The following is a 57,671-nucleotide window of genomic DNA, read 5'->3' as shown; positions in this document are numbered from 1 at the left end:
CGGCTTGAACCCAATGGGGTATCCAAGGAAGGTTTTCACTGCGCAACTAAAAGGCGATGTAGCCCGAGTGTAGCTTTTTATCTCATTAAACAGTGTCGGTACGTAGGTTTTTTTATCGGCGTTTTTAGGGAGCGCTAGTAGCTGCAGACACGCTACGTGCTTTGGGTTTTCATCCGATTCCGTTATCCAGAACGATTTGTCTAAGAAACTAAGGGTTTTTGACATTATTTATCCCCGTTAACGGCGTAAAGTGGTGATTCGCTTTTTATATTATTGGCAAACTCGTGGGAATTGAGTATGGCAACCAGTTTTGCCTTTTCACCTTCATTCATAGCAAGTCGCGGAAGAATACTCACCATCATGAGCGATAAAGCGTGAAAGCGTTGCGTCTCATCATCCATATGACTGTTTAATTCATCGAACTGACAAGACTGAGTAATGATGAGCAGTATAAGCTCGACCAATAAAACGCGATCGGCGTCGGTAGCAATCAGCACCTTCTGCTTGACTAACGATTCGAATAGAAATGTGATTTGACGTTTAAGATTGGCCAAAATATGCTGCCGACGCTTCACTATCTGTGGGTATTTCTCTGCCAAGTCAGCGGGGCTTTTATATAAAAAATGAAATACGTGAATGCTATCGACAAGCAAATACAGGTAGTACATTATTTCTTCTGCACTTAAGGTATCGAGCTTGTCTTGGGTCAGTAATGCCTGCATTTGCTGTTCGTGCATTTTCATCAGCGCCACCACGATGCTTTCTTTACCCTTAAAGTGATAGTAAAGGTTGCCAGGGCTTATATCGAGCTCGATGGCAATATCGACACTCGTGACGGAGTTTTCTCCGTGCTCATTAAACATCGCCAAGGCAGTAAGCAAGATACGCTGTGCTGTTTTCATTGCGCTAAACGCTCCCTACATAAACACCAAATAAAGCTGCATAAAGCCAGCGGCCATACCTAGCAACGCGCCGGTTAATATCAATTTCCACTCATCTTGCTGGTACGCTGGACGCAGCACGCCTTCGAATTCCTCTGCACTTAGCGCCTGCATTCTTAAGCTCAAGTCTTGGCCTATTTGCATAGCGCCATTGGCGTAATCGTAGGCATAAAGCAGGTATTTTTCCGAGTTATCAAAAATTTGCTGTACTGCTAAAGCTTTCATTTTGTGATAGTTCTCTGACCCCACCCCAAGCGCAAAATAAGGCTGTGCAATGGCCACGTAGCGCTCAATAGCGTCGTTAACATGCAGCTCAATAAGCTCGAGTAACTGCGCCGACCCAGAGCCGTGTAAAATGATATTGGTGATATTTTTAGGCGTAATCAGCTTCTCTTCTATAATCGATGAGTACACCTCAGACACTTCTTTTTGACGCTTTAAGAACATGCCTTGAACCACAAAGGGGCCGATTTTTCGGGGCCGCTTGGGCTCGAAGATAATTTTAATGGCTATCCAGTTTGTGGCATAACCCACTAGCAAGCCGCCTAAAGGTAAAATCCACCACGCTTGGTAGAAGTGCCACAACAGCATGGTGGGCAAGCCAAAAAGAAAACCAAAATACAGCCCTGAACGCACGATAAAGGGAAACTCTTTACTGCCTGCTGTGAGAAAAATTTCGTTGATCAGTTCTGGTGAATTAACCAGTTGCTCAACAACGAGTTCTTTAATATCGAGAATTTCGGACACATTGTGCTGAAAATCATCAACCATTTTATGCACAACATTCGGAATGTCGTTTTCAATGCGCTGGTAAACTAAATTCTTTCCTTGAACCGGCAGTGCTGCCCACATTTGAGGTGCAGACTCGGCCATAACATCATTAACCACTTTGCGAATAACTTGGCTCAGTCTGCGTTCAATGGCTTTGGTGAGTTCATCGGGATCGAGCCGTTGAGCAAGCTCCTCCACGCTCAGTAACTTACCTAAAACAAGCTCTACTTCTATTTCTGCCATTTGCCGACGTTTAGCCGGAATGAGACCCTGCCAGCCCAGAAAAGGCTTAATGCCCACAAACTCGATGGGGTAAAACATCATCTTAACTGCAAGATAATTTGTCGCCCAACCAACTACTGCACTTATCAGTGGTATTGATAGCAAGCTAAGGGTTTGAATATTCCAGTCCATACAGCGAACAAACGTTCCAATTTATTATTCTACTACTCAGGCTACTGAGTGCTTATGATTTGGTCAACGTAAAAAATGTAATTAGACGTAATTGTTGATAGAAAACAAATTTTCACACCCAATGCCTATGCGATGTTACTAAGTTACGCTAAATAACGCGATTTATACCCAACCTTAGGTAGTGAATTCTAATTTTGATATCTACTATGATATTAGGCGTTTTGTCCTTGGAATAAATAAGGTGGTTGCCATGACAGCATTCGATTTACCGTTAAAAAAGCTTGAACGTGATATTAAACACGCAAGTAACTACGACGAATATGAAGCTGCTTGTCTGGCTTATGATGCCATGTCTGGCGCTGACGAGTGGAAAGCAAAGGATGAAAGCGAAGACTACGACTACAAACTTATTCAAAAACGAGTGCAACGCCTTCAAATTGCAAGAGGTCGAGGCGATATCCATGCCCTGATGTCCATATTGCATGAGGGACTGCATGGAAACTTGGGCAATATTGCTAATCCAGCGTTACAAACTCACTGCAAAATAGGTACAAAAAAGCTCATTGAACAATTTATCGATGAGGTTTCTTTAACGCTTGAGCAGATTGTGAATGCAAATGAAGACGACGTGGACTTTTATGAAAAGCTCTCGTTTTTTGAAGAAACTGCCCACGCTTTCGGGCGCAGCTGCCTTATGCTGTCTGGCGGTGCAGGCCTTGGTTTCTTTCACGCAGGCGTTGTAAAGTCGTTAAATCAAAGGCGACTGTTACCCACAGTAATATCTGGAGCCTCTGCAGGTTCTATTATTGGCGCTATGCTGGCCACCCGAACCCACGATGAGCTTGAAGAATCCTTAGATTCAGAACGAATTTACGAAATGTTTAAGCACTGGCGTACGTTTGCTGGTCTTAGCAAAGACAGTCTATTTGATAGCTCCATGCTGGAAAATGCACTTATTGAGTTGTTCGACTTAACGACGTTTGAAGAAGCCTTTAGAAAAACAGGTCGTCACGTTACCATTACGGTATCGCCTGCCGATTTGCATCAGCACTCTCGCTTACTGAATGCAAAAACATCGCCCAATGCTATTATCAGTCAAGCCGTAAGAGCATCTTGCGCTGTGCCCATCGTATTTAGCCCCGTGCAGCTAAAAGCGAAGACGCCATCGGGCGAGATTGTGCCCTACATTCCCAACCGAAGATTTGCAGATGGATCGTTAATGGCCGATTTGCCGTTTAAACGATTGGCTCGGCTTTATGGTGTTAATCACAGCATTGTGAGCCAAACAAACCCGCTAGCAGTACCCTTTATCTCTTCCAGAAGAATTGATGCACATTCTCTGTGGGACATGACAACTCGTCACATTGGTCAGTTGGCGAAATCAAACAGCGTTTTCGCTATTGATATGATTGAAAAAATGGTGGGCAATAAAAGTGCTAAACTTGCTATTCACAAAGTAAGGTCGATAATTGATCAGCAATATGTCGGCGATATTAATATTTTGCCGAAGCGTCAATTGAGCAATATCTCAAAGGTATTGGCTAACCCAACGCTAGAAAGCATGGATGAGTTAATGACTAGCGGAGAGCAAGCGTCTTGGCCGCAACTCCATGTAATAGAAAGAAATACCAAAATAAGTGAGAAACTGCGTTATCATTTAGCGCAGTTAAAAAAACGAGAAGCGGTGGAGCTTCGACATCTTGCGCATCACACGCCATAACGCAAGTACGTTATGGCAACGTGTCGTTGGCTGATGCGAGAACAATTTAAAGGATCACGGTGAGTTCACAAAGCCAAAACCCCGACAATATTTACACGCAACAAGTCAAACAATTGCTTTCTTTAGTGTATCCCAAGGAGACCGGGTTCGGTTCTATCTTTGAGGATGCGCGACACTACTTCACGCTTACCACAACATTAGAACAGCACACCACCGATTTAAAAGAGCAGCTACTCATAATAAAAGATAAAAAAGACAAAGAGGTACTTGCTAGCCAACTCGCTCAACAGATTAAAAACAATAACGAAAAACTTGAAGAAGAGAGGTTAGCCCGCCTTGAACGACTTGAAACCGTTTGCACTAAAGTGATTAAGCTATGTGAGGGTGAAACCTGGGCTGAAACTCAGCAATTAAGCGCCAAGTTTCTAGGAACATTAATGCTGCTTACTCGCGGCGCCGAGGGTAACTTTGCAAAAGTACATCAACGCTACAAGCCTATATACAAAGCCGTTCTTACATTAAGGCTGGCTGATCGCTTGTTAGACCACGACACGATAGCCCACTCTTATTTATCTAAATACCGCGAAGCTATTTCCCGCTTTCGAAACGATCAGTATTGGAAAGAGAAGTGGAAAACTGAATTGGGTGTGCCGCTAATCGCCGCAGCCCTACTTCAAGATATTGGCTTGCAAAGCCCGGCAGCACTTACCATTTTAAAAGGTAAAGATGGCGATTTAGACGAGTTTAGATTGCTTGATGAAGAGCAGCGCAAAAACTTACTGAAGATAAACTATCACTTTACTATGAAGTATTTATCTGACGGTTTAGGCATTCCTAAATACACTGGTAATATAAGAGAAGAAAGAGACCGCTTTATTAAAGCCCATACAGAGGCGTCTGAGTTTCTTCAACAGCTGGTTAAAGACGCGTTCTTATCAAAAACAGGGCTGGGAGAGCTGGTCAAAATACCACAAATTTATGTGTCTATTGTGCTATCTACCAAGGCAGATTATACCCGCCTAGATTTGCCGAAAGGCTACTTACTTATAGAGCAGCTGGCAAAAAAAGGGAGCTTGAACAAACATTTGGCACAAGACTTTATGAACTTAGTCGGGTATTTCCCTCAAGGTTTTGGTGTTGCATTTATTCCCAAAAATGAAAAAGGCGAGGAAAAAAACCAGTTTGAATATGCGATAGTAACGGGGCTTAATCCAGCTAAACCCGCCGAGCCAATTTGCAAAGTAGTGACGCGAAATCAGAACTTTGTGACCAGCGGCGCTCAAGAAGTGATAGAAAAGAGCAGAAACCTGTACTTCCCTGCCAATAGAAAAAAACTAATGCGGTTGGGAGAAGCCAGACTCAGTGAAATAATGAGCCAGTTATCGAGTAACTTCTCACAAGAATCATTAGATGATTTAGTGCCAAGTTTCTGGGAGCCCTATGACTTCTTTGGCTTTAAAAAGCACCAAAACATTTGGGCAAAAAATACGTAAGCTCATATCTAATGAGTAATGTTGCGATTAATGGTCTCATGCCCTAGATAAAAATATAGGCCAAAAAAAAAAGCAAACCGAAAGGTTTGCTTTTTTTTTTGATTAAACGCCTCACTCAAGCTAGGGCGTGTTGCTTAAGCAAAGTTAAAAACTCACTCAACCATTTTTCTTGTCGGTGTTGCTCGGTGAAACGGTTGCTCTCGCAGCTTTAGCAGGAGTCGAAGCCTCTGCTTTTGGTACAGCTTTAGACGCAGTCGCCTTAGCTGATGTTTTAGGCGCAGTCGCCTTAGCCGATGTTTTAGGCGCAGCCGTTTTCGATGCAGTTGCCTTTGGTGATGGTTTAGGCGCAGTCGCCTTTGCTGATGGTTTAGTCGCAGTCGCTTTTACGGTAACCGACGCAGCAGTTTTCCCTTGGCTTGCTTTTGAAGCCGTGGCCGCTGCTGTTTTGGTTGTCGAGGCTTTCGTCGCTGTTTTTGCAGGAGCTGTTTTTGTAGAAGCTCGTTTAGGCGCCTCTTTTTTCTCAGCCTGCTTAACCGCTTCTTTCGCCGCCTCTTTCGTCGCAAGGAGTGCAACCTGCTCTACTAACGCATCTACCTTAGCGGAAAGCTCATCTATTTGCTGCGCTTTACGCTGCTGCTTTTGCCCGCCAGATAACACTGAATAGACAGATGTCGATTTTACTAAATTCTGAGCAGCATCAAAAAACACAAACGGACTAAATGAGCGTCTTAAATCAGCCTCAACTTCAATGCCTTTTGACTGCATCTCTTGCAAGGTTTCGCTGGTTTTATCAATCTGCTTGCTCACTAAGCCTGCCACTTGGTCCAACTCAGCAGAAAGCATATCTGCTCCAGCATAAAACCAACCAAAAATAGGCGAAGACTTTAATGATGTCGTGATAGAGCCTTGCGATGTAGCCGGAGCTTTTACTTCAGCGCTAATCACAACGGTCTTTTTCGGCTCTGTAGGATTGTTACTCATGGTGCCTCCTTGATGAAGGAGATAAAGATGGTGTAGTTATTATCCGAATTCGGACTTTCCAACAACACCACCTATCTTTTTAACGTATGGTTGCTGCGCTAATGTTTAAAAGCAGCACGTTGGGTATTACTTGTTTGCAGCTAACTTAGCAACCGCTTCAGTTAACGCATCAATTTTTGCAGATAGCTCGTCGATACGTTGGTCAGCTGGCTCTGCATCTAAACCCAGCTTTTTACGAACATCAGCAACGCGGTGTTCAACATCATTTGTTGTTGATTTAAACTTACTGCGTGCATCACCTTCTAGGGTTTCGCCTTTTGACACAAGCTCATCAAACATTTTGTTTGCTTCTTCACTTAGCTTGTCATAGCGACCTTGAGCTTCATCAACGCTTTTTCCATAAGCGCCAAGACCTGCTAACCAAATTTTACGCGCCATTTCTTCAGCGTCATTAATTTTGCCTTTGATAGTATCTTTAGTAGTCATTTTGAGCTCCTATGAGTGCCTAATTGGGGTGTGACTAAACACCATAACTAAACTCTACGCTTTACAATTAGAAACCGCATACTAAAAACAAAATTAAAGTAAAAAAAACGCCCTTCGGTGAAAATACTCTAATTTGGCAGGTTTTCCCTGCACTGAGTAATCTTACCGAAAGGCGTTTTTTATCAAAAGCGTGAAACTAAATAACTAGTCTACGAGATCTTTTGGCATGTCGTTTCGAATTTCTTGCCACATCTTTCCGCTTTCTATGCCGTAGTTTCTTACTACATTTGGCACACGGTCATGGTCGCCACTCTCTGCAACTTCAAGCAAATCTGCATAATACTTCATGGCGATGTCGCGAGCGTCTTGGTGAGCAAAGAAATATCCACCAATGCGTGAATACAGACCGCGAAATCCATTCATCATTAGCACGAATACATTATTGTTAGATGCAAGCGCTAAATCGTGGGTCATTTGATAATCGAACTGCGCAAAGGCAAGGCCTTCCTGCTCTACGTTTTTATATCGAGCAATGATATCGGCCGACGCTTGAGCGTTGTGACGAATAGCACCTCTAATAAACACTGCACTTAAGTTTGTGCGTGCTGCTAGCAGATTATCAACTAACTCAGGAATGCCCTCTTGATCGAGTCGAGCAAGGGTTTCTAGAATGTTTAAACCGCACGTTTCCCAAAAGTTGTTCACTTTTGTTGGTTTGCCGTGCTGAATAGTTAACCATCCATCTCTAGCGAGTCGTTGAAGCACTTCTCGTAGCGTAGTTCGGGTAACACCAATTAGCTCAGATAACTCTCTTTCTGCAGGTAAAATAGTACCTGGTGGAAAGCGGCCGCTCCAAATTGATTCCACAATGTATTCTTCGGCGAATCCAGCGGGACTCTGCGCCTTATATATCATAACTAATCGCCTGCACGTTTACATAAGATCATAAAATTTAACAACTGATTGTACCAGATGGTTGCACATTTACACAACGAAATATACGCCAGCTGTGGGACCTAGACGCTATTACCTTCAGTTTTGTTCCCGAAGCAAAGAGATAAACTGATTTTTTGTTCACAAAATGCTCACATTCGACTGACTTTCGAATAAGCTGTTATTCCATGATGAAAAATTTGGCAGGTTTTCAGTAACTTTCGTCATTAGATACCCGTGAATTGCTTTCTCAACACGTTAATATCATGTACGCTTAAATCCCGACTATAATAACTGCGATAAAACTGTCTTTACGGTGAGTGAGACTACTCATCGACAGATTTGTAACGCGATGAATCGCAAACATACAGTGTAAAGATGCGCACAAATGCGTGCTTTGTTGTAAAAGGAACAGGAACTCATGCAAACCTCAATGATCTCGGCGATCTATAAGAACTTCCTGGGACATGCGCCCGATTGGTACAAAAAGACGATTATTGCCTTTCTCATTGCCAACCCCTTTATATTTATGGTGGACCCATATATTGCAGGTTGGTCACTGGTCATTCAGTTTATTTTCACCCTTGCCATGGCACTTAAATGCTATCCCCTTCAGCCAGGAGGATTACTGCTTATAGAAGCCATGTTCATCGGAATGACCACCCCCGGTCATATGATGCATGAAATTGAGGTTAATTTAGAAGTGTTGCTACTGTTGGTCTTTATGGTCGCGGGCATATACTTTATGAAAGACCTGCTGATGTACCTATTTACCAAACTGGTTATTAAGGTTCAAAATAAGCTCATTCTTTCCCTTTCATTTATCTTTGCCTCTGCGTTTTTATCAGCGTTCCTCGATGCCCTTACCGTTGTTGCGGTTATAATCAGTGTTGGCTTAGGTTTTTACTCTATTTACCACAAAGTCGCTTCGGGCAAAGAGTTTCACTCTGACCACGACCATACCAGTGATGATGGCGTGCACGATATTGGTCGAAATGATTTAGAAGACTTCCGTGCGTTTTTACGCAACCTTATGATGCACTCTGCCGTTGGTACAGCACTTGGCGGTGTTATGACCATGGTAGGTGAACCTCAAAACCTTATTATTGCCGACAAAGCGGGCTGGAATTTTGTCGAATTCTTTATTCGTATGGCGCCCGTTTCACTGCCTGTTTTTGTGTTTGGTTTACTGACGACCATCTTTGTAGAAAAGACGAAGCTGTTCTCTTACGGCGCTGAACTCCCTTCTGCGGTAAGACAAATTCTTGTCGATTACAATATGCATATGGATGAAGGGCGCAGTAAGCGCGAAAAAGCGAAGTTACTGGTTCAAGCGTTAATCGGTGTTTGGTTAATTGTTGGTTTAGCCACGCATATGGCGTCCGTTGGCCTGATTGGTCTTTCTGTTATTGTGCTAGCCACCTCTATGAGCGGCGTTATTGAAGAACATGCCTTAGGCAAAGCCTTTGAAGAGGCACTGCCATTCACTGCACTACTTGCTGTTTTCTTTGGTGTTGTTGCCGTTATTATCGACCAAGGGCTTTTCCAACCAGTCATTCACTGGGTACTGTCCTTTGAAGGTGAAACGCAAATGGTGATGTTCTACTTGGCAAATGGTGTTCTCTCAATGGTGAGCGACAATGTGTTTGTAGGCTCGGTATACATTACCGAAGTGACCGCAGCCTTAGAAGCTGGACAGATTACACGGGATCAATACGACATGCTTGCGGTAGCCATTAACACAGGTACGAATTTACCAAGTGTGGCAACACCAAACGGACAAGCTGCGTTCTTATTCTTACTGACGTCTGCCATAGCGCCGTTACTGCGCCTGTCCTATGGGAAAATGGTTATTATGGCACTGCCGTATACTGTCGTGCTGACCATTGTTGGTTTGTTGGCAACCTATATAGGGTTAGCCGATGCCACCGCATGGTTATACGATATGCACTTAATTGAGCACCACTCTGCCACCGCGGTTGGCACTGAAGCGGTAGGACATTAATTAATGCGAAGCGTTATTCACGGTATTAGTCAGTGGGCCGAGCACAAGTCATCATGGCTTGTGCTTTTTGCCACGTCACTGGCACTTGAGATTGCAGCCCTGTACTTTCAGTACGCCATGGGGTTGAAGCCCTGCATCATGTGTATTTACCAGCGCACGGCGATGTATGGCATCGTATTTTCAGCGTTAATTGTAGTGATTAGTAATAATGGGTTTACTCGGATGCTAGGTTTTGCCGGGTGGGCAGTGTCCGCGGGATGGGGGTACTTACTTGCTACTGAGCATGTTGAGCTGCTTAATGCGTCCAATCCGTTTTTTGCAAGCTGTGAGATTGTGCCTAACTTTCCATCTTGGCTGCAGCTTCATGAGTGGCTTCCTGCCGTGTTCGCCGCTGAGGGTGACTGCCTGGAAAACACATGGCAATTCCTGTCAATGGGCATGGCAGAATGGATGCAAATCATCTTCGCCACCTATGCCATTGCGTTTATCGTCGTGTTTGCATGCAGGCTATTGGATAAAAAGCCCTTTTGATTGATTTATCAATACTCCCTTCTCGCCTTCCTCCGATTCATACTGAGCAAGGCCCCGTCTCCATACAGCGTATTGCTCGCAAGCATTGCGATATGCTGTGTGAAGCCGGGCAACAGTCTATTCATCATGTAAAGCCATGGTTTGGGGCGTCAACCTGCCCCGTTACACCGGCTTTGTCTAAGCAGTGCATAGAGAGTATGGAAAAGGCGAGAGAGAGTGGCTATGGCTTAACCTATTTACTTGTGCATGAAGAGCGATGCTTAGGCATGGGTATAATTAACCACATACATCATACTCATCTTAGTGCAAACCTTGGTTACTGGTTGCGTCCAGATGCCTGTGGCAGAGGCCTTGCCACAGCAATTTGTGAAGCACTAAAAAAGCTCGCATTTTCTCAAATGAACTTACATAGATTGGAGTGTTTTGTTGAGCCAAACAATAAAGCCAGTTTGCGAGTAGCCGAGCGTATAGGTGCTATAAAAGAAGGGCTTTGCCGCAAGCGTGTTTTTGGCAGAGACGCCCTACTTTATGCGCTTATTAGTGAATAAAGTAACGAATAAGATAACGAGTAAACTTCAGACCTAATCTAAGTCTTCCAGCGGCCATATGGCAATGTAGTTCTCAAATTCATTTAAATCTACATCGGTCTCGAATATGGTTTTATTGCGAACAGACATCCCTTTAGCGTGCATGACATGTTTTTTACCCTTGTTAAGCAACGGGTGCCACGACGGCATTCCCCTGCCTTCATGTAACCTTCTGTAGGTACAGCTTGTTGGCATAAAAAAGATGTCTTTCAGGTTTTCTTTTGTCAGTTTGACGCAATCGGGCACTAGCACAGTTCTGTTTTGATACTCGGTACACTCACATTTTTTTGTATTTAAATAAGAACATACAATGTTGGTGTAGTGTATCTGCTCGTTAGCATTGATAAAGTCGGTTGGACTGTATTCTTCTACACTTTCATCATCAATAAACTTGTGTAAACAGCACTTACCACATCCATCGCAAAGTGATTCCCACTCGGTTTGGTTCATTTCTTCCAATGATTTAGTTTCCCAAAATGGCGCTGACGATGCGGGCATTACACAATTACCTTAGTTTGAAGCGAAAAGAAAGCGTCTAGCGATACTGCTACTGTATCGCCGTCGTTAAGCGGACCAACGCCTTTTGGCGTACCTGTGAGGATAACATCGCCGGCGTCGAGAGAAAATACGGTGGACATGTGCGCAATTAGGGGAATAATTTTATGCAGCATCAACGCCGTGTGGCCTAGCTGCCTCACTTCGCCATTAATCTTAAGGGTAAAACGCAAGTCGTCGAGATTATCAAACTCTGCCAATGGAACAAAAGATGAAAGTGGTGCGCTGTTATCAAAAGCCTTTGCACGTTCCCAGGGCTGCCCCTGCTTTTTAAGCGATGCTTGCACATCCCGTAGCGTTAAATCTAGCCCTAAACCAATACCCCAGATAGCGTCGGTAACTTCAGACTCACCGGCATTTTTGATGCTATTTTTTAACAGCACCGCGACTTCTAGCTCATTGTGACAGGCACCTTTATCAGCGGGTATCGCAAGTGGCATTGTCATATCGCACATAGCCGACTTCGGCTTCATGAAAAGCAAAGGATCTTCAGACACGACTGAGTTCATTTCTTGAATATGGTCTAAATAGTTCCTACCAATACACACAACTTTATTGACTGGAAGAGAAATAGGCTGCTCAGCTACGCTTTTGTGTTGATAAGGCATCAGTATCCTCTCTTTATACGCTCAGACAAATACCCAACGGAAACGCCAAAATAGGTCGAACGATTCCATTTCATCAGGGTGTGAAAATTATTATAGACAAGATAGATCCTGCCGTTTTCACCGTCAGGCATAATTAACGACGCTTTAATATCCACATTGGGAAGGTCGCTACCGTCAAACCGTCTTACGCCTTGGTCTTGCCAAAACGAAAGCGGCCTCATGTTGGCTTTAGTCAAGCCAGATATCGCTACTGGCTTTGTGAGTCTTACTTGGCGGCCCCATGTCCCCGTGTCATCCCAGCCCTCTGAGGCTAGATAATTAGCAATCGAGGCAAACACATCGGCTTTTGTGCCCCAAATGTCTTTTTTACCATCGCCGTCATAATCTTCAGCATAGGTGAGAAACGATACTGGCATAAATTGGGTCTGCCCCATCGCTCCGGCCCAGGAGCCTTTAAAATTATCCACCTGTGCGTGCTTTTCACTTAAAATAGTAAGCGCAGCAAAGAAATTCTTTTTGAATAGTGCTTCCCTACGCCCTTCATACGCAAGAGAGGCTAATGCCGACAGTACGCTATACGAACCCTGTATTTTTCCAAAGTTTGACTCATTGCCCCATAGCGCCACGATAAAGCGTGGTTGAACACCATATTTGCGGCCAATTTCGTCCAGTAATGCTTTATTAGAAAGGTATTTCTGTACTGCCTGCTCAGCCTTCCAATCAGGTACTCGCGATACAATGTAATCGTCTAAGGTGATTTTCTTTTCCGGCTGGTTTTTATCTGATTTAACGGCGGTAGGTCGAAATGTGATATCGCTAAATGCGCTATCAATAAACTGTACGTCGTAGCCTTTTTCTATCGCTTGGCTTTTCAGCGATTTAAGATAATCATTAAATTCGTTGTCGCTGGCTTGAGATGAAGACGCAGCAATACTTGCCACCAGCATTGCTAACAACATGGTTAAACGCATACTAAAACTTTTTGTCCGGTGAAGAAGATAAGCCAAGAGAAACTCGATGAGTAGACAGAAGATCGTCCTCTTTAGGAGGCATTTGTAGGTAAAAGCCGTTGCTATTTAATTCATCTGTGAGCTTTTGCTTGTCGATGCCTGCTATCTTTTCACGCTTGTCTAATGCTAGCAGTGTTACTAACTCAGGCTTGCCAAAGCGCTGCATAAGAGGCTCTGGCACGTCGTCGAATACATCTTTTTTAGGCACGTATAAATACATGCCCTGTTTTTTTCGGGTTTTATAAACCGCACATAACATACTATTTCTCGTTTCTATTCTGTGTTTATGTTTACCAAAACTGACGTTTTATTTTGGCTTTAGCGTTTCAGCGCTTTCATTTCGGTTCTTTTTAAGCGCTTTTAATTGAGCGCTTTCATTGCGAAGAAGTATTCTAGCCCTCAGGCAGTTCACCAAGTAACTCAACCACTTTTGGCATAAAGAGTGGCCCACGCCATGTTGATAACACGTCAGGTTTTAAGCCCAGGATACGGGTTTCATCTACATCAAACCAATACCACTTTAATAATTGATTCAGCTGCTTTTTCGATGACATTACTTCGTTATTCACGCCATTTTCTTTAGCAATCTCTTCGCTGATAACTTTGAGATCGGCAAGTGTTTTCTTGTACTTAGGAATATCCATCAAGCGCAATACTTGCGGTAGTCGCAATTTATCCGGAGTTTGAGCGAACCGCTCACGAGCCTCGGCAATCAAGTCGATAATAGTATCGCCGTATCGACGTATTGCCTGGTGATTTAAATCGTTAATTTTCGATAAGTCTGATTTACTCGATAAAAGGCGCTGTGCCGCCTCGAACAAATGCCCTTCTTTAAAGACAAAGTTTAACGCGAGATCTTTTTTTCTTGCCGTTGTTAAACGCCACGACGCTAGTGCCTGAAGTACCGTAAGTTGTTCGCTGTTCAATCGCCAATTATTTTTAATAGTGAGGTAGGCAAAATCTGCTGGCATTTGCGCCCGCTTTTTCGCAGCGAGCAAGGCTATCTCTTGGTAAACCCAGTTCTCAATACCAGCGCTTTTTATCTTGTCTACCAAATCCTCATAGCAAGGCAGCAGATACAACACGTCGTTAGCAGCGTAACTTAGCTGCGACTCACGCAGTGGACGGGCAATCCAATCGGTTCGAGATTCACCTTTATCAAGGCTCACGTTGCAAATCATCTCTACAAGACGGGCATACCCTAAACTTGGCCCCATATCTAATAGACTGGCCGCAAACTGGGTGTCGAAAACAGGCTCAGGGATCGTATTGAAAGCAACGAGAAACGTTTCTAAGTCTTCAGAACATGAGTGCAATACCTTCACAAGCGATTTATTTTCCAGCAAATCGATGAATGGCTGCATATTGTCTATGGCAATAGGGTCGATAAGAACAAGTTGATGCCCATCGTAGAGCTGAATTAACCCAAGGTGAGGCGTAAGCGTTCGCGTTCGTACAAACTCTGTATCAAGAGCCACAGCACCTTGCTGTTGTGCCAAAGCGCACACGTTGTCTAGCTGTTCGTATGTTGTAATTAATTGATATTGCATTATTTCGCACATTAAATAAAAAAGCCGGCTCGCGCCGGCTTTAAAAACTAGTTAAAGAAATTAGTCTCTAAGCTCCCGACGCAGTATTTTACCTACATTGGTTTTTGGCAAATCATCTTTAAAGACAACTTGTTTTGGCACTTTGTAGCCTGTTAGTTCACTACGGCAGTGAGCGATAACATCTTTTTCAGTTAACGAGTCGTTGTTACGTACTACGAATAACTTAACAACCTCACCACTAACTTCGTGAGGTACACCCACCGCGGCCGCTTCGACGATATTTTCGTGCATAGCAGCGACTTCTTCAATTTCATTAGGGAACACATTGAAGCCTGAAACTAGGATCATATCCTTTTTGCGGTCAACAATATAGAAGTAACCTTCATCGTCTACCGTGGCAATGTCACCTGTGGCAAGCCATCCATCTTTCAAGATATCTTCCGTCGCTTCTGGGCGATTTAGATATCCCTTCATGACTTGCGGGCCTTTTACCCACATCTCGCCTGGTTCACCTTTTTCTACTGGATTGCCGTCATCATCTAATAGTTTGATGTCGGTAGAAGGAACCGGCATACCGATTGCGCCTTTATACGCCTCTATCTGAGGTGGATTTACCGCAACAACTGGCGAGCATTCAGTGAGGCCATAGCCCTCTAAAAGTACGGTGCCCGTTACTTTTTCCCACTTCTCAGCCACAGGGCGCTGAACCGCCATACCGCCACCTAGTCCAAACTTGAAATTAGAAAAATCTAATTCGTCAAACCCGGGTGTGTTAAGTAGGCCGTTAAAGAGCGTATTAACACCGGGTAATATCGTAAATGGGTATTTCCCTAACTCACTGACAAATGCAGGCATATCCCGTGGGTTAGTGATAAGTAGGTTGCGACAGCCGTACTTCACAAACATCAAGCAGTTCGCCAGCAACGCGAAGATATGGTAAAGCGGCAGTGCCGTCACGACAAAATCTTTACCTTCTTCTATAACGGTTTCAAGTATTCCAGATACTTGCTCTAAATTGGCAACCATATTTCTATGAGTCAGCATTGCCCCTTTAGATACACCTGTTGTACCGCCGGTGTATTGCAAAAACGCTATGTCAGAGTTTTCTATATTTGGACGCTTGTATTCTAAAGACTGCCCTTTTTTGACTGCAGACATGAACGATGTGGTGGCCGATAGATTAAACGACGGCACCATTTTCTTCACGTATTTAACTACCGCGTTCACTACCCAGCGTTTTGGCGCTGGAAGCATGTCACCAAGTGCAGTAAGAAACACTTCTTTTACTTGGGTATCGCCAATCACTGCTTCTAGGGTACAGGCAAAGTTTTCGACAATGACAATGGCTTTTACATTAGCGTCGTTAAGCTGATGTTTTAGCTCTCTGGCCGTGTACAACGGGTTAACATTAACAACGACCATACCGGCGCGCAAAATACCAAACATGGCAACAGGGTATTGGAGAAGGTTCGGCATCATTATCGCTACGGCATCACCGCGCTTTAGTCCGCTAGCCTGTAGATAAGCCGCATACTGAGCTGATAACGTATCAAGCTCACCAAACGTCATTGAATGCCCCATATTAATAAAGGCTTCTTTATCTTTAAACTTTTTTACCGATTGTTCAAAAATGTCGACGACAGAGTTGTAGCGATCGGCATCAATTTCTGCGGATACACGAGGGTCGTAATGTTTAAGCCAGGTTTTTTCCACCAAAACCTCCTTTACTTTATTCTTCTACTAATAATTGAGCCCGTGAGAAACCGCGCCCATGTAACTGGTCTGATAACCTGCGAATAGTATAGGAAGTGTAAAAAAAAATAAACGCTGCAATTTACATTTGCTCAACAAATTGACAAATAAGACGCCCTACATCCTCACTATTTTCCATATGAATGTGATGGCCGCCTACAAATTGTTCATATTGCGCAGATTCAAACCAGTGTGCTCGTTGCTCATAAACATGAGGTAAATTTTTAAAACTCGCCGATGCGCCGATAAAAAGTATAGGACATGTCACCGACTCCATTAAGGTTTGTGCTTGTTTTTCTGTAAGTCTAAGTATGGATTTTGTCCGAAGCTTAGGGTCGCTACACCAATAGGTATTGCCATCTGCCTCTGTAATCATATTTCGCATGAGTATTTGCCGCGCATGAGCAGCTGTCATATCTGATATTTTGCACCGCGCTTTCACCGCATCATCAAGGTTAACCGTACGGCGGTGGCCGCTTGATTTACCCTGCCTGCTAATTAACGCATTTCGCATTTGCTGCTGCGTCGTTTCTTCGCTTTCGGTAAGCGGCCCACACGCATCAATACTCACTACCGCTTTTACTTTCTCAGGGAATAACGCGGCATACATAGTCACTAGGATACCACCAAGAGAATGCCCTATAAGAATGACATTGTCCCAGCCCTCGCTCTCAATGAGCCCATGCAGGTCTTGTAAATAGTCAGTTTGATTATAGTGAGCGCCCACAGGGCGATGAGATGAGCGACCGTGACCAGCAAGGTCGATAGCTACATAGCGACAGGACGATAAATAAGGCGCTAATACTCGTAAGCTTTCCGCGTTATCGAGGTAACCGTGAAGGCCAATGACAACTTGTCCACTTCCTTGATTGTCTAAACCCGCTAATTTAAGCGGGCCTGCCATTGCTTCAAACTCAATCATAAACGCATCACCATTGGCGGCAAACTATTGCCACATTTACTTTTTAAACTCAGTTAAAAACAAAAAAGGCGGCATCAACTTGCCGCCTCTTGCTACTAATACTGCTGGACTTTGGGGTTGGTTATCACCGGCCCTTTTTGACCGCCGCTTGACCTGGAGCTTCTTTTTGCCGGGCTAGGTCCATTCATATTGGTTATTCTAGCGCGTCTAGGCGCATTGCTATAGCGTATCACTCGCATTCGATTCATTTGCGGGAACATCCAAGGGCCCCCCATGAAGCGTCCGCCCATCCAAGGACCTCCGCCCCATCCCCATGGGCCGCGCAGACCATAGAAGGGTGAATACCACCCGCTGTGGTAATTAAAGAAGAATGTGTTTACGTCGTACACTTCCCTATCTCGCCACATATGGTAATCATCGGCCGCAATAGTGGGGTAGATATAAGGCTGCTCACCTACCATCCCCGTGGTGGGTGCGATAAGCGTACCCAAAAAGGTGGCAGTTCGACCCTCTTCAAACACAATAGGATCGACAAAGCCGTCTATCTGAACTTTAAAGCGCCCAGATGTCTCGCCAGAACTGCGGGGCTTACCGTAGTGATTGAGTGGGAAGTGCGCGAGTTCGATAAAGGTTTTGTTCGGTTTATTCTCAACACCAACCACAATGCCGCCCCAGCGAGCCTTTTGCCCTTGAGCACTGGCGCCTGACGTAACGGCACTTGAATACGAAACTAATGCGGTGCCTTCGGGTACCTCTAAGGTATCTGGCACCATAGCACATCCTGCAAACATGAACACGGTCAATAAAAATAAATATCGAGACATATGCGCGCTCCTTTGTACATCATTTGACGATTAACCCCGGCGTTACCACTGAAGTAGAAAATTGTGTAGACAGCCTTCGTCTTGCTTTTTCGTCGAGCATTTGAGGGCTTCATAACTAAGACTAAGTTAGCATTGATACGTTCACAGAACCACTAGAGTTCTGTTACAAAATGATAAAGATTCTAAAACAAACCCTGTAAAAGCTTCGGAATTTCAGCCACCTGATACTCAATGTATTACCACCGGATAATTTCAGGCTGTTAGTGAGCTCTTATGATAGTAAGCATTCCCCCGAATTAGCAGCAACACTAAACAAGGAATGGGAGCGACTAAGCAGGTAGTAAAGGGCTATTTGGCAAAGGACTGGTTCCCCTCTACGCGTAGATATCAACACCAAACATGACTTGTATCGACTCTCGCTGCTGCTGTTTTTCAAAGCTCTGGTAAGACGCAATGGCCTGCTGAGAATAGGCATTACTGTCTTCTTTTATAAAATCTTGGTAGGCCTTTGCATTGCTCGTGCCCTGTTCATCAGGCGCAACAACGACCGCCTTAATCTGAGACGATTCGCTTTGCCCTTTGTTCTCCTGTTGAGGGTCTTTCGAAATTTTCGAGACCCGGCCTTGAGCGGCGTCAGAAGATGCTATGCCAAAATTAGTATTTATATTCATAACACTCTATGGTTTTCATAACGCTCTGTAATTTTCAAAACGCTCTAGCTTTTGCAATTTTCATACCCAGTATAAGGTACCCCTTATTCTCGACCAGGAAGCTTTTTCCACGTTACTTTATCTCTTAAGTAAACCGGTTTCACTTCTGCAGCGCTTGTAGTTGTATTTGCACGGGCAGCTTCTTTGGCGTCTTCAAGCATGAATGCAGCGTTTGGTAATGTCACGGCTGGTTTTTTCTCTGTGTTTGCTGCTGTGCTTGCTGCTGTGCTTGCTGCTGATTCTGCAGCATCTTGCGTATTCAACCACTGCTGAAGCTCCTCATAGGCGGCCCAGCCAGTACCAGCAACAGTCACATTATTGTTTAGCGCTTCGCCTAATTCATTGAGGTAATTGACTGCGTCTGCGGGTGGACATACCTGTTCAGGAACGATTCTCTCTAACCCATCATCCGACTTTTTGTATACACAGAAATAGACTTCACTCATACGTGCGTCTGACGCAACGGCAACGAATTGGCCGGTGCTATTTTGTGCAGCTTCTACAGCCATTGCCTTTAGCGTGCTTACGCCTGCAACGGGTAACCCCGTGCCAAGTGCAAGCCCTTGAATCATGCCGGTTGCAATTCTCACTCCCGTGAAACTACCGGGACCGCGACCAAACGCCAATAAATCAAGAGAAGCTAATTCAACACCGGCTTCCTTTAGTATTGCATCAATCATGGGTAACAGGCGCTGACTGTGCTGCTGGGGGCATACTTCAAAATGGGTGTATAGCGTATTGTCGACTTCTAGGGCGACTGAACACGCTTCTGTTGCTGTATCAATAGCTAAAATATTCATTACAACTCTCTATCATTCTTCATCATCGATGCCGGCAAGAAATGCCTCTACATCATCTAGGCTTCGCGTGCGTTTCATGTCGGGCAAGCTGCCTATAAACGTTTTTGCATAAGGTTTAGTCACTAAGCGATTATCACAAATGACCAACACCCCTTTATCGGTTGGGTCGCGAATGAGGCGTCCCGCCCCCTGCTTTAAGGTGATAACTGCTTGTGGAATTTGAATAACACCAAAGGGGTTTGCACCGCGTTTTTTCACATCTTCCATTCGAGCTTGAAGCAGCGGATCGTCTGGTGAAGCAAACGGGAGTTTATCTATCATCACGCAGACGAGGTCGTTACCACGAACGTCTACACCCTCCCAAAATGCACCTGTGCCCATGAGTACGGCTTTTTCATCGGCTAAATACGCGTCCAACAATGCTTGTTTTGTGGTGGTTCCTTGGACAAGCAGCGGATTATCTATTTCATCTTCTAATTTCTTTGCTATTTCTCTTAGCATCGCGTGGCTGGTAAACAACAAGAAACAACGCCCGCGACTGGCTTTAATTAAGCGCTTCGCCGTGTGCAGCAGAGTTTCGCGCATTGCATAGCTGTTTGGTTCGGGCAAGTAGCGCGGCACACACAGCATAGCCTGCTCTGGGTAGTTGAAGGGGCTGTCTAAACCAAGGGTTTCTGAATCTTCCAACCCCATTCGACGCTGAAAGTGCTCGAAACCACCATTGACCATCAACGTGGCCGACGTAAACACCCAGCCTCGCGGCGGCGACTCAACAAAGCGTCTGAATTTTGCGGCAATAGACAACGGCGTTAAGTGCATAACAATATGACGCTGCGTTGTTTCATACCACAAGCTTACGTTTTGTTGCTTGTTATCACTCAATGCGTCAAGTTGCTCTCTTGATGCAACAATGCGCTCGTACATATTGTCTAAGTCTTTATCGCGGCCTAAATGCAGTTTACACACTTCATATAGCACACCTAATGCTTCGGCAAGCTTACCCACCTGTAGGCGAACTTCGTCGCGATCGAGTGCGAGTGCCCAATTTCCTCGCTCAGGATCATGAGGAAAAAGCAGACGTAAATCAGACGCTATCATGCGGCATTTATCAGCGGCTTTATCTAGCTGCCCAGCATCTTTGAGTACTGTTCTAAACAGTAAGGTAATGTCTTTGGCAATATCTTGAATTTGGCGCGTAGACAACGACTCACCAAAGTAGTCGCTGGCAATATCGGGGATTTGGTGGGCCTCATCAAAAATAATGGCATCGGCTTCGGGAATAAGCTCGCCAAACCCCGTGTCTTTCAGCGCCATATCGGCGAAGAAAAGGTGATGGTTAACCACAATAATATCGGCATCGAGGGCTTTGCGGCGGGCTTTAACTAGGTAGCAGTCTTCGTAGTCTGGACACTCTCGGCCTAAACAGTTGTCTACGGTAGATGTCACCATGGGCAGCACTCGCGCATCTTCTGGAAGGGTTTTAAGCTCTCCCATATCTCCGCTTTTGGTTGTACTTGACCAGCGTTTCACTTCAGATAGCTGACCTAACACCTCTTTTTCTACCAAGGTGGAGTTACCGCCATGCTGAGATAATCGGTGCAAACACAAATAGTTCGACCGCCCTTTTAGCAGTGCCGTTTTGCGCTTGCTGCTCAACGCTTTTTTTACTAGCGGTAGGTCGCGATGAAAAAGCTGCTCTTGCAGATTTTTCGTTCCGGTGGAAATAATGGCTTTACCACTGCTGATTAACACCGGCGCAAGATAAGCAAAGGTTTTGCCCGTTCCGGTACCGGCTTCTACCACCAAACTGCCCGTTGTATCGATAGCGTGCTTTACCGCGTTGGCCATATCGGTTTGCGCCTCTCTTGGCACAAACCCTTTTATGGTTTTTGCCAGCAGGCCATCAGATGAAAATACATTTTTAATAGTGGGCATTTTTGGGACGTTTCAAATACATTGCATTGTTAGGCGCGCATTATGCCAAAAACAGCGTTGAAAACCTATCGAACAACACATGTAAAAATAAACATCTCCCCCTGTTATTTGTGCCAGATTTCAAATGTGCCATATTTCAAAGCCCCAGGGTTTTAACGTGAGCGTAGTATCGGATGAAAACGTCGTTTTCTTATTTCGCTTCCAATGTTGCAGCGTACCTAGATGCAACGATTCTTCAAATGTCACCGTAACGGGCACATCAGAAAAGTTAATCACCACAAAGACTTTGTCGTCCTCGCGCTCTTCTCGTCTTACAAAACTAAATACCTGAGACATGGATGAGTTAGGCACTTGAATCATGCGTGCTCCGAACTCACCATTGCCTAAAAATGGCTTCGACTTTTTAAGGGCGATGAGTTCTCGGTACAGTTCGCCAATAGGATGTTCTTGCCACTCAATGGGATCTCGTTCAAAAAAGGCAAGACGTTTGGTCTCTCCAGCTTCTTGTCCGTTGTGAATAAGGGGCATCCCCTCGCCTATAACTGAAAGCGCAATACACGCCTCGAGTGCGTCACCAAACTGCTCTCGCTGCGTGCCGTCCCATGCGTTTTTATCGTGATTGCTCACAAAGGTCATGCGATAGGCGTTATGCGGCCATGCTCTCTCATTCCATGAGTAGTATTTTCTGAGTCGGTCTAAACTGCAGCGGCCCTTGGCTAATTCGTGAAGAGTTTCATTCCAGCTCCACGCATAGGTCATATTGAAAGCGTTCTCGTGTAAATCTCTGTTTTCCCACTCAGCAAGCAAAAATACCGGCTTAATGGCGTCGAGAGCGTGACGAGCTTGCTCCCAAAAATCGTTGGGGATATAGCCTGCAACATCACAACGAAATCCATCGATATCAAACGCTTTTACCCAGTAGCGCATTGCAGAAATCATGTATTCCCTCAGGCCAGGCTGGGAATAATCAAACTCGATAATGTCAGACCAATCCCACCAGGGCGATGGACGAAAGTCGCCTTTGTGATCTTTTGCATACCAATGAGGATGAGAGTCGACAAGTGCGTTGTCCCATGCACTGTGATTAGGTACCCAGTCTAGAATGACTTTAAGGTTGAGCTTATGAGCTTGAGATACAAGCTGTTTGAAGCTTTCTTTATTGCCGAACTCTGGGTTTACATCGAGATAATCACTGACCGCGTAGGGGCTACCGAGCTGCCCTTTTCTGTTTTTTTTACCAATAGGATGAATTGGCATTAACCATATAATATCTGCGCCTAGGCTCTTAATATGCTCAAGGCTTTCAGTCACCCCATCAAAGGTTCCCTTAGTACTGAACTGCCGGGTGTTTACTTGATAAATAACCGCGTGGGAAGACCACTTGGGTTGCGATACCCGATATAGAGGACGAGGTGTTACGTCAAATTCCATAGACTAACTCCCTGTAAGGGTCAGTCGCTTATCTTTGCTAAATATAAAGCGACATATAAAAAAACGCTAAAAAATAGGTAAACTGGTTACGCCTAGTAAAAATACCCATAACCCAAAAAATAGCTTTAGTGATTGCGTAGAAAAAGCCAGCACGAGGTATTTAGCCATAACACCACCCAAAATAGCGCCTGCGCCAGCAAATATGACAACGTCATATACTATGGCATGGCTGACAAGTACATGAAAGGGAAGTGCTGACCACACTGTAAACGCAGATAAAATAACCGCCACCGCTATAGACATGGTGACGTTGAAGCCGCGGATAATGAGGTAAACCGCGACGAGTTCGCCCACACCAATAGAAAGCCAAGCAGTAATGCACCCGCCCAAGAAGGCGATGGTGGGAAGACAAACAATATCGTTTCCTGCCAACGCGTTGCTGAACACCTGGCGCTTCATCAGCGGAATTGACGCTATTATTGCAATGGCCAATATAACGGAGAACACGCCGAATACCGTATGCAGGTTTTCAGGCCCACCCAATATATTGAGTAGAAGCGCTGAGCCATGTGTGGTGTATTGCGAAAAGAGAACACCACAAAGAGAAGGTATGACAGTTAATAATAGAGCACTTGGCAATGCGCCCCACTGACTGTCTGTTTTATGTTGGTCTGTTTGGCGTTGAGAGCAAAAAAAGCGAGCCCATGTAATGGCTCCAGCCGTCATACCGCAACACTGAATAGCAAAGCTTGTTGCTACAATACTGTCAGGGGTAAAGGAGAGATATGCAAAAAAGGGGACAAAAATCACGCCGCCACCAGCACCTGTGGCATTGGCAAATACCGCCCCTACTATGCCGACAAAGGTAAAGAAGCCATATTCTTGCAGCAAAGTCCTCACATCATTTTGTGAAAAAATAACAAAAGCCCATACCGCAACAAAGGCAAAAAACCACGCTCTTTTGCGAGAAAACAGTGGCAATGATAGGGAATATGACAAGTCTCTTTTTCCTACAACGAATTAACTGAGTGTACGAGTTGCCACCTGCAACTGAACAAATTTCAATCTAAATGCTTAAATCGATACGTATAAGGCTTCATGTTTGTTTTCACGGCCGTATCGTTAACGCAGCGACATGATAGTAGTATCAACAGAAAATAACGACACCGTTATTCATATAACGCCGAATAGGTCTGCCACGTGGAAGCAGACAAAGTTTCTTATGCTAGCCTTTGCGCTCTTTATTAGCTCAATAGCGACCGCTTGGGCTGTAGCGGGTGCATGGGTAATCCTTCCTTTTGCTGGCGCTGAAGTATTTGCACTCATTTGTGTTATGTATATTACCTCTCGCGCAACCTATCGATGGGAAGATATCACCATTGCTGCTGCCACTATCGAAATTACCACCTCCCAAGGTAATCGCTGGATGTTGAACAAAACCGCGTCCTATCTCTATTTTATTGAGGACACCCGTTTTGGCCGGTTACCCCGAATTATTTTAAAAGACGATTTATGTGAGTGTGAGGTTGGCAGTTTTTTAAACGAATCAGATAAAGACCAACTCTCTACACACCTGACATCGGCAGGCCTACTGAGATGCAGCAATAAATGGTGGTAGCTGCTGCCAGATTTAGCCACGGCGGCGCGTCGGTTTATATAAATGAATCATAATTAATGATCACTTTTCAAATATTTCGACTAAACATTAGGTAACGTTAAGGAGAAATTCAGCTATGAACTTGTACATTGAATCACTAGAAGGCGGTAACTATCTTGCATCTACCGGTGTCGGAGCATCCCGTGCACTTGTAAGGGACAAGAGTTCGCAACCAAAGACATTTCATTGTTTGAATGAAATAAGGGAGCATTTCGACACACAATCTTTTGAACACGTGTGGCTAAGACAAAATACACCCTATGAAGAAATGGTTGGCCAGACCGATCACCCAGGCGCACTAGAGCTGGAAATTGAATTATAGAGAACCGTTAAGGTTCTTTTTTATTGCCGATGGTTTACCGATTAGGCCTTCAGCCAGCAAAGAGATTGATAGTGTCTCTTACGTATTGCTTAATTCTCACTACCGGCTCTTCGAAGTTGCCGTTGCCAACGCTTCCCATGGAATAACGCAGCCAATAGCCATCGATAAGCGCAGCGGTTGACGCTGCTGCGTTTTTTGCTTCATTGGGCGGTAAAAGCTGTCGATAACTGTACGCTAAATTACTTTCAAGGCGCCTGTGGTTAATGCACTGTAACCTGTGCAAGCCTTTATTGTGCAATGACAGCGCCCAAAAGTTAAACCACGTATTTGTCGCCGAACTTGCGCCCTGTGTTTGCGAAAAGTTATTTTCAATAATAAAGTCTATCCGCTCTAGCGGGTCGGCAATATGGGTGGTTATTTTCAGCGCTTCCAATAGATGCCGCATCGTCGCTTCTATAAGCCCCTGCTTGTCTCCAAAGTAATGGCTCACGATCCCCGATGACAATCCCGCTTTTTTGCTAATTAAGCTAATCGTTGTCCCGTGATAGCCAACCTCTGTCATCACTTCTAATGTCGCTTCAATTAATTGCTTTTTGCGAACCGGCTCCATTCCCACCTTGGGCATGCTAGAACTCCAAATATTTATCCAATGACTACTTGTAATGACCTTAACTGCGTTACTGCAGTTAAGCTATTACCAATAAGCTAACTGTAAATATGTTACCTACTAATATGTTACCACGATTAAAAGTCGCAACGCGCCCTTACTATGTCAGTAGTTGAGCCTACTATTTTAAAGAGGCAAAGTGCGAAGGGAGTGCGAAGGTAAATTCAACATTAAAAATACTGTTAGCACTAAGTATTTTATGTGCATTTCAGTTTATATAAATAAAGTTCACGCACTAACCAAACCATGATAAAAACAATAAAATACAAAAAGTTACATATTAAAAAGCATTGAGAAATCACACGTTTCACGGACAAAAACCAGCACACCAACTTGAATCAATAGTTAGAACACTATACAATTTATTCTTTATTGAATGGTCAATCAAAATAAAATACGTCGTTTAACATGGGTTTAAATGGCCGCTGAAAATAGTAAATCGACGGACTTTCATACGCTTAGGTAAGAAGTGCCCCGTAGTGTTATGCAGTAGTTTTTTTCAATTGAAGCACTGTCTGTCAGCGACTGTTCACAATGGTTAACCAGCAACTTTAGGAACTTATCAATGTCATTACCTACTTATCAGAATTACATTCACGGTAAAGCTCTCGCGAATAAAAGCAGAGAAACGTTTTCTGTTACTAATCCAGCAACAGGTAAAGTGATATACCACGTTGAAGTTGCTGATGAGTTTGTGCAGAAGCAGGCTATTGAAAGCGCAAAAGCCGGGTTTGAGAAATGGTCGACTATGACGCCTATCGAGCGCACCCGTATTTTAAACAAAGCCGTGGCGTTATTGCGTGAACGAAACGATGAATTAGCAACAGTAGAAGTGCTTGATACCGGAAAACCTATTCAAGAGGCAAATTGCGTTGATGTTGAAACAGGTGCCGATGTAATCGAGTATTTTGCAGGCCTTGCTCCCACTCAGTTAGGCACGCAGCAGCAGGTAGGCAGCGATTTTTTCTACACCCGTAAAGAGGCGCTTGGTATTTGCGCGGGTATCGGTGCGTGGAACTACCCTCTTCAAATTGCATGCTGGAAGTCTGGCCCTGCCCTAGCCGCTGGCAACGCATGTATTTTCAAACCATCTGAAGAAACGCCTCTTGGTGCCATTAAGTTAGCCGAAATATTTACTGAAGCCGGCGTACCCGATGGTGTCTTTAATGTTGTACAGGGCGCTGCAGAAGTTGGGCAGTGGCTGACAACCAACCCTGATATTGAGAAGGTGTCGTTTACCGGCGAGGTGGGCACGGGCAAAAAAGTAATGCAAAGCGCTGCCTCTAACCTTAAAGATGTCACGATGGAACTTGGCGGCAAGTCACCCCTTATTGTTTTTGACGATGCCAATGTAAGCCAAGCGGTGAGTGCAGCTATGCTTGGTAACTTTTATACCCAAGGTGAAGTATGCACTAACTGCACCCGCGTTTTTGTGCACCGTTCGGTGTATCAATCGTTTATCGATGAACTTGTTTCACGTACCAATAGCAACATCATTGCCGGTGATCCCCTCGATCCAGAGGTGAACTTAGGCGCGTTAATCTCAGAAAATCATCGCAACCTGGTGCTAAGTTACATCGAAAAAGGTAAACAAGAAGGTGCGACCCTATTAACTGGCGGTCACACCTTATCTCCTGAATCAGCACCCAATGGCTTTTTTGTCGCGCCCACAGTATTTACAGACTGTACGGACGACATGACTATCGTGAAAGAAGAGATTTTTGGGCCAGTGATGAGTGTACTTGTGTTTGATGATGAGCAAGAGGTTATTTCTCGTGCAAACGATACCGTTCTAGGCCTTGCCGCAGGTGTGTTTAGCCAAAACATTCAGCGGGCTCACCGTGTTATCCACCAGCTAAAAGCCGGAATATGTTGGATTAATAGCTACGGAAATTCACCCGCTGAAATGCCAGTAGGTGGTTATAAACAGTCGGGTGTAGGTCGTGAAAACGGCGTTGAAACACTTAATAGCTACACGCAGACCAAGTCTGTCTATGTGGGTATGACTGACATTGAAAGCCCGTTTTAGGAGCCGCTATGACTATGTATGATTATATTATTGTTGGTGCTGGCTCGGCCGGTTGCGTGCTGGCGAACAGACTATCTGCAAACCCCACGAACAAGGTTTTGCTTTTAGAAACCGGTGGTTCTGACAAAAGCATCTTTATAAAAATGCCCACGGCGCTCTCAATTCCCATGAATACTGAAAAGTACGCGTGGCAGTTTCAAACAGAACAAGAGCCTTATTTAGACAATCGCGAAATGCACTGCCCTCGCGGCAAGGTGTTGGGTGGTTCGTCATCCATTAACGGCATGGTGTATGTGCGTGGCCACGCGAAGGATTTTGACGAATGGGAACAACACGGCGCTAAAGATTGGGATTATCAGTCGTGCCTACCCTACTTTCAAAAAGCGGAAACCTGGTACAAAGGCACCGACACATATCGTGGCGACACTGGCAACATTGGCGTAAATAACGGTAATGAAATGAAGAACCCGCTTTATGGCGCGTTCGTTAAAGCCGGAGAGCAAGCCGGGTACGATATCACCAGCGACTATAATGGCCAGCAGCAAGAAGGCTTCGGTCCAATGCATATGACGGTAAAAGGCGGAGTCAGAAGCTCAACAAGCCGCGAGTATCTCGACCCGATTAAATTTCGCACCAATCTAACCATAGTCACCGGCGCCCTTGTGACTAAGGTAATACTGGACAACAAAGTTGCAAAAGGTGTTGAGTACCGTGTGAAAGGCGAAACCCAAATAGCATCGTGCGCTGAAGAGGTTATTTTAAGCGCGGGCTCAATTGGTTCACCGCATATTTTACAGCTATCAGGCATTGGTGATACTGAAGTGCTGAGTAATGCAGGTATAGATACGCTTCATCACTTACCTGGTGTAGGAAAGAATTTACAAGATCATCTTGAGTTTTACTTTCAGTATAAGTGCAAAAAGCCTATCACTCTTAATCGCAAGCTAGATGTTATATCTAAAGGCATGATTGGCGCTCAGTGGTTAGTGAATCGCACAGGACTTGGCGCTACAAACCATTTTGAATCATGTGCATTTATTCGCTCTAAAGCAGGCGTCGAATGGCCAGACATTCAGTATCACTTCTTGCCAGCAGCAATACGATATGACGGCAAATCAGCCTTTGATGGCGACGGGTTTCAGGTTCATGTTGGCCACAACAAACCGAAAAGCCGTGGCAGTGTGTCGGTAGTGTCAAGCGACCCTACCGTTGCTCCAAAAATTCGCTTTAATTATTTAGAGCATCAAGATGATATAGAAGGGTTCCGCGCTTGCGTGAGGCTAACCCGAGAGATTATCTCGCAGCCTGCTTTTGAGGCATTTAGCGATGGCGAAATTCAGCCTGGCGAACATGTTCAAACAGACGAGCAAATTGATGCGTTTGTACGACAAGCAGTAGAAAGCGCCTATCACCCATCCTGTTCTTGCAAAATGGGTGAGGACGATATGGCGGTAGTTAATTCAAACACAGAAGTACATGGCATCAGTGGCCTTCGTGTTGTTGACTCTTCCATATTTCCGACCATTCCAAACGGTAACCTTAACGCTCCTACCATTATGGTGGCAGAGAAAGCCGCCGACATAATTTTAGGCAAAGAACCGCTACCTCGCGGCAACGCACAGGTTCACATGAATTCGAACTGGCAGCATGCCCAGCGCTAATAGCGTGTGTTGAATCTCTGTTTGTAACCGCTTGCGAATATTTTATCGCAACGCGCTCACAAGGTTAAACGTGCACGGTTAGTGCGTATTTGATGTGAGCCCTTGATAACTAAAAAAAGGAAAACAGATGTTACATTTTTATCAGTATTGGGAGGGTGACAATGACGGCATGGCTTAGTGCAGGCATTCTATTCACCTTACTTTCAGTGGCCTATATTGTCTTTAAATGGGGCAATATGAAGGTAGTGGGAGTAACTCCGGTCAAAACTTTTACCTTTATTGCCATTCTTTTTACCTCTGGGCTCGATGTGGGACTGATCATGTTTCCGCTTACCGAGTTCGCTGGCTATGCTGACATAAGCGCAAGTCCTGAATATGCACTCACCAATCCACTCGCCATTGAGTTTGGGTTTTGGGGTTTCTTCATTTGGGCGTTTTACTTTTTAACTTGTTTTTATTTCTGCGTAGTAGAGCCGAAGGTCAAATTCTTCGAAATCCCTGTGGTCAAGTTTATAAATAACGTGGTGATTATTGGCACCTGCGCATTTACTGCGTTCCTACTATTGTCGAATTTGCCATGGTATTTACCCATGCTAGGTGACGGAGAGTCACTGGTACCAGAGTTCTATCTTATTGTTTTTGCTTCCATTGCGTTTGCTGTTTATTCAAGCACCAACATTAAATACGTTCGCATCTTAAGCATAACCACCACATGGGTATTTATTGCACTCATTGTAGGAATGTGGGCAAGCGCATTTATCTTCGGTGAAGGCGAATTAACTCAGTACATGACCAACATGGGTTTAATTGGCGGATACTTTGCGAATTTGCATCACTTTGTTTTGCCAATAAATGAGTATCACGAGTTCTATCTATTTTGGTGGTTTGCTTGGAGCATTATGATTGGCCAGTTCACTTCGCGCTTTGTGGGTGGGCTTCGTACCTATCAGGTGCTATTGGCAATGCTGATATTTCCATCCATTCCAATTGGTGCTTGGTTCGCCGTGCTTTATCACTATCACAGTGCGGGCATTCCAACGGACGGCTTAGTTAATATGGCCATGGTGTTTGTGGGTGTTGTATTTGTTATCAACTCGCTTGACTCACTCATACGGCTTTATACCGACAACCTCAACATTACGGTGGCGCGTTTGGGTAAGACAAATTATATCGCGCTGAATGTGCTGGCTTTGTCTCTACTTACCCTGTTGTTTAAGCTCAACTTTTTGCAAATTCAATGGGTAGGCGCACTGGTTATAGCCCTTTTCTTTGGTTGCTTCGCGTTCATTATGAGCAAGCGGTTCAAGTCGGTGACCACAATCACAACATCGCCTAAAGAAAACAAAATCGATTTCACAAAAATAGAGAACGTAAACTAATAATATGAAAATAGTAGTATCATTTTTTGCTGCACTAGCAGCGCTTTTCGCCACGCCTTCATTTGCAAATTGGAGTGCCAATATATCTGGCGTGTCTGATTATACTTTTAATGGCGTAAGCCAGACACAAAACGATCCGGCCATTCAGGGAGGTTTAGACAAAGCCTTTGCCAACGGCGCTTATGCAGGAACATGGGCATCTAATGTAGATTTTGGTGGCGACACTAACGTGGAATGGGATTTTTACGTAGGGCGATATCTCACGCTGACCGATGCCGTTAGCATAGACTACGGCATCGCGTATTACTCCTATCACGGGGGTGATAACTCCAGTGCCGGTAACTACCCTGAGGTATATACCAAGTTTGGTATGGCCAACGACTACGGTAACTCAGAGCTTAACTTTTGGTATAGCTGGGACTATTTTGGTACCGGTGGCGGACATGCTATTGCAATGGTGGCACATACCTTTGAGCTTGCACCAAACCATAACCTGCGGGCAAGTTTCGATGTGTCTAACTCTTTAGATGGTGACAAGTGGCTATGGCAAGATGATGGAACATCGTATTACCACTATCGCCTTGCATATCAAACCAGTTATCAAAACTTTGCTATAGAAGTGGCGGCGGAAAATACCAATCTGGATTATGACACCGCTGATGAGCGAGTTGTATTTTCTATTTCTCGCACATTTAGCTTTTAATTCGCTAGAACGGTAATTTTAACGTTAACTTTAACGCTAATTTTAACGTTAGCTTTTACGTAAGCGTTATCGTAAAAACTAAGCTGAGGCATTTCGTCAACACAACGGTTTATTAAACCCAACGATTTGCGCTCAGCTTATTTCATCCTTTTACACTTATTTCATCCTTTTACATTAGACCAACACCACGACGCTTATACTGCGCGCCACTTATGCAGTTTCTCTGCAGCCAGTTCTTATTATTTACCTTCTATCGTATTTACCATCTATAAAGCGACACCACCTACTTTTTAACGACATCAGCCGTGACACTCTGGCAGCGTTTATTTTCAACTGGCAGCGTTTATTTTCAAATAGTGCAACTAATTCTATTCATTGAACTCGAAAGCACAGTGAACATGAATTTCGACAAGCTATTAGCTGGCAGAGTAAATGCATAGAACACGTGTAGATAAATGAAAAATGATTTTGATAGTGCTGTTCACCAATAAGTTGAAGACATTTCCCGTTTTCACCCAGTAATAAACAAGACGAATATGTTATGGAGAAAAATATGAAATTCAAATGGTTAGCTTCTTACGCATGGATTTTCGCCGCAATTTTTATGCTTGGCGCTTGTGCCTCAATGGGAGACGGAAGTGTTGCTGAAAAAAGACAGGCTATTTTGGACATGCAGCAAAATGCATTAACCCGTCTTTACAGCGAAAAGCCCGACACGCGCTCACAGTTACAAAATGCTGCGGGATATGCGGTTTTTACCAATGCTAATGTGAACGTTATCTTTTTTGCCGCAGGAACGGGTTACGGCGTGGTAAACAACAACGCAACGGGTAATAAAACCTATATGAACATGGCTGAAGGAGGCGTGGGCTTTGGTTTAGGCGCTAAAGACTATCGCGTTGTCATGGTTTTCCACTCGCAAAAAGCCATGTCGTACTTTATTGAGAATGGCTGGACATTAGGTACAAATGCCGACGCAGCGGCTAAGGCTGGAAACAAAGGCGCATCTGCTGAGGGTGAAGGTTATTTAGGTGATGTAACTGTGTATACCATGACAGAAAGCGGATTGGCGCTGCAAGCTACCGTTAAAGGTACAAAGTTTTGGGTAGACAAAACACTTAACTAATCAGTGGTATTAGAACGTTTGATGAGCGGCAGACAAATAATGGGTTTGCCGGTTATCAAACGTCTACGTCGATATGCTTTAACCCCCCTTCGTTATTATCGTCGCCGTCTTTCTTATTAGTTTCGTGTCTGTGCTTGGTTGCGTACTCTAACGCGTCGGCGCGATTTACTTCATCAAACTGGTTGCTATCCTCTTCAGAGAGGTGCTCAGATTTTTTTGATTTTTTTACTTTTTTTACACGCTTGTCTTCTTCAATCACAATCTTCGTGTTGCGCGGTAAAATGGGAAATAGTAGGTCGTTGCTCATAATAATTGTATCTCCGCTGTGTCTTCGCCTATTTAAACCTTAACCCAATAAATCGATAAACTCTGTAACTAACAGAATCTTCCACTATTAAAAGCCTCGCCGAATAAAGGCATATCTGTTTCAAGATAAAAACCATTTAAGCACAGCTTAAAAAGGTTTACTTTCGCTCAGATCAAAAAGTTTTACTATATGCCTATTAATTTGTACGTATTGCAGCCAAAGAGTTCACTTTAGCCTTGCAAATTTCGCCTCAAACCGCTAATGTTTCGCTCGTTAAATTTCAGGACATATTTTTTCAAAATGATCAATTGCGCTGCAAAACACCACCATCACCACATAGCATAACCTTTCAGGTTCGTGCTGGAAGGTCTATGTCTCCTTCCAATGGCGCAGATAAAAAATTCTCGGCCCTCGGAAGGAAACTTCCGGGGGTTTTTTATGTTTTGCGCAATCACAAGTAAACACAACATGTGTAAGGAACGTTTTAATGAGTAACAGCAAAAGACTTCGAATTGCCGTACAGAAATCAGGCCGCTTGAGCGATGACAGCATTGCACTATTAAAGGCAATCGGCATAAAACTCAATATTCGTGATCGTCTGCTGATTGCGCATTCTACAAACGAACCTATTGATTTACTGCGCGTGCGTGATGACGATATTCCGGGCTTAGTCATGGACGGTGTGGTTGACTTAGGCTTTATTGGCGAGAACGAGTTAGAAGAAAAGTCTCTTGAGCGAAAAGCTGCAGGAAAGCCTTTTGAATACGAAACTCTTCGTCGTCTAGACTATGGTGGCTGTCGCTTATCCATCGCGGTACCTAATGAGATGGATTACGATGGTGTTCAATCGCTTAACGGCAAAGAAGTGGCAACAACCTATCCTTACCTTCTTGAACGTTATTTCAAAGAACAGGGCATTAACGCAAAAGCCGTCATGCTAACCGGTTCTGTAGAAGTTGCTCCTCGCGCTGGGGTTGCAGACGCCATTTGTGATCTGGTGTCTACTGGCGCAACGTTAGAAGCCAATGGGTTAGTTGAAAAAGAAGAAATCTTCCGCTCTAAAGCGGTATTGATTAAGCGCGTTGGCGGCGATATTAGCGATGAGAAACAAGCATTGATCAATCGTATGATGCCTCGTGTAGACGGTGTTCTGTTAGCTAAAGAAAGTAAGTACATCATGCTTCACGCACCAAAAGCGTATTTAGAGCAAGTGAAGAGCTTGTTGCCAGGCGCTGAAAACCCAACTGTACTTCCTCTTGCAGGCAATGAAGAGCAAGTGGCTATCCATGTAGTATCAACAGAAACCTTATTCTGGGAAACCATGGAAAAATTAAAAGCCCTTGGTTGTAGCTCTATTCTTGTAATGCCAATCGAAAAAATGATGGGCTAAAGGCAGACTATTATGATTACTTGGTCATCTCTTTCTAATGATGAGAAAAAACAGGCGCTCTCGCGCCCGGCTATGGCCAATAGCCAGCAACTGAAACTAACCGTTAGCGAGATTATCGCTAACGTTGAGGCCAAAGGCGACAGTGCGGTTTTAGATTACACCCGCAAATTTGATTGCCCTGATTTACAGTCGCTAGTGCTTTCGCAAAGCGACATTGATGAATTGGCCTCGAAGGTAAGTGTGGAAGTAGCCAACGCTATTGATACCGCTTTTGACAATATTAAGCAGTTCCACGAAGCGCAGATACCTTCTGATATTGCGCTGACAACAACACCTGGGGTGCAGTGTGAGCTTCGCTTTACTGCTTTAGATGCCGTTGGTTTATATATTCCAGGCGGCAGTGCACCTTTGCCATCTACCGTATTGATGCTTGGTGTGCCTGCGCTTGTGGCCGGGTGTGAGCGCAAGCTCTTATGTACTCCCCCCAATAAACAGCAGCGCATTGCACCTGAAATTGCCTATGCTGCTCGCAAGTGTGGCATTGACAAAATATTTTTATGCGGAGGCGCTCAGGCCGTCGCAGCAATGGCATTAGGCACTGAAAGTATTCCACAGGTTGATAAAATTTTTGGCCCTGGAAACAGCTTTGTTACCGAAGCTAAACAGCAAGTGAGTCAACGTGCTGATGGTGCAGCTATCGATATGCCGGCGGGTCCTTCCGAGGTCTTGGTGCTGGCAGATAAATTTGCTGACGCTGAATTTGTTGCTGCCGATTTACTCTCACAGGCCGAACACGGTCCAGACTCACAGGCAATTTTAGTCAGTGATAGCAGTGAATTAATCGACGCAGCGAAAGCCGCTGTTGAACGACAGCTTGCCACTTTGTCTCGCGCTGAAATAGCCAGACCGGCTATGGAAAACGCGCGTTATATTCTGGCCAGTTCCATAGACGAAGCAATAGAAGCAAGCAATGCTTATGCGGCGGAACACTTAATTGTTCAAATTGAAGATGCCCGAAGCTATTTGCCAAAAATAAAGTACGCCGGTTCTATTTTTCTTGGCCCGTGGTCACCTGAATCAGCAGGGGATTATGCATCAGGCACCAACCACGTATTGCCTACCTATGGCTATGCGAAAAACTACTCAAGTTTAGGTTTGTTAGACTTTATGCGCCGCTACACGATTCAAGAGTTGTCAGCCGATGGCATGCGCAATCTTGGGCCCGCAATCATGACCCTAGCTAACGCAGAAGGGTTAGATGCTCACGAGCAGGCCGTGGCGCTTCGTATGAACAAGCTTGGCATAAACGGCACGTCTAATGCCGTTGATGTCAGTAATGGGAGCAACGCCTAATGTCCCGCTTAGTAGATACGCTGATTAATGAAAATTTAGTGCCCCTTAAGCCGTACGAGTCTGCCCGACGTTTGTTTTCTGGCGGGCAGGATTGGTTGAACGCAAATGAGTCGCCCTATGCTAACGATTATGCTGTAGATAGCAGCAATTTTAATCGCTACCCTTCATGCCAGCCAAGCAAGGTAGTGAATGGTTATGCCACTTACGCGGGTGTCGATAGTAGCAACCTTATTGTTACGCGCGGCGCCGATGAAGGTATTGAGCTACTCATTCGAACATTTTGTACGCCAGGTAAAGACAATATTCTTATTTGTCCCCCTACCTATGGTATGTACGCAATAAGCGCTGAAACCTGCAATGTGGGTGTGAAAAAAGTACCGCTTAACGAAGACTTTAGCTTAGACGTGGATGGCGTTTGCGCTACCGACGACGTCAATGTTGTGTTTATTTGCGCGCCTAACAACCCAACCGGTACGCAGGTTGCTCGAGATGACATCAAAAAAGTGTTAACTCACTTTGCAGATAAAGCGTTAGTGGTAGTAGACGAGGCCTATATTGAGTTTGATGCCGACAATACCTGGGCAAATGACATCGAGGCCTACCCTAACCTTGTTATACTGCGCACATTGTCGAAGGCTTTTGCGTTAGCAGGGCTTCGCTGTGGTTTTACCTTAGCCCAAGAGCCTGTTATTCAGGCACTGCTGAAAGTCATAGCGCCGTACCCTATTCCAGAGCCGGTTGCTCAAATTGCAGGAAAGGCACTGTCGACAGAATCGTTAACGCTTTTACAACTGCAGGTAGACACGATTAATCGCGAGAAAGAGATGCTTGCCACTGCGCTGTCAGAAATTGACGGCATTCACCTCATTGGTGACAGAAAGGCAAACTTCATCTTGTTTAGATATGCAAAGTCTGCAGCGCTAATGCAGTACTTGGTATCGAAAGGAATGCTCATTCGCGACCAGTCTAAACAGCTTAATCTCACCAACTGCCTACGAGTGAGCATTGGTAGCGAAGAACAAAATTTACGATTAATGCAATTAATAAATGATTTTATAAATGAGGACGGGGCATGAGTCAGCAAGCCATACTATTTATAGACCGCGACGGCACTCTTGTCGAAGAACCGCCTGTAGATAAGCAATTAGACAGTTTAGAAAAACTGGTCTTCGAGCCAAACGTTATACCGGTACTGTTAAAACTCAAAGCAGCAGGGTTTAAGCTGGTAATGGTAACTAACCAAGACGGTTTAGGTACTGACAGCTTCCCTCAACAAGACTTTGACGTGGCGCATAATGCCATGATGGGCATTTTTGAAAGCCAAGGGGTTACCTTTGACGACGTGCTTATTTGCCCACATTTTGATGAAGACAACTGCACCTGCCGTAAACCCAAGCTTGGTATGGTTAAAGACTACCTTCAACAAGGCAAGGTAGACTTTACGCGTTCCTATGTGATTGGCGATAGAATGACCGACGTTCAGCTTGCTGAAAATATGGGTATTAAGGCACTGCAATACAACCGCGACAACCTTGACTGGAACACAGTTCAAAAGACTATTCTTGCTTCGTCTCGTATCGCAGAAGTGGTTCGTACTACGTCTGAAACCGATATTAGAGTGCGTGTAGATTTAGACTCTCAAGAGAAGTCGGCTATTCACACGGGGCTTGGCTTTTTCGATCATATGCTTGATCAAATTGCCGTTCACGGTGGCTTTCAGCTTAATGTGTCTGTAGATGGCGATTTGCACATCGACGATCACCACAGCGTTGAAGATACCGCGCTAGCAATTGGTGAAGCCCTTAAGAAAGCGCTAGGAGACAAACGCGGTATTGGTCGCTTTGGCTTTGCATTGCCTATGGATGAGTGTCGCGCAGAATGCATAATGGATATATCAAACCGCCCTCACCTTAAATTTGAAGCGGAGTTTAGCCGTGACCAAGTGGGTGAAATGGCCACAGAAATGGTGCCACACTTTTTCTATTCTTTAGCGCAAAGTATGGGCCTATCTTTACACTTATCGACAAGTGAAGGTAATGCGCACCATCAGGTTGAAAGCTTATTTAAAGTATTTGGTCGCGCGCTGCGTCAAGCAATTGCATTAAAAGGCGACGCACTGCCAAGCAGTAAGGGAGCGCTGTAATGTCTGTGGTAAACACACACCAACGACAGAGAATAGTTATTGTAAATACTGGCTGCGCCAACATCTCTTCTGTGCGATTTGCATTAGAGCGTTTAGGCGTAGAGGTAGAAGTGTCTGATAATAAAAGCGTTATCACCGCCGCAGATAAAGTGTTTTTGCCTGGCGTGGGAACCGCTTCTGCTGCAATGGCGAGTATTAAACAAAAAGAACTTGTTGCAACACTACAGTCTCTCACTCAACCTGTATTAGGCGTGTGTTTAGGCATGCAGTTAATGGTAGATAGCAGTGCTGAAGGTGGAATGAATAATACAAGCGGTGATATTCCGTGTCTTTCACTCATGCCTGGGCACGTAGCACGCATGGAGGCGAACGGTTTGCGTTTACCTCACATGGGCTGGAATACTGTACAGCACGGTGATGACGAATTGTTCAAAGGCATTCCTCAAGACACCTACTTTTACTTTGTACACAGCTTTGCCGTGCCTGATTATGCTCATACCCTTGCCCGTTGTGATTACGGCGGCACATTTTCTGCGGCCATCAATAAAAACAACTTTTATGGCGTGCAGTTTCACCCAGAGCGCTCCGGCGAGGCTGGCGCACAACTTCTTACCAACTTTGTGAACTTATAATGATAATTCCAGCAATTGATCTTATTGACGGACACGTGGTTCGTCTTTACCAAGGCGATTACGAGCAAAAGACACAATACGAATTAGACCCTGTAGAGGTGGTACACGACTATGCTGACCAAGGCGCTACGTGGCTGCATATTGTTGACTTAACGGGTGCAAAAGATACGAGCAAGCGCCAACTGTCATTGATTAAATCTATGGTAGACACCAAGCGCATGAAGTTTCAGGCTGGTGGCGGAATTCGCTCTGAAGAAGAGGTAGCACAGTTACTTGAGACAGGCGTAAGTCGTGTGGTGATTGGCTCTCTTGCCGTTAAACAACCTGAGCTAGTGAAGTCTTGGGTTGAGAAATACGGACCAGAACATATCGTACTTGCCTTAGATATAAACATAAGCGAAAGCGGCGAAAAACTGATTGCCACCCATGGCTGGCAAGAAAACTCAGGCGTTGCCCTTGAGGGGCTGTTAGACGATTTCGCTACTGTGGGTGCTAAACACGTGTTGTGCACAGACATAAGCCGTGACGGTACCTTACAAGGCGCGAACAAAGCGCTGTATGAAGAAATGGCAGCTCAGTTTCCTAATGTGAAATGGCAGGCCTCTGGTGGTATTGGAAGCCTTAATGACATTGCCGTTTTAAAGCCAACCAAGGTTGATGGCGTTATTTTAGGTCGCGCCTTACTCGAAGGTAAGTTCACCGTGAAGGAGGCTATCGCATGCTGGCAAAACGCATAATTCCTTGTTTAGACGTTCGCGACGGCAAGGTAGTAAAAGGGGTTCAATTTAGAAACCATGAAATAATTGGTGATATTGTTCCACTTGCTGAGCAATACGCAAAGGCAGGCGCTGACGAACTGGTCTTTTATGATATTACGGCAAGCTCTGATGCTCGCGTTGTTGATAAAAGCTGGGTAAGCCGTATTGCGCAGGTAATTGATATTCCGTTTTGTGTTGCTGGCGGCATCAAGAGTATTGAAGATGCTGGGCGCATTCTGGAAATGGGCGCGGACAAAATCTCCATTAACTCCCCTGCCCTCAATAACCCTGATTTGATAAACGCGTTACACGACGTTTATGGTCAGCAATGCGTGGTTATCGGTATTGATAGCTTTTACAACGAAGCCACTAATCAATATGAAGTGTACAAGTTTACTGGTGATGAAAGCCGCACTCAAAAAAGTCAGTGGCAAACCATAGACTGGATAAAAGAAGTGCAGTCTCGTGGTGCTGGTGAAATCGTGCTTAACTGCATGAATCAAGACGGCGTGCGCAATGGTTACGACGTTAAACAGCTTAAAGCGGTAAGAGATGCGTGCGAAGTGCCGTTAATAGCATCAGGTGGTGCAGGCGAAATTGCACACTTTACCGACGTGTTTCAGCAAGCTGACGTCGATGGGGCCCTTGCCGCTTCAGTATTTCATAAGAACATTATTAATATAGACGAGTTGAAAGCAGAGTTAACTGCCAACGGCGTCCCTATGCGCAAGCGTCATGGCTTAACAGCGCAAGCAGAAGGAATTAATCCATGATCATTACAAGTAGCAACAGCAATACTCTAGCCTGGGAAAAGATGGATAATCTTTTACCTGCGATTGTGCAAGATGCATTATCTGGCAAAGTGTTAATGCAAGGCTATATGGACCAAGACGCACTGGCCAAAACTTTAGAAAGTGGCAAAGTAACATTCTTCAGCCGCTCTAAACAGCGTTTGTGGATGAAAGGGGAAGTATCGGGTAACACGTTAGATTTGGTGAGTGTTGCGTGTGATTGCGATAGCGATTCACTGCTAGTATTAGCTAACCCGAACGGCCCGACTTGTCACACTGGTGTAGAAAGTTGCTGGTTTGAAGGCAGTACGCCTGCGTTTACGTTTTTAGCCGACCTAGAGCGCGTTTTGGCATCACGTAAAACTGCCGATCCTAAAAGCAGCTACACTGCCAGCCTTTATAACAAAGGCATTAAACGCATTGCGCAAAAAGTGGGTGAAGAAGGCGTTGAGACTGCGTTAGCCGCAACAGTTCACGACAAAGAAGAACTTAAAAACGAAGCTGCTGATTTGTTGTATCACCTCACCGTGCTGTTACAAGCCAGCGATATGTCGCTAAACGATGCGCTGAGCGTATTACAAGAGCGTCATAAGTAACTTCTAAACGCTTCTTTTTAAATAAGCTGCTAAAAAAGCTCGTAGATAAGTGCTTATTTACACAAAAGGCCCATCATAACGATGGGCTTTTTTGTGAGTATAAGGGTGTTAAAGTGCACGAATTGTGAGCGGATAAAAACCTTGTTATGATAAAACAGAACCTGAATGAGTAGGTTGCTGTAAACAATGACAAGGAGTGAATGATGAAACGTATACTTGGATGCTTGATTACCACTGCTATTGCGTTTTCAAGTCACGTCGCCGCGAATAATGCGCATCTTTGCGCAACGTGTTCCACCGAATCATCTGCGCTGGAATTTGCAATCAAAATTGCAACGAACCAAGCAAATACTCTTGTATGTTCCCCTCATTTTGATAGTAATATTCAATGCCACTCTCGTAATAAAGAAGTCACTGTGATAGATGAGTCCACAGGCAATGCGTATCGATACAATGTTTATCAACAGCTGCAAGCACCATGGGCTATTAAAGCCGATCGTTTGACATTGAGTTCGGATGCACAAGAAGCATACAGAATACTTGTACAGTTTCACGAAGATCTTAATGCCTCAATCGAAGAAGCATCTGGCACGGCGAGTTCAACATTCGGCGCAAGCGCAAATGACGGGTTAACAACTGCGGAAAAAAGTAAGCTAACAGCAAAAGGAAATACACCAAGGGACTCTGCGTGCCCAACAAATACGGCTTTAGCCACACTTTTGGATCCGAATAAATTAAGTGATGCCAGAACAGAGGCACAAGTTGCGATAGGCAATCCGAGGACTGAATCCTATATACTAAATTTCAGTGAGTCTGAACGGCCTTCATCAATTTTTGACCGACTGGTTTTTTCGGTAGACGTTGTTGGATACGATACCAATGATACGGTTATAGCGAGCTTTGAAATAAACGAAGGTGCTTCAAGAGTAGCAGGTTATAGCCTTTCATCACTAAGAGGCAACAACAAGCCACTGCTCATTGATAACGCGTGCATTGAAAAGCGCTTTGAACAAGCTGCGGCTTTGGGCATTGTCGCTATGACCTCCACAGATATTGAGTCTGATTCTCCAGTTGATGAAAATGAGGGTTTTCCATTACACCAAGGCGAGAGCGGCTCAACTTGTAAGTTAAAAGATTTCTATCAAGGCCAGAGAAGAAAATACAGTTACAGAGTTTGTGACCCAATCCCTTTGTAAGTCTTAAAAGCTAACATAACTTTTACGCGGATACGTTAATCCATTAGGCCCGTCACAACGATGGGCTTTTTTGTGCTGACACACTCTTTTACATCTTGATAATGAACATTTTGTTTTTTAGATATCTAACTAAGCACACCATACACTTTAGATGGATACCCTCTTGAAAAAAGACAAGGCTTTGCCAAACGCAAAAAACCTGATTAAAGAAAATCTTCCTTTTATTCTTTTTATCGTCCTTATGTTTTCATTCAGAAGCAGTATGGCCGACTGGTATCATGTGCCATCAGGCTCGATGGAACCGACAATTCAAGTAGGCGACAGAATAGTGGTAGATAAAACAGCTTACACCCTAGAATTGCCTTTTAGTGACATTGTCATTGCCAATACTGGCGACGTAGAGCGTGGCGATATTGTGATTATTAATAGCAGTGCAGCACAGAATCGATTGGTTAAACGTGCGGTTGCCGTGGCGGGCGACACTGTTGAACTTCGCCACAACCGTCTTTTTATAAACGGTGAATCAGCCTTTATCACGCCACTTACTGCCCCCTTTTATCAAGAGGCGCTTCTAGATGACTCTCGCACTATTGCACTGACAAACCGTGATTACATTGATAGCGACGGCGTCACTCACCACTCGATTGAAAACCCTGCATCCTCATTTCGCCCAGTGACGATACCAAAAGGCTACATATTGGCCATGGGAGACAATAGAGATAACAGCATGGATTCTCGCTACTATGGACTATTTCCTACCTCTGAAATACAAGGCAGGGCCACCTCTGTGGCTTTCTCTCTTGATAAGCGTCACTATTATTTACCTCGACAAGACCGCGCCTTGTTGACACTGAATTAATACCAGTTGGCACAACTCATACACCATAAAAAAAGCCCGCGACGCGGGCTTTTTTACACTCATTATTTGTAGTTGACGCTTTGTTAGTAAAAGCTTAGCTAGCATAAGCTCACTGGGCAGTAACTACATCCCAAAGTGAATTAACGCTAAATTGCCAATGGCGGTGACTAACATAGCGAGAAAGGTGAGGATCATACCTGCAAAACGCTGCCAGCTAACGCCTGCGTGTTTTCCTAGACCGTAGGCATGCAATACCCTTCCAAACAAGATAGCACTCCCTAATGCATGCACAGCCCATGCTTGACCCGTATTTGCTTCAAAACACGCGATCATAATTAGCGTGATGGGTACGTATTCACTAAAGTTGCCGTGAGCTCGCGCTAAACGCCCAAGATCTTCATGACCGCCATCGCCTAAGCTTACGTTGTGCCGACGACGTGCGCCAATTACAAGAAACGATAGGTACAGGTAGCATATACCTAATAAGCTGGCGTAAAAGGCCGTAATTGGTAAAACCATTATCAACTCCAATTTTTATAATTATTCTTGCAACCGTTTTTGCAACTTATGTGTCTAAGGTAGCATAGAGATTTTAACAACGTATAGCTGAATGTGATGCGTTATTAGTAAGCGTTCTCAGTGACACTTTTAATTACTCGCCCTCTTGGCGCTATCCCTGTTAGCTTTATCCCTCTTAGTTATCTCTCTTAGTTATAATTCAGGAGGGGGCAGCACACGCAAGTCACACCAACTTACCACTTTAAAGGCATAATAAAATGGGCACAATAAAAAGGCCGCATTCATGCGGCCTCTTGTAATGTGACGAGCTGGTTAGCTCAAGCGCTTTTCAAGGTCAGCGCTAACGTCATCAACCGGGCGGTTTCCGTCGAGTTTGTGGTACTCGCAGTTGCCAGCATCTGCTTCTGCCATGTAGTAGTTAACGAGTGGCTTAGTTTGCTCATGATAAATAGCTAAACGCTTACGTACAGTGTCTTCTTTATCATCTTCACGGACAATAAGGTCTTCACCAGTGGCGTCGTCTTTGCCTGCTTCTTTAGGCGGATTGTATACTACGTGATACACACGACCAGATGCAGGGTGTACTCGCCTTCCGCCCATGCGCTCAACAATCACGTCATCTGCAACATCAAATTCAATGCAGTGGTCTACTTTAACACCGGCTTCTTTCATTGCATCCGCTTGCGGAATAGTGCGAGGAAAGCCGTCGAGTAAGAAACCGTCTTTGCAATCATCCATTGCAATGCGCTCTTTCACCAAACCAATAATGATATCGTCAGAAACCAGCTTACCTTCATCCATTACCTGCTTGGCTTTTAAACCAAGTTCAGTACCAGCTTTTATTGCTGCGCGAAGCATATCGCCTGTAGAAATTTGTGGAATACCGTATTTGCCCATTAGAAACTGAGCTTGTGTGCCCTTACCCGCGCCAGGAGCGCCGAGAAGAATGATTCGCATGAGTGCGTTCTCCGCTTATGATTTTTAAAATTTTTACTTCGGGCACTTTACACATTCAATACATTAGTGACAAGTGTAAGCAGTACCCCAAGGCCGATCTTACGACTAATGGCGAATATACGTTCAACTTATAATCACTTTGTGAGCAAAGCATAAACTGCGACGATAACGGCCATTGTCTACACGCTTTATACCCCACACGTAATAGCAGTGTCGGCTGCGTATTTAAGGCCTGAAAATATAGCATATTATTAGGGGTATACTCGATTTTAAGACATAAAAACAAAAAACGGGCGTAAAGCCCGTTTTCTAAAGTTTGCAGTGGTTTAGAAGCCGCTTATTTTGCCAGCTTCATCAACAATGCATTCATGTTTTGAACGAAGGTAGCAGGGTCTTTAAGACTGCCTTGTTCTGAAAGTGCAGCTTGGTCGAATAACACCCCTACCCATTCATTGAACAACTCTTCGTCTTGAGTATCGGCTAGCTTTTTAACTAGGCTGTGCTCAGGGTTAAGTTCAAAGTGATACTTAACGTCTGGTACACTTTGCCCAGCAGCTTGCATTAACTTCATCATCTGCGTTGTCATGCCGTTGTCATCGGCTACGATGCACGCAGGAGAGTCGGTTAAACGATGGGTAAATTTCACATCTACTACTTTTTCGCCTAACGCCGCTTTTGCTCTTTCTAGCACGCCTTCAATTTCTTTCTCAGCTTCTTCTTGGGCTTTCTTAGACTCTTCGTCTTCCAAATCGCCTAAGTCCAAGTCACCTTTCGCAATTGAAACAAACTGTTTTTCGTTAAACTCAGTCAGGTGAGACATTAACCATTCGTCAATGCGCTCGCCCATTAGCAATACCTCAATACCCTTCTTGCGGAATATCTCAAGGTGAGGACTCGATTTGGCCGCTTGCAAGCTATCTGCAGTAACGAAGTAAATCTTGTCTTGCCCTTCTTTCATGCGCTCAATGTAGTCGGCGAGTGATACGGTTTGCGCATCAGAATCGCCGTGAGTTGATGAGAAACGAAGTAGGCCGGCAATTTTTTCGCGATTGCTAAAGTCTTCAGCTGGACCTTCTTTAAGCGCATTACCGAACTCATTCCAGAAAGTCTGGTACTTGTCTGAGTCGTTCTTAGCCATTCTTTCAAGCATCTGAAGCACGCGTTTAGTACAACCTTGGCGCAGCGCTTGAGTCACTTTATTATCTTGAAGAATTTCGCGAGACACGTTCAGTGGTAGGTCGTTGCTATCGAGTAGCCCCTTCACAAAACGAAGGTACGTAGGCATAAACTGTTCAGCGTCGTCCATGATGAACACACGTTGCACGTACAGCTTCAAACCGTGATTCTGGTCACGATTCCACATATCAAACGGCGCTTTTGAAGGGATATACAGTAAGCTGGTGTACTCTGTTTTACCTTCAACTTTGTTGTGTACCCACGATAGTGGATCAGCAAAGTCGTGGGAGATATGCTTATAGAACTCGTTGTACTCGTCGTCGCTGATGTCAGACTTTTCACGAGTCCACAACGCAGTTGCTTTGTTAACCGCTTCCCATTCACCAGGCTGAGCTTCAATTTTCTCGCCGTCAGGTCCTTCGCTTTCAGGTACTTCGTCTTTCCACATATGCACCGGAATGCTGATGTGGTCTGAATATTTACTTACGATTGAACGAAGACGCCACGTGTCTGCGAACTCTTTTTCTTCTTCACGAAGGTGAAGCGTAATTTCGGTACCGCGAGTTGGCTTGTTAATGTCGGCAATAGTAAATTCGCCACCACCATCAGATACCCACTCAACACCCGTTGATGCATCTGCACCCGCGGCGCGAGAGCGAACAGTAACTTTATCAGCCACAATGAACGCAGAGTAGAAACCTACGCCAAACTGACCGATAAGTTGTGAGTCTTTTGCACTGTCGCCAGACAGCTTACTGAAAAAGTCCTTTGTACCAGACTTAGCAATAGTACCAAGGTTAGCGATTACCTCATCTCGAGACATACCAATGCCGTTGTCGACAATTGTGATGGTATTCGCTTCGCTGTCTACGCTTAGCTTAACGCTCAAGTCACCATCGTTTTCATAGAGACCGTCGTTTTCCAAAGCGCGGAAACGGAGTTTATCTGCGGCGTCAGCGGCGTTAGACACTAACTCGCGTAAGAAGATTTCTTTGTTTGAGTACAAAGAATGAATCATCAGATGTAGAAGTTGTTTTACTTCCGTCTGAAAACCGTGGGTTTCTTTATGGGCTGCTTCAGCCATAATCCAGTATCTCCTCGTTGAATGGATCACGTTACTGATAGACAGGTGTGGACTCGAAGCGTGTTTTTCAACTACAAGAGAGAAAATTTATTTGTTTTTTATCACACTAAAGTTTACGCCGCCCGGAGAAGGCGTGGGTTAATGTGTTGTTATCAATGTATTCTAATTCGCCGCCCACCGGCACGCCATGAGCAATACGAGAGGCATCAATGTCGTTTGACGCGCACAACTGACCGATGTAATGGGCAGTGGCTTCACCTTCTACGGTAGGATTGGTCGCAAGTATTACCTCGGTGATCCCCCCTGCAGCAAACCGTGCTTCCAGTTCATTCAAACCAATTTCTTCTGGTCCCACGCCATCAATAGGTGACAGGTGCCCCATCAAAACAAAATACTGCCCCTTAAAGCTCATGGTTTGCTCTATAGCCAATACATCTTGTGGGCTCTCCACCACACACAGAAGGCCGCTGGCCTCACGCTCAGGGTGGCGACATATGTCACATAGTTCATCTTCAGTAAAGGTTCTGCAGCGCTTACAATGGTGGATGTGCTCCATTGCGTTATGCAATACATCGCTTAAGGCAACGGCACCTTTTCGGTTTCGCTCGAGTAAATGAAACGCCATTCGCTGAGCGCTTTTGTTACCAACACCAGGCAGACACGTTAGCGCCTGAATGAGTTCTGCAAGTAAGGGACTGAACTTCATAATGAGACTACTTCGCTGTTCGTTCGCTATCGTTTTGTTGAGGGTATTTAATCACGTTACGCTTTACTTGGTCGAGTTTAACTTCATAAACATTTCCGCCTACCAGGCCTTTGAATTCCTCATCGGTAAATACAAGCGTGTTGTCATCGTAAAACGTTACCGCTTCTTTTTGCGTGATAATGCCTAAGTCTATGCGTGATACCTCACCACTGAAAAAATTATCGCCATCAAAATTTTCAAATAGCCATAAACTGGTTGAATCAAGTAAAACCAACTTTTCTCTATTTGGGCTTATTGCCGCTGAGGTTATCCAGCATAACTTTTCTAGGGTGGTACAGGTTTTAAATTCGCCTATTAATTCAGCATCAAAATTAGCAGCGTGATCGCCCACTTTGTACAGTTTGGTAATACCGTCAAAGGGCTTAGTTCTGTTTTTGGTAAACAGATAAAGGTGCCGCTTAAATTCAACAAATGCCTCTAGATCATAGTTTTTATCTTCTGGTTTAATCTCGCCCTCTTCCATTTGAGGATAAGTAAACTTTATGATTTCAGCCTTCGTGGTGTCGGTTTTAATATCAATAGGATTTTCAATTTTATAAATAGTAAGCCAACGCCTATCGTTGTCGTTATTGCCAAAATCGCCTAGGAAAAAATGACCAAACTGGTTTTGCGTCATGTCCTCCCAATCGACGTTTTTAGCATTTGACACTGTCACTTCACGAGCGATTGAACCGTCTTTATTTAGCATATAAAGAATGGGGCCATCGCCACTGTCGTTAATCGCCCAAAGGCGCTGCTTTTTATCAAACTCGATACCCGATATCTCCCTTAGCTTCGGGTCGACGGTGACTGTTTTTATACTGAATAAGGAATAGATACTGAAAACAGTTAATACAATTGCAATAGGAATAAGAATGAGAGTGGATGTGACCAAACCTTTTCTGATCAAGACGGGTTCCTTTTTATCTAGAAATAGTCAGGGCATGTTGACCTTATTTATACAGCACACAAAACGCTGCAAAGTGCAGAATAAAGCTCAACACGCCCTAATAGGCGATATTAGATAGTAATAATACGAGATGCCATTGTGAATGGCTCCAAAATTCTCGCTATTGTAATGCATTAACAGCGTAAAAGCTGGTGAAACCCCGTTTATAGCAGATTTAATCAATTGCTTCTCAATAATCGCGCGAACGCTAATTTACCCCGTATGTAAGGGTTCTATAGAGCCAATAATTTTCCTCGTCTTCCACATAAAATGTCGGGGTCATTAACTCGATTACTCCCAACGTTTTATCTTTTTGAATATCAAAGAATAAGAAGATAGCTGCTGTTTGGTCTTTGCCCTCCAACGTAATTTCACAACGTCCTTGAATACAGTTCACACTGAGTATCTGAAGTTGAGGGTCTTTGCTTCTAGCGGTTATAAAATCTTTTAGCTTTTGTTCCATCTCAAATCGCGACACTACATCGTTATCAAATGCATTTGTCGCTGTTGGCTGGTTGAGAAATTCATTATCTTTTAGCACTTGATCAAACATCCATGAGGCATCTTGTTCGCCTATGGCATCGGTGAGCTGCTGTCGAAGGGTCTCTTTTCGAGCAGCTACCCATTCATCAAGCTCTTCCTGCGCAGCGGGAAACGATACAGCGCTTTGTTGGTCGGATGTATTAGAATCAGATGGGGCGTTATCTGGTTGAGTATCATTATTTTGACTCACGATGAGTTCACTGGGTTCTGATTCTTCGACGTTATCTTGCGATAATAGTTGCTGTTGGTTACCGTCAGTTTGGTTGTCGCTAGTTAGGTTATCACTTGTTAGGTTATCACTTGTTAGAGCATCGCTAATTAGGCTGTGAGGGCTCCCTGATTTTGTATCGGAGTCAGTAACAGATTTACCATTAAGCGATTGGGTATTTAGCGCTGGCGTATTAGATGATGAATTGCCATCCGCGAGCTGTGAAGATGATGGTGTATCAGCATTTGTAAAAGGTCTAGCGTGACCGATAAAGTAACCCGCAACAAAAGCTGCTAATACAAGTACAAACATTCCATATTTCATAAACATATCTTTATTAATCAACAAATTAATACATTATCAGCGAGCAGTACCCGAGACAAGTTATAACGTATTCGTAGAGGAACGGTGGAGAGTTGGAGTTGGATTTTGATGCTCAGTACGTTGAATACAGTTGTTGTGATGTAAAGGCTATGGAAGACATGGACTATAGGAAAGTAGCGTCACAAAAAGCAAACGCTGAATGTGCAAAAGCCTTGGAATGATCCAAGGCTTTTGGTTAATAGAGTTATCGGGCGGGTGCTTTATCTGAATTAAAATTTATCAAATTCAGTTTTTATAGCAACCTGCCTCAATAGGCCCAGCTTTGATTAGCCCTATTTAAAACGGCAGTTTCATACCTGGTGGAAGTGACATTCCGCCAGTTACATCAGCCATTTTTTCTTTGCTGGTTTCTTGAACTCGGCGGACGGCGTCGTTAAACGCTGCTGCAACAAGGTCTTCAATCATGTCTTTATCGTCGTCCATTAGCGAGTCGTCGATGTCAACGCGGCGTACGTTGTGGTTGCAGGTCATGGTAACTTTAACCATACCTGCACCGGCTTCACCGGTAACTTCCAGCTTAGCGAGATCGTCCTGCACTTTCTGCATGCGATCTTGCATCTGCTGCGCCTGTTTCATCATGTTGCCCATACCGCCTTTAAACATATTTTTATCTCACTTTGTTTGGTATTAAGTTAACCTGCTATCGTGCTTTAACCGAATCGGTCAGCACTGAGGCATCAAAAATTGATAGCAGCGCTTGAATCTTTTCATCAGTTTGTACAACTGAATATGCATGCGCCTGGCGCATTGCATGAATATCTTGCTGCAGTGCAAATGGCGTTGAATTTGGTTTACCTAACGTAATATTCACCGTTACGTTCTCTCCCAAACCATGATGCAGTGTGTCTAGCAATTGCTGTTTCGCGCTCTCATTAAGTAAATGAGACTGACTGTTATCAATTTCAAGTGACACAGTACCGTTATCACGAGAAAAAGACGCATGAAGAAACAGTTGCTTTAGTAATCCGGCAATTGGCATCTGCTCAACTAAGTTACTCCACTCATCTATTTGGCTAGCATGAGTAAGTTTAGTTCCATCTTCGAGATAAGCACTTAAACTGCCACTTGGGGTGTTGGTAATGACTCCTGAGGCATCGCTTCGCTCAGCATTGCTTGACGAATAGTCTGCATTGGACTGGAAGCTAGCGCCTTGGTCGTAATTGCGCTGCTGGGAATCAACAGGCTGATTAGCGCTCTGGAAAGGTACTTGCTCAGCATTTGCATTGTGAAATGAGTCCCTCGCCGCAGTATCAGCAGAAGCCACAGTACCATTTGAATCGACAGAGCCGTTGCTCTGTGCAGTGTCCCACGGTGGATGGTCTTCTGTGGAAAAGTTTTCGTTAGCATTCTTTTGTGATGAAGCTGCTTGCGATGAAGCTTCATGCGATGAGTCTTGTTGTGCTGCTTGCTGTAATGAGTCTTGTTGTGCTGAGCCTTGGTTCGATAAAGCGCTCTGCGAATCAGGCGTAACCGGCAGCGAGTCACTCGCAAACGGCATATCTTCTTCAAATTCGGCGTCGAAAAACTCGTCATCGTCGAATGCATTGCCCTGGCCGCCCTCGTTACTGTTAACAGAAGGCTGAAAATCTGATGTGTTGAGCGAGGTTGTATTATCAGAGGCTGTATTCGCTGAGCCTGATAAACCAGGTTCCACTTCTTTAGCGCGGCCTTCAGCCTCTGACATTTGAGATTCGCGTTGATATTGAGAATGAGGTTGAGGATAATTTGGGGCTGTTTGCTCTTGTTCAATATGCTGCTGCGAAGGTTGCGCTTGGTTATTCTGCCCTGATGGCGTTGCGTTAGCATTTGAGAATCGAGAACGCAGAGTGTTAGACATTCTATCAGCGGCGTCCTGCGAAGGACTTTCTGCAGATACCTGCGCTTTTTTATCTTCTGTATCTTGTGCCTTGCGCTGTTTCATTTTTTGTCTAAGCGCGAGCATGCTTGCAGTAGCACTTAACTGTTCTTCTGGAGACGGCTGTGCAGCTTCTGGCAAAGTATCTGGAATGGTATCTTGCGATCCGCTTTGCTCGCTGTCAGCGTGGTGAGAAAAACCGTTATCGATATCTGATGGGTACTCTTCATCACTGGCAGGCGGCATATCATCCATGTAGGCATCTAACGGAGGCTCATTATCAGAAAATGGCGACAAATCACTTTGCGGATGCAAAGCTTCAGAACTCGAGCCTGACTGCTGCGGCGCGTGTTGCTGTGGCTGCTCAGGTTCCGGCTGTTCAGATACTTGCCGTTGTAATTCAGCTTTTTCTAATTCGGCTTTTTGTGAATCACTATGCTGGGATTCACCCAGTTGAGGATCAGAGTCAAAGTTTGCTGTGTTGGCGTGGTTCGCAACATTCTCAGCATCAGCTGTGCGTTCAGGCTCTGTATTTTCAGAAGGCTGTTTATTCGCTGAAGGCGCTTGTCCCGCTGAAGGCTCTTGATCCGCTGATGGCTCTTTATCCGCTGATGGCACTTGATCCGCTGAAGGCTCTTTATCCGCTGATGGCACTTGATCCGCTGAAGGCTCTAATTCAACAGAATCCGTATCACTACCGCGATAAGCTGAGTGAGACGCCTCTGAAAGCTCTGGTACAGGCTGTATATCAGGCTCAGGCTGTATATCTGGCTCAGGCTGTATATCTGGCTCAGGCTGTACATCAGATTCAGATGCTGTATTAAAAGTGGGTTTCCCTTGAACTTGCGGCTCTGCTGTTTCTGCTTGTGGTGTGGCATCTGCAAGAGTTTCGCTTTTAAGCGCTTCCTCTTGCTTACCGACGTTTCCCGGATCACCAGTCTGTGATTCAGAGGCGGTCTTAACGGGAAGGCTGTGCTCACTGCCTCCGCGCTCAATAGTATCTGTACGATTATCAGGAGGTGTTGCAGGTGCAAACGACATCATTCGCATTAATGTCATTTCAAATGCGCTCTTACCATCGGCTGCGAAAGGTAAGTCTTTTCTCCCCTGAATTGCGATTTGATAGAGTAACTGTACTTGTTCAGCGGGGATGGTTTTAGCGAGTTGATATATCGCTTTTGCCGATGTTGTCTCTAGCTTACATGCCTCCGGAACCCATTGTGTCAAAGCTATCTGATGAAGTAAGCTCGCCAATTCACCATGAACATTATCATAATCTGGCGCCTGCTCAGCCAAGTCGTTGACCAACTGAATCACATCATTGGGTGTTTTATTAACCACTGCATTGATAATTTTGAGCAGCTGGTTTTTGTCCATTAAACCAAGCATGTCAGTAACTACTGATGCAGTTACTTGGTTTCCGCCCTGCGCAATGGCCTGGTCAGTTAAACTGAGCGCATCACGCATACTGCCTTGTGCGGCTCTTGCAAGCAGCGACAGCGCTTGAGGCTCGAAGCTCAATTGCTCCTGCTCTAGAATATGGGTAAGTTGACCAACAATTTGCTCTCGCGACATGGCCTTGAGATTAAACTGAAGACAGCGAGATAAAATGGTGATGGGCAGCTTTTGTGGATCGGTGGTCGCCAACAGGAATTTTACGTGAGGAGGCGGCTCTTCCAGCGTCTTTAACAACGCGTTGAAACTGTGTTTCGAGAGCATGTGTACTTCATCTATGAGGTACACCTTGTAGCGGCCACGAGTTGGCTTGTACTGCACATTGTCCAGAAGCTCTCGCGTATCTTCTACTTTCGTTCTTGATGCCGCATCAATCTCGAGCAAATCAACGTAATTTCCTTGCTCAATTTCTTTGCACGTATGGCACTGTCCGCAAGGATTGGCTCCCTGACCTTCTTCACAATTTAAGCTTTTAGAAAAAATACGCGCTATTGTCGTTTTTCCAACGCCTCGTGTGCCGGTGAACAGATAAGCGTGATGCAAACGATCGTTATCTAAGGCATTTGAAATGGCTGACACCACATGCTCTTGGCCGACAAGTTCACCGAACTTCCCTGGTCGCCATTTCCTTGCTAATACCTGATAACTCATTATTGTACTCTTTGCCTCATCACGCCTTGTTATGCCTCATCAAGCTTAATCACGCCTTATTGTGGCTTTCTTGCGCCCTTTTGAATGGCTAACTACTCGCCTTCAAACTCGCAAATTGAATAGCTTTCAATGTTTAGTTCGGTCAATTTTTTATGACCACCTAAATCGGGTAGATTAATAACGAACCCAGCGTGGTTTAACTCACCACCCAATGAGCGAATGAGCTTCGCCGATGCAGCGATAGTTCCGCCGGTAGCAAGAAGGTCATCAATCAACAATACCTTGTCGCCAGGGACAATTGCATCGCGATGGATTTGTAGCGTATCTGTGCCATATTCTAGCTCGTAGCTTTCACTTACAACTTCTCTGGGCAGCTTGTTAGGTTTGCGTACTGGGATAAATCCGATACCCATCTCAATTGCTAAAGGCGCGCCAAACAAAAAGCCGCGAGCTTCAGTGCCTGCGATCTTTGTGAATCCCATGCCCTGATACTTTTCAACAAGTAATGAGATACAGCTTTTAAACGCCTTGTGATCTTCTAAAACGCTAGTTACATCTCTAAATAATATACCTGGCTTTGGATAGTCAGGAACGGTTTTCACTACTGATTTTATATATTCTGCAGTCACGATAATACCTTATATGTCTGCTTTATAACCAGAACGTGAACCAACCGGCGATGATATGCATCAACGGAAAAGCGAGTAAAGTTACTAATGAACCTAAGAAGTACCATTTGTTATAGACTTCTTTAAAATCTTCATTGTCAGCCATATGCACTACCTAAACAATAATTGTGAACAAAAAAATGGTCGTAAATGTTAATCGAAAGCAAGCCCGATTGACAGCGCTAATATAGTTAAACGCTCACAATAAATACAGTTGGTAGGTAAAGTTAATAATAGACACTTCAAATGATAAAAAATTAAGCACTGTGCCGTTTATATTTAGAGATTTTGCAGGCTTATACCGGCATTAATATCCCTTTTTGCAGCAAATCGACGACCGTTTGTTCCATTCCCGCTTTGAGCGTTGGCTGAGGAATACTTGGCACCTGCTCAATCAGTTGGTCAGCTAATACCGCTAGTGAAATGCCTTTTTCAGCTACCTCTACGGTATGTACCAGCATGGCGGTCATCGCAGTTAAATGAACAAATTGAACTTGATATTCTTTATCTCGATACACGACATAATACTGGGGCATGTCCATAGGGCTATCGGGCAAATGGTCTGGACCAATAAGGTGCACCGCATAGGAATATGACGCTAACGTGGCGAATGGTGAAATTTTTACCTCGGTAATATCCTCACCTGATAAGTAAAGCGAGATGCTCTCACTGCTTTTACGCGTGGCCACTTCTAGCTCTAGCCATTCATAATGGGCTAGCTCACAAGAAAACGCTGGTAGTTCAAAACCCAAAGCGGGAGATGTTGCTAAGTATTCTACAAACTCTTTACTGATGTCGTTAAAATAAGGAGACCTGCATTGATGTTCAATAAAGAACTGACGGATTACTTGCTCCCATTGGTTTTCGCCATGTTGAGCAATGATAATAGATTTAAAAACTGGAAGTGCTGAGCTAACGAAACCATTTATGTTGCTGAAAAATAGCGACTGGTAGATTTTCATCCGTCTTAAGTGATCATCATTTTTCGCGTTAAGCGTTGAAGGGTCTTTTATCGCTTGTACAAATTCACTCTGGCTTTGTTGTAACGAAGCCATCACGCAACTCCCAAACTTGAAGAGTTCATTTCAGTAGACGCGTGTTTTGACTGTATTGCTTTAATTTTACGCACTTCGTTGAGTAAATTATCCACAGACGGAATGTTGAAGTCACGCTCTAGCAAAGTGGGGTAAACGCCATGTACGCTATAGGCATAGTCTAATAGTTTCCATACTGGCTCAATAACATCGGCTCCGTGTGTGTCCACTTTTAAATCTGCAGCCTCGTCGTAATGCCCCGCAATGTGGCCGTAAACTATTTTGTGAGACGGAAGCCCTTTAATAAACTCATGTGAAGAATAGTTGTGGTTAATACTGTTTACGTAAACATTGTTAACGTCTAGCAACATAGAGCAGCCAGACTCAGATAAAACAGCGTTGGTGAATTCAAGTTCAGAGATATCCTGATCTGGCGCAACATAGTAAGACACATTTTCTAATACGAGAGGTCTCTCGAGAATGTCCTGTACTTGCTTAATCCTAGAGACAACGTGCTTAACCGCCTCTTCAGTAAATGGAATAGGCATCAAATCATACATATGGCCGCTTCCAGAACAATAGCTTAAATGCTCGCTGTATAGGCCTATATTGTTGGCATCTAAGAACTGCTTTACGGTTTTTATAAATTCAACATCAAGCTTATCACCGCTACCTATTGAAAGAGACAGTCCATGGGTACTAAATGGTGCTTGTGCAGTGGCCTGGTTAAATTGTTTTTGATAGATGCCACCAAGAGGGATCCAGTTTTCTGGCGCCACTTCCCAAAAGTCGACTTCTTTAGGAAGAATAGGGAAAAGATCATCAAGCATTTCACGTCTGAAGCCTAAACCAGCACCTTTGATATTTTTCACTCTTAGTCTCCAAGAACAGCATTGAAAAAAAAGGCCATCAATTGACGGCCATCTTACGGATCATAGGAAGCAATAGTTACATGCTACCGCATTTACCTTCGCCGCATTTGCCTTCTTTTGCGGCTTTATCGCCACCGCACTTGCCTTCTTTTGCAGCTTTATCACCACCGCACTTGCCTTCTTTTGCAGCCTTATCGCCGCCGCACTTGCCTTCTTTTGCGGCTTTATCGCCGCCGCATTTGCCTTCTTTTGCTGCTTTATCGCCGCCGCATTTGCCTTCTTTTGCAGCTTTATCTCCGCCGCATTTGCCTTCTTTTGCAGCTTTGTCGCCGCCGCACTTGCCTTCTTTTGCTGCTTTATCGCCGCCGCACTTGCCTTCTTTTGCTGCTTTATCGCCGCCGCACTTGCCTTCGCCACATTTTCCTTCTGCGGCAAATTGACTATAACCAGACTCAAGAGATTGCATACCGAATGGATTTGAATCTGCTACCGCTACACTTGATGCTAACGAACCGATAACTACGGCACCTAACGCTGTTGCTATTGATGTTTTATTAATTTGCTTCATTTTTAGCCCTCGGAAATTTATTCTATTGTTAAACCACAATGTTGACGTTCAATAAATAAGACCGAGGTGTTAACAATTTGCTTTCACAAATTTTTAACTTTTTTTAATATTTTTTATTTGAGAGTGAACACCCTCGCGAAAATACTGCGCAGACTTAAATATTTTAAAGCTGTGGTGTGGGTTTCGTGGCATGTTCTAAGATAGTTCCTTCCTTGAAGGACTCACTGTAGGCTGAAAGTTTTTCTAGAAGATCATCTTTATATTTGCTTTGTAACGATACTGCGAAGAATGTGGGAATATTCTTTTTTAATGTTATTGAACTTGTCCTGTCATTGAGCTCATTGTCGCCAAGAAAATAATAAAAAGGTCGCTCGTAGGTTATAAGGTTTGCTGTTCTATCAAAGAGAAAAAACTTGATGGAATCTACACTTGAGGGCATATCGACAAATTCGTACCCTTCTTCAACTAGACGAATGCGCTCACCTACGTAATCGTATCCTCTTATACCCGCTATGGATTTTTCATTTAAGCGAGCATTATTTGTCACTCTCATTAGCGTTAGGTTTGTTACGGGCTTATCAATAAACGTAGCATGATCGTCGAGTGCAGCGGTTCCTTTTACATTAACTGTTAAATCAATCTCGCCTTGTTTCACTCTTTCGAAAAGCCGTATAGGGGGAATGCATTCAATACTCATGTTGTACCCAAGCTGCTTTAAAAGCTTAGAGGACATCTCTACCACTTCACCGTAGCACCGCCCAGTTTCACTTTCTTTTATCACAAGTGGAGGAAATACTACGATCCCCAGAGTAACGGTTTTAACTTCTTCCTGCGCAAAAACCGAAAGTGGCAAAAAGGCTGCAAAAATCATTAAAGAAAGCAACATAGAACCACAAAAGTTACGCATTTAGTTACCAAATATGAGAACAATATATTAATGATAGTCTATATATCACCATTTGACTGAAAGACATAATTTACAACAATGGTTTTGCATAAATAAGGTATGAAAATCTTTACGCAAAAAAATAAAGGGGGTCAGGTCCACATTCTTTGATCATTTATCTGTTGTAAGCAATGGGGATGACAATAAATAGGGATCTGACCTCGTTTATTTTTGAGTTTGACAGCCAGACTCACACTGAAGACGACAATATATTGGGTTCTGACCCTGTTTTATGTTCGTTGAGTTTGATTATGTTTGTTTAGATTGGAGATAAATGCTGTTCTGACCCCATTTATTTTTTGGGCAGAAATAAAGGGGGTAAGGTCCATATTCCTTGTTGCTTAGTCCGGTTTGCGCGTTATGGCAGACATAATGGGGATCTGACCCCACTTATTTTTTCGACAGTAACACTTAATCATTATGTGCTTCCAAAATTAGATTCAGTTGCTCTTATGTGAGCGTTGGATTTTATTATGTTGAAAGCAATTGGGGGATAAATGTTGATCTGACCCCATTTATTTATGCGGTT

At 44.3% G+C, this 57,671-nt stretch carries 56 protein-coding genes and 1 other annotated feature (1 of these 57 running past the window's edge); of the genes, 22 read left to right on the top strand and 34 right to left on the bottom strand.

What is annotated here, in order from left to right; all coding sequences use genetic code 11:
• The 3 genes in view from AC27HD_RS18055 to AC27HD_RS18045 are tightly spaced (at most 15 nt apart) and all read right to left on the bottom strand, a layout consistent with a single transcriptional unit that may run on beyond the window.
• Positions 1–225 carry the start of a wax ester/triacylglycerol synthase domain-containing protein gene (locus AC27HD_RS18055; protein ID WP_032095962.1) on the bottom strand. Its footprint begins 1,215 nt before the window's first position, so 225 of the gene's 1,440 nt are visible here — the first part of the coding sequence; its start codon is at positions 223–225; its stop codon lies off the left edge, out of view.
• On the bottom strand, positions 225–902 hold the full coding sequence (locus tag AC27HD_RS18050) for a TetR/AcrR family transcriptional regulator (RefSeq protein ID WP_032095961.1): 678 nt from the start codon (positions 900–902) through the stop codon (positions 225–227). The genes AC27HD_RS18055 and AC27HD_RS18050 overlap by 1 nt, the downstream gene beginning before the upstream one ends.
• Before the next feature lie 15 nt (positions 903–917).
• Positions 918–2,126 (bottom strand): DUF445 domain-containing protein, encoded by a 1,209-nt coding sequence (locus AC27HD_RS18045; RefSeq protein ID WP_269520887.1) that lies wholly within the window; start codon positions 2,124–2,126, stop codon positions 918–920.
• A gap of 250 nt (positions 2,127–2,376) precedes the next feature.
• Here AC27HD_RS18045 and AC27HD_RS18040 point away from each other — a divergent pair, with 250 nt between their 5' ends.
• Positions 2,377–3,846, top strand: a complete 1,470-nt coding sequence (locus AC27HD_RS18040) for a DUF3336 domain-containing protein (RefSeq protein WP_487107609.1) — start codon at positions 2,377–2,379, stop codon at positions 3,844–3,846.
• A gap of 59 nt (positions 3,847–3,905) precedes the next feature.
• Positions 3,906–5,339, top strand: a complete 1,434-nt coding sequence (locus tag AC27HD_RS18035; protein WP_487107607.1) for a hypothetical protein — start codon at positions 3,906–3,908, stop codon at positions 5,337–5,339.
• A gap of 156 nt (positions 5,340–5,495) precedes the next feature.
• Here AC27HD_RS18035 and AC27HD_RS18030 read toward each other — a convergent pair whose 3' ends face one another.
• From AC27HD_RS18030 to fadR, 3 genes are all read right to left on the bottom strand, one after another.
• On the bottom strand, positions 5,496–6,320 hold the full coding sequence (locus AC27HD_RS18030) for a hypothetical protein (protein ID WP_487107605.1): 825 nt from the start codon (positions 6,318–6,320) through the stop codon (positions 5,496–5,498).
• Between the two features lie 126 nt (positions 6,321–6,446).
• Entirely contained in the window at positions 6,447–6,806 is a 360-nt protein-coding gene (locus AC27HD_RS18025; RefSeq protein WP_032095956.1) for a phasin-related domain-containing protein, read from the bottom strand.
• Between the two features lie 204 nt (positions 6,807–7,010).
• Entirely contained in the window at positions 7,011–7,721 is a 711-nt protein-coding gene (fadR, locus tag AC27HD_RS18020; RefSeq protein ID WP_032095955.1) for a fatty acid metabolism transcriptional regulator FadR, read from the bottom strand.
• A 439-nt stretch (positions 7,722–8,160) separates the two neighbouring features.
• On the opposite strand from fadR, the gene nhaB reads away from it, so the two are divergent.
• From nhaB to AC27HD_RS18005, 3 genes are read left to right on the top strand one after another with little or no spacing between them, the layout of a single operon-like run.
• Positions 8,161–9,744, top strand: a complete 1,584-nt coding sequence (gene nhaB, locus AC27HD_RS18015) for a sodium/proton antiporter NhaB (RefSeq protein WP_032095954.1) — start codon at positions 8,161–8,163, stop codon at positions 9,742–9,744.
• 3 nt (positions 9,745–9,747) lie between these two features.
• Entirely contained in the window at positions 9,748–10,275 is a 528-nt protein-coding gene (gene dsbB, locus AC27HD_RS18010; protein WP_487107602.1) for a disulfide bond formation protein DsbB, read from the top strand.
• On the top strand, positions 10,272–10,823 hold the full coding sequence (locus AC27HD_RS18005) for a GNAT family N-acetyltransferase (protein ID WP_487107600.1): 552 nt from the start codon (positions 10,272–10,274) through the stop codon (positions 10,821–10,823). The genes dsbB and AC27HD_RS18005 overlap by 4 nt, the downstream gene beginning before the upstream one ends.
• Before the next feature lie 33 nt (positions 10,824–10,856).
• On the opposite strand, the gene AC27HD_RS18000 is transcribed toward AC27HD_RS18005, so the two are convergent.
• The 13 genes from AC27HD_RS18000 to AC27HD_RS17940 form a co-directional block, all read right to left on the bottom strand.
• Complete coding sequence (locus tag AC27HD_RS18000) at positions 10,857–11,360, bottom strand: YcgN family cysteine cluster protein (RefSeq protein ID WP_334032019.1); 504 nt, start codon at positions 11,358–11,360, stop codon at positions 10,857–10,859.
• Positions 11,360–12,025, bottom strand: coding sequence for a fumarylacetoacetate hydrolase family protein (locus AC27HD_RS17995; RefSeq protein ID WP_487107597.1), 666 nt, complete (start codon positions 12,023–12,025; stop codon positions 11,360–11,362). Before AC27HD_RS17995 ends, AC27HD_RS18000 begins: the two co-directional genes overlap by 1 nt.
• Complete coding sequence (locus AC27HD_RS17990) at positions 12,025–12,996, bottom strand: lytic murein transglycosylase (RefSeq protein ID WP_487107595.1); 972 nt, start codon at positions 12,994–12,996, stop codon at positions 12,025–12,027. The genes AC27HD_RS17995 and AC27HD_RS17990 overlap by 1 nt, the downstream gene beginning before the upstream one ends.
• A gap of 1 nt (position 12,997) precedes the next feature.
• On the bottom strand, positions 12,998–13,294 hold the full coding sequence (locus AC27HD_RS17985) for a YcgL domain-containing protein (protein ID WP_269520876.1): 297 nt from the start codon (positions 13,292–13,294) through the stop codon (positions 12,998–13,000).
• A 133-nt stretch (positions 13,295–13,427) separates the two neighbouring features.
• Positions 13,428–14,585 carry a ribonuclease D gene (gene rnd, locus AC27HD_RS17980; protein ID WP_487107593.1) on the bottom strand — a complete coding sequence of 386 codons (1,158 nt, stop codon included), beginning with the start codon at positions 14,583–14,585 and terminating at the stop codon, positions 13,428–13,430.
• 60 nt (positions 14,586–14,645) lie between these two features.
• Positions 14,646–16,298, bottom strand: coding sequence for a long-chain-fatty-acid--CoA ligase FadD (gene fadD, locus AC27HD_RS17975; protein ID WP_032095946.1), 1,653 nt, complete (start codon positions 16,296–16,298; stop codon positions 14,646–14,648).
• A 121-nt stretch (positions 16,299–16,419) separates the two neighbouring features.
• On the bottom strand, positions 16,420–17,259 hold the full coding sequence (locus AC27HD_RS17970; protein WP_487107591.1) for an alpha/beta hydrolase: 840 nt from the start codon (positions 17,257–17,259) through the stop codon (positions 16,420–16,422).
• A gap of 95 nt (positions 17,260–17,354) precedes the next feature.
• Positions 17,355–18,083 (bottom strand): Slp family lipoprotein, encoded by a 729-nt coding sequence (locus AC27HD_RS17965; protein WP_487107589.1) that lies wholly within the window; start codon positions 18,081–18,083, stop codon positions 17,355–17,357.
• Positions 18,084–18,457: 374 nt separating this feature from the next.
• Entirely contained in the window at positions 18,458–18,754 is a 297-nt protein-coding gene (locus AC27HD_RS17960) for a hypothetical protein (protein ID WP_487107587.1), read from the bottom strand.
• Between the two features lie 83 nt (positions 18,755–18,837).
• A complete protein-coding gene (tsaB, locus tag AC27HD_RS17955; RefSeq protein WP_487107586.1) occupies positions 18,838–19,593 on the bottom strand; it encodes a tRNA (adenosine(37)-N6)-threonylcarbamoyltransferase complex dimerization subunit type 1 TsaB in 756 nt (251 codons plus the stop codon).
• Positions 19,594–19,605: 12 nt separating this feature from the next.
• A complete protein-coding gene (gene yoaA, locus AC27HD_RS17950; RefSeq protein ID WP_487107584.1) occupies positions 19,606–21,528 on the bottom strand; it encodes a DNA repair helicase YoaA in 1,923 nt (640 codons plus the stop codon).
• A gap of 120 nt (positions 21,529–21,648) precedes the next feature.
• Positions 21,649–22,959: an alpha-amylase family glycosyl hydrolase gene (locus AC27HD_RS17945; RefSeq protein WP_487107582.1), complete on the bottom strand. Its 1,311-nt coding sequence runs from the start codon at positions 22,957–22,959 to the stop codon at positions 21,649–21,651.
• Between the two features lie 66 nt (positions 22,960–23,025).
• Positions 23,026–23,940 (bottom strand): TSUP family transporter, encoded by a 915-nt coding sequence (locus AC27HD_RS17940; RefSeq protein ID WP_052010155.1) that lies wholly within the window; start codon positions 23,938–23,940, stop codon positions 23,026–23,028.
• A gap of 154 nt (positions 23,941–24,094) precedes the next feature.
• Here AC27HD_RS17940 and AC27HD_RS17935 point away from each other — a divergent pair, with 154 nt between their 5' ends.
• Complete coding sequence (locus tag AC27HD_RS17935; protein WP_487107580.1) at positions 24,095–24,577, top strand: DUF2244 domain-containing protein; 483 nt, start codon at positions 24,095–24,097, stop codon at positions 24,575–24,577.
• 115 nt (positions 24,578–24,692) lie between these two features.
• Positions 24,693–24,938 (top strand): DUF6482 family protein, encoded by a 246-nt coding sequence (locus AC27HD_RS17930; RefSeq protein ID WP_032095937.1) that lies wholly within the window; start codon positions 24,693–24,695, stop codon positions 24,936–24,938.
• A 49-nt stretch (positions 24,939–24,987) separates the two neighbouring features.
• Here AC27HD_RS17930 and betI read toward each other — a convergent pair whose 3' ends face one another.
• On the bottom strand, positions 24,988–25,563 hold the full coding sequence (betI, locus tag AC27HD_RS17925; RefSeq protein ID WP_235207824.1) for a transcriptional regulator BetI: 576 nt from the start codon (positions 25,561–25,563) through the stop codon (positions 24,988–24,990).
• Positions 25,564–26,170: 607 nt separating this feature from the next.
• Here betI and betB point away from each other — a divergent pair.
• From betB to AC27HD_RS17900, 5 genes are all read left to right on the top strand, one after another.
• Complete coding sequence (gene betB / locus AC27HD_RS17920) at positions 26,171–27,634, top strand: betaine-aldehyde dehydrogenase (protein WP_487107578.1); 1,464 nt, start codon at positions 26,171–26,173, stop codon at positions 27,632–27,634.
• 8 nt (positions 27,635–27,642) lie between these two features.
• Positions 27,643–29,295 (top strand): choline dehydrogenase, encoded by a 1,653-nt coding sequence (betA, locus tag AC27HD_RS17915; RefSeq protein WP_487107576.1) that lies wholly within the window; start codon positions 27,643–27,645, stop codon positions 29,293–29,295.
• A 161-nt stretch (positions 29,296–29,456) separates the two neighbouring features.
• Complete coding sequence (locus AC27HD_RS17910; RefSeq protein WP_487107574.1) at positions 29,457–30,674, top strand: BCCT family transporter; 1,218 nt, start codon at positions 29,457–29,459, stop codon at positions 30,672–30,674.
• A gap of 4 nt (positions 30,675–30,678) precedes the next feature.
• Positions 30,679–31,377: a TorF family putative porin gene (locus AC27HD_RS17905; RefSeq protein ID WP_487107572.1), complete on the top strand. Its 699-nt coding sequence runs from the start codon at positions 30,679–30,681 to the stop codon at positions 31,375–31,377.
• Between the two features lie 553 nt (positions 31,378–31,930).
• Positions 31,931–32,503 (top strand): lipid-binding SYLF domain-containing protein, encoded by a 573-nt coding sequence (locus tag AC27HD_RS17900; RefSeq protein ID WP_487107570.1) that lies wholly within the window; start codon positions 31,931–31,933, stop codon positions 32,501–32,503.
• 55 nt (positions 32,504–32,558) lie between these two features.
• On the opposite strand, the gene AC27HD_RS17895 is transcribed toward AC27HD_RS17900, so the two are convergent.
• Complete coding sequence (locus AC27HD_RS17895; protein ID WP_487107569.1) at positions 32,559–32,810, bottom strand: hypothetical protein; 252 nt, start codon at positions 32,808–32,810, stop codon at positions 32,559–32,561.
• 320 nt (positions 32,811–33,130) lie between these two features.
• Positions 33,131–33,250: a sequence feature (His leader region), on the top strand.
• Between the two features lie 47 nt (positions 33,251–33,297).
• Here AC27HD_RS17895 and hisG point away from each other — a divergent pair.
• From hisG to lepB, 10 genes are all read left to right on the top strand, one after another.
• Complete coding sequence (gene hisG, locus AC27HD_RS17890; protein WP_487107567.1) at positions 33,298–34,200, top strand: ATP phosphoribosyltransferase; 903 nt, start codon at positions 33,298–33,300, stop codon at positions 34,198–34,200.
• Between the two features lie 12 nt (positions 34,201–34,212).
• Positions 34,213–35,553, top strand: a complete 1,341-nt coding sequence (gene hisD / locus AC27HD_RS17885) for a histidinol dehydrogenase (RefSeq protein ID WP_487107565.1) — start codon at positions 34,213–34,215, stop codon at positions 35,551–35,553.
• The gene (gene hisC, locus AC27HD_RS17880; RefSeq protein ID WP_487107563.1) at positions 35,553–36,629 is read left to right on the top strand and encodes a histidinol-phosphate transaminase; all 1,077 of its coding nucleotides are present in this window, start codon (positions 35,553–35,555) and stop codon (positions 36,627–36,629) included. Before hisD ends, hisC begins: the two co-directional genes overlap by 1 nt.
• Complete coding sequence (gene hisB / locus AC27HD_RS17875) at positions 36,626–37,696, top strand: bifunctional histidinol-phosphatase/imidazoleglycerol-phosphate dehydratase HisB (RefSeq protein WP_487107561.1); 1,071 nt, start codon at positions 36,626–36,628, stop codon at positions 37,694–37,696. The genes hisC and hisB overlap by 4 nt, the downstream gene beginning before the upstream one ends.
• Positions 37,696–38,328 carry an imidazole glycerol phosphate synthase subunit HisH gene (gene hisH, locus AC27HD_RS17870; RefSeq protein WP_487107559.1) on the top strand — a complete coding sequence of 211 codons (633 nt, stop codon included), beginning with the start codon at positions 37,696–37,698 and terminating at the stop codon, positions 38,326–38,328. The genes hisB and hisH overlap by 1 nt, the downstream gene beginning before the upstream one ends.
• Positions 38,328–39,065 carry a 1-(5-phosphoribosyl)-5-[(5-phosphoribosylamino)methylideneamino]imidazole-4-carboxamide isomerase gene (hisA, locus tag AC27HD_RS17865; RefSeq protein WP_487107557.1) on the top strand — a complete coding sequence of 246 codons (738 nt, stop codon included), beginning with the start codon at positions 38,328–38,330 and terminating at the stop codon, positions 39,063–39,065. Before hisH ends, hisA begins: the two co-directional genes overlap by 1 nt.
• On the top strand, positions 39,047–39,859 hold the full coding sequence (hisF, locus tag AC27HD_RS17860) for an imidazole glycerol phosphate synthase subunit HisF (protein WP_487107555.1): 813 nt from the start codon (positions 39,047–39,049) through the stop codon (positions 39,857–39,859). The genes hisA and hisF overlap by 19 nt, the downstream gene beginning before the upstream one ends.
• Entirely contained in the window at positions 39,856–40,473 is a 618-nt protein-coding gene (gene hisIE, locus AC27HD_RS17855; RefSeq protein ID WP_334031994.1) for a bifunctional phosphoribosyl-AMP cyclohydrolase/phosphoribosyl-ATP diphosphatase HisIE, read from the top strand. The genes hisF and hisIE overlap by 4 nt, the downstream gene beginning before the upstream one ends.
• 200 nt (positions 40,474–40,673) lie before the next feature.
• Positions 40,674–41,669, top strand: a complete 996-nt coding sequence (locus AC27HD_RS17850; RefSeq protein ID WP_487107553.1) for a hypothetical protein — start codon at positions 40,674–40,676, stop codon at positions 41,667–41,669.
• Positions 41,670–41,832: 163 nt separating this feature from the next.
• Positions 41,833–42,528 carry a signal peptidase I gene (lepB, locus tag AC27HD_RS17845; protein ID WP_487107551.1) on the top strand — a complete coding sequence of 232 codons (696 nt, stop codon included), beginning with the start codon at positions 41,833–41,835 and terminating at the stop codon, positions 42,526–42,528.
• Positions 42,529–42,651: 123 nt separating this feature from the next.
• Here the strand turns inward: lepB and AC27HD_RS17840 are convergent, their stop codons facing one another.
• The 13 genes from AC27HD_RS17840 to AC27HD_RS17780 all read right to left on the bottom strand — a co-directional run bounded on the left by AC27HD_RS17840 (position 42,652) and on the right by AC27HD_RS17780 (position 57,103).
• Positions 42,652–43,047, bottom strand: a complete 396-nt coding sequence (locus AC27HD_RS17840) for an MAPEG family protein (protein WP_487107549.1) — start codon at positions 43,045–43,047, stop codon at positions 42,652–42,654.
• A 312-nt stretch (positions 43,048–43,359) separates the two neighbouring features.
• On the bottom strand, positions 43,360–44,004 hold the full coding sequence (gene adk / locus AC27HD_RS17835; protein ID WP_032095918.1) for an adenylate kinase: 645 nt from the start codon (positions 44,002–44,004) through the stop codon (positions 43,360–43,362).
• A gap of 337 nt (positions 44,005–44,341) precedes the next feature.
• Positions 44,342–46,264 carry a molecular chaperone HtpG gene (gene htpG, locus AC27HD_RS17830; RefSeq protein ID WP_349378549.1) on the bottom strand — a complete coding sequence of 641 codons (1,923 nt, stop codon included), beginning with the start codon at positions 46,262–46,264 and terminating at the stop codon, positions 44,342–44,344.
• Between the two features lie 106 nt (positions 46,265–46,370).
• Positions 46,371–46,970, bottom strand: a complete 600-nt coding sequence (recR, locus tag AC27HD_RS17825; RefSeq protein WP_163107706.1) for a recombination mediator RecR — start codon at positions 46,968–46,970, stop codon at positions 46,371–46,373.
• Between the two features lie 7 nt (positions 46,971–46,977).
• Entirely contained in the window at positions 46,978–47,904 is a 927-nt protein-coding gene (locus AC27HD_RS17820) for a hypothetical protein (protein ID WP_420837618.1), read from the bottom strand.
• 262 nt (positions 47,905–48,166) lie between these two features.
• The gene (locus AC27HD_RS17815; protein ID WP_487107546.1) at positions 48,167–49,033 is read right to left on the bottom strand and encodes a hypothetical protein; all 867 of its coding nucleotides are present in this window, start codon (positions 49,031–49,033) and stop codon (positions 48,167–48,169) included.
• Positions 49,034–49,369: 336 nt separating this feature from the next.
• A complete protein-coding gene (locus tag AC27HD_RS17810; protein WP_032095913.1) occupies positions 49,370–49,696 on the bottom strand; it encodes a YbaB/EbfC family nucleoid-associated protein in 327 nt (108 codons plus the stop codon).
• A gap of 37 nt (positions 49,697–49,733) precedes the next feature.
• Positions 49,734–53,054 (bottom strand): DNA polymerase III subunit gamma/tau, encoded by a 3,321-nt coding sequence (dnaX, locus tag AC27HD_RS17805; RefSeq protein WP_487107544.1) that lies wholly within the window; start codon positions 53,052–53,054, stop codon positions 49,734–49,736.
• Between the two features lie 92 nt (positions 53,055–53,146).
• Positions 53,147–53,683 carry an adenine phosphoribosyltransferase gene (gene apt, locus AC27HD_RS17800; protein WP_032095911.1) on the bottom strand — a complete coding sequence of 179 codons (537 nt, stop codon included), beginning with the start codon at positions 53,681–53,683 and terminating at the stop codon, positions 53,147–53,149.
• Positions 53,684–54,018: 335 nt separating this feature from the next.
• Positions 54,019–54,777, bottom strand: a complete 759-nt coding sequence (locus AC27HD_RS17795) for an HvfC family RiPP maturation protein (protein ID WP_487107542.1) — start codon at positions 54,775–54,777, stop codon at positions 54,019–54,021.
• Complete coding sequence (locus AC27HD_RS17790) at positions 54,777–55,628, bottom strand: HvfB family MNIO-type RiPP peptide maturase (RefSeq protein ID WP_487107540.1); 852 nt, start codon at positions 55,626–55,628, stop codon at positions 54,777–54,779. The genes AC27HD_RS17795 and AC27HD_RS17790 overlap by 1 nt, the downstream gene beginning before the upstream one ends.
• Positions 55,629–55,704: 76 nt before the next feature.
• On the bottom strand, positions 55,705–56,196 hold the full coding sequence (locus tag AC27HD_RS17785) for an HvfA family oxazolone/thioamide-modified RiPP metallophore (protein WP_269520845.1): 492 nt from the start codon (positions 56,194–56,196) through the stop codon (positions 55,705–55,707).
• Between the two features lie 163 nt (positions 56,197–56,359).
• The gene (locus AC27HD_RS17780; RefSeq protein ID WP_487107538.1) at positions 56,360–57,103 is read right to left on the bottom strand and encodes a hypothetical protein; all 744 of its coding nucleotides are present in this window, start codon (positions 57,101–57,103) and stop codon (positions 56,360–56,362) included.
• Positions 57,104–57,671 lie beyond the last annotated feature (568 nt).

The organism is Alteromonas sp. 4NS20-0143 (genome assembly GCF_057542855.1).
The sequence above is the reverse complement of the archived record's forward strand: the minus strand, read 5'-3'. Positions and strand labels throughout refer to the sequence as shown.

Bases quoted from the DNA above. Each gene is read 5' to 3' on its own strand.
- recR (WP_163107706.1), bottom strand. From the start codon at position 46,970: ATGAAGTTCAGTCCCTTACTTGCAGAACTCATTCAGGCGCTAACGTGT.
- betA (WP_487107576.1), top strand. From the start codon at position 27,643: ATGACTATGTATGATTATATTATTGTTGGTGCTGGCTCGGCCGGTTGC.
- tsaB (WP_487107586.1), bottom strand. From the start codon at position 19,593: ATGAATATTTTAGCTATTGATACAGCAACAGAAGCGTGTTCAGTCGCC.
- AC27HD_RS17810 (WP_032095913.1), bottom strand. From the start codon at position 49,696: ATGTTTAAAGGCGGTATGGGCAACATGATGAAACAGGCGCAGCAGATG.
- hisIE (WP_334031994.1), top strand. From the start codon at position 39,856: ATGATCATTACAAGTAGCAACAGCAATACTCTAGCCTGGGAAAAGATG.
- AC27HD_RS17945 (WP_487107582.1), bottom strand. From the start codon at position 22,959: ATGGAATTTGACGTAACACCTCGTCCTCTATATCGGGTATCGCAACCC.
- betB (WP_487107578.1), top strand. From the start codon at position 26,171: ATGTCATTACCTACTTATCAGAATTACATTCACGGTAAAGCTCTCGCG.
- hisA (WP_487107557.1), top strand. From the start codon at position 38,328: ATGATAATTCCAGCAATTGATCTTATTGACGGACACGTGGTTCGTCTT.
- rnd (WP_487107593.1), bottom strand. From the start codon at position 14,585: ATGCAATATCAATTAATTACAACATACGAACAGCTAGACAACGTGTGC.
- dnaX (WP_487107544.1), bottom strand. From the start codon at position 53,054: ATGAGTTATCAGGTATTAGCAAGGAAATGGCGACCAGGGAAGTTCGGT.
- AC27HD_RS17795 (WP_487107542.1), bottom strand. From the start codon at position 54,777: ATGGCTTCGTTACAACAAAGCCAGAGTGAATTTGTACAAGCGATAAAA.
- AC27HD_RS18040 (WP_487107609.1), top strand. From the start codon at position 2,377: ATGACAGCATTCGATTTACCGTTAAAAAAGCTTGAACGTGATATTAAA.
- AC27HD_RS17985 (WP_269520876.1), bottom strand. From the start codon at position 13,294: ATGTTATGTGCGGTTTATAAAACCCGAAAAAAACAGGGCATGTATTTA.
- hisC (WP_487107563.1), top strand. From the start codon at position 35,553: ATGTCCCGCTTAGTAGATACGCTGATTAATGAAAATTTAGTGCCCCTT.
- AC27HD_RS18025 (WP_032095956.1), bottom strand. From the start codon at position 6,806: ATGACTACTAAAGATACTATCAAAGGCAAAATTAATGACGCTGAAGAA.
- hisD (WP_487107565.1), top strand. From the start codon at position 34,213: ATGATTACTTGGTCATCTCTTTCTAATGATGAGAAAAAACAGGCGCTC.
- AC27HD_RS18030 (WP_487107605.1), bottom strand. From the start codon at position 6,320: ATGAGTAACAATCCTACAGAGCCGAAAAAGACCGTTGTGATTAGCGCT.
- AC27HD_RS17780 (WP_487107538.1), bottom strand. From the start codon at position 57,103: ATGCGTAACTTTTGTGGTTCTATGTTGCTTTCTTTAATGATTTTTGCA.
- AC27HD_RS17965 (WP_487107589.1), bottom strand. From the start codon at position 18,083: ATGTCTCGATATTTATTTTTATTGACCGTGTTCATGTTTGCAGGATGT.
- hisG (WP_487107567.1), top strand. From the start codon at position 33,298: ATGAGTAACAGCAAAAGACTTCGAATTGCCGTACAGAAATCAGGCCGC.
- AC27HD_RS17900 (WP_487107570.1), top strand. From the start codon at position 31,931: ATGAAATTCAAATGGTTAGCTTCTTACGCATGGATTTTCGCCGCAATT.
- AC27HD_RS17895 (WP_487107569.1), bottom strand. From the start codon at position 32,810: ATGAGCAACGACCTACTATTTCCCATTTTACCGCGCAACACGAAGATT.
- hisF (WP_487107555.1), top strand. From the start codon at position 39,047: ATGCTGGCAAAACGCATAATTCCTTGTTTAGACGTTCGCGACGGCAAG.
- AC27HD_RS17840 (WP_487107549.1), bottom strand. From the start codon at position 43,047: ATGGTTTTACCAATTACGGCCTTTTACGCCAGCTTATTAGGTATATGC.
- AC27HD_RS17785 (WP_269520845.1), bottom strand. From the start codon at position 56,196: ATGAAGCAAATTAATAAAACATCAATAGCAACAGCGTTAGGTGCCGTA.
- AC27HD_RS17815 (WP_487107546.1), bottom strand. From the start codon at position 49,033: ATGAAATATGGAATGTTTGTACTTGTATTAGCAGCTTTTGTTGCGGGT.
- hisB (WP_487107561.1), top strand. From the start codon at position 36,626: ATGAGTCAGCAAGCCATACTATTTATAGACCGCGACGGCACTCTTGTC.
- AC27HD_RS17935 (WP_487107580.1), top strand. From the start codon at position 24,095: ATGATAGTAGTATCAACAGAAAATAACGACACCGTTATTCATATAACG.
- adk (WP_032095918.1), bottom strand. From the start codon at position 44,004: ATGCGAATCATTCTTCTCGGCGCTCCTGGCGCGGGTAAGGGCACACAA.
- AC27HD_RS18045 (WP_269520887.1), bottom strand. From the start codon at position 2,126: ATGGACTGGAATATTCAAACCCTTAGCTTGCTATCAATACCACTGATA.
- AC27HD_RS17850 (WP_487107553.1), top strand. From the start codon at position 40,674: ATGATGAAACGTATACTTGGATGCTTGATTACCACTGCTATTGCGTTT.
- hisH (WP_487107559.1), top strand. From the start codon at position 37,696: ATGTCTGTGGTAAACACACACCAACGACAGAGAATAGTTATTGTAAAT.
- AC27HD_RS17995 (WP_487107597.1), bottom strand. From the start codon at position 12,025: ATGCCTTATCAACACAAAAGCGTAGCTGAGCAGCCTATTTCTCTTCCA.
- htpG (WP_349378549.1), bottom strand. From the start codon at position 46,264: ATGGCTGAAGCAGCCCATAAAGAAACCCACGGTTTTCAGACGGAAGTA.
- dsbB (WP_487107602.1), top strand. From the start codon at position 9,748: ATGCGAAGCGTTATTCACGGTATTAGTCAGTGGGCCGAGCACAAGTCA.
- AC27HD_RS17990 (WP_487107595.1), bottom strand. From the start codon at position 12,996: ATGCGTTTAACCATGTTGTTAGCAATGCTGGTGGCAAGTATTGCTGCG.
- AC27HD_RS18050 (WP_032095961.1), bottom strand. From the start codon at position 902: ATGAAAACAGCACAGCGTATCTTGCTTACTGCCTTGGCGATGTTTAAT.
- betI (WP_235207824.1), bottom strand. From the start codon at position 25,563: ATGCCCAAGGTGGGAATGGAGCCGGTTCGCAAAAAGCAATTAATTGAA.
- AC27HD_RS17905 (WP_487107572.1), top strand. From the start codon at position 30,679: ATGAAAATAGTAGTATCATTTTTTGCTGCACTAGCAGCGCTTTTCGCC.
- AC27HD_RS18000 (WP_334032019.1), bottom strand. From the start codon at position 11,360: ATGCCCGCATCGTCAGCGCCATTTTGGGAAACTAAATCATTGGAAGAA.
- AC27HD_RS17910 (WP_487107574.1), top strand. From the start codon at position 29,457: ATGACGGCATGGCTTAGTGCAGGCATTCTATTCACCTTACTTTCAGTG.
- AC27HD_RS17930 (WP_032095937.1), top strand. From the start codon at position 24,693: ATGAACTTGTACATTGAATCACTAGAAGGCGGTAACTATCTTGCATCT.
- nhaB (WP_032095954.1), top strand. From the start codon at position 8,161: ATGCAAACCTCAATGATCTCGGCGATCTATAAGAACTTCCTGGGACAT.
- yoaA (WP_487107584.1), bottom strand. From the start codon at position 21,528: ATGCCCACTATTAAAAATGTATTTTCATCTGATGGCCTGCTGGCAAAA.
- AC27HD_RS17970 (WP_487107591.1), bottom strand. From the start codon at position 17,259: ATGATTGAGTTTGAAGCAATGGCAGGCCCGCTTAAATTAGCGGGTTTA.
- AC27HD_RS17960 (WP_487107587.1), bottom strand. From the start codon at position 18,754: ATGAATATAAATACTAATTTTGGCATAGCATCTTCTGACGCCGCTCAA.
- fadR (WP_032095955.1), bottom strand. From the start codon at position 7,721: ATGATATATAAGGCGCAGAGTCCCGCTGGATTCGCCGAAGAATACATT.